This is a genomic window from Epilithonimonas sp. JDS (assembly GCF_021261315.1).
In the GTDB taxonomy this organism is placed as follows: Bacteria; Bacteroidota; Bacteroidia; order Flavobacteriales; family Weeksellaceae; genus Epilithonimonas.
This window is the reverse complement of the sequence record NZ_JAJSAX010000002.1, coordinates 519,042-576,712: the sequence shown is the minus strand read 5'-3', so window position 1 is coordinate 576,712 and position 57,671 is coordinate 519,042. Positions and strand designations below refer to the sequence as shown.

The 57,671-nt window shown below is 36.0% G+C and carries 59 protein-coding genes and 1 tRNA gene (2 of these 60 cut by a window edge); 37 read left to right on the top strand and 23 right to left on the bottom strand.

Features of this window, described 5'->3' with window-relative positions; all coding sequences use genetic code 11:
* The 15 genes from LUD75_RS09305 to LUD75_RS09235 form a co-directional block, all read right to left on the bottom strand.
* Positions 1-897: the 5' portion of a YARHG domain-containing protein gene (locus LUD75_RS09305; RefSeq protein WP_232705399.1), read on the bottom strand. It extends 189 nt beyond the left edge of the window; the window shows 897 of its 1,086 coding nt (coding positions 1-897); it begins with the start codon at positions 895-897; its stop codon lies off the left edge, out of view.
* Complete coding sequence (locus LUD75_RS09300; protein WP_232705398.1) at positions 894-1,205, bottom strand: hypothetical protein; 312 nt, start codon at positions 1,203-1,205, stop codon at positions 894-896. The genes LUD75_RS09305 and LUD75_RS09300 overlap by 4 nt, the downstream gene beginning before the upstream one ends.
* On the bottom strand, positions 1,202-1,606 hold the full coding sequence (locus LUD75_RS09295) for a hypothetical protein (RefSeq protein WP_232705397.1): 405 nt from the start codon (positions 1,604-1,606) through the stop codon (positions 1,202-1,204). Before LUD75_RS09295 ends, LUD75_RS09300 begins: the two co-directional genes overlap by 4 nt.
* Before the next feature lie 102 nt (positions 1,607-1,708).
* Positions 1,709-2,254: a hypothetical protein gene (locus LUD75_RS09290; protein ID WP_232705396.1), complete on the bottom strand. Its 546-nt coding sequence runs from the start codon at positions 2,252-2,254 to the stop codon at positions 1,709-1,711.
* 208 nt (positions 2,255-2,462) lie between these two features.
* Positions 2,463-3,236, bottom strand: coding sequence for a hypothetical protein (locus LUD75_RS09285; protein WP_232705395.1), 774 nt, complete (start codon positions 3,234-3,236; stop codon positions 2,463-2,465).
* 3 nt (positions 3,237-3,239) lie between these two features.
* Positions 3,240-4,217: a hypothetical protein gene (locus LUD75_RS09280; RefSeq protein ID WP_232705394.1), complete on the bottom strand. Its 978-nt coding sequence runs from the start codon at positions 4,215-4,217 to the stop codon at positions 3,240-3,242.
* A gap of 68 nt (positions 4,218-4,285) precedes the next feature.
* On the bottom strand, positions 4,286-5,128 hold the full coding sequence (locus LUD75_RS09275; RefSeq protein WP_232705393.1) for a hypothetical protein: 843 nt from the start codon (positions 5,126-5,128) through the stop codon (positions 4,286-4,288).
* Between the two features lie 28 nt (positions 5,129-5,156).
* Positions 5,157-5,795, bottom strand: a complete 639-nt coding sequence (locus tag LUD75_RS09270; protein WP_232705392.1) for an RDD family protein — start codon at positions 5,793-5,795, stop codon at positions 5,157-5,159.
* Positions 5,796-5,843: 48 nt separating this feature from the next.
* Positions 5,844-6,350 (bottom strand): DUF2004 domain-containing protein, encoded by a 507-nt coding sequence (locus LUD75_RS09265; protein WP_232705391.1) that lies wholly within the window; start codon positions 6,348-6,350, stop codon positions 5,844-5,846.
* Between the two features lie 5 nt (positions 6,351-6,355).
* Positions 6,356-6,820: a hypothetical protein gene (locus tag LUD75_RS09260; RefSeq protein WP_232705390.1), complete on the bottom strand. Its 465-nt coding sequence runs from the start codon at positions 6,818-6,820 to the stop codon at positions 6,356-6,358.
* Positions 6,821-6,923: 103 nt separating this feature from the next.
* Positions 6,924-7,649 (bottom strand): SH3 domain-containing protein, encoded by a 726-nt coding sequence (locus LUD75_RS09255; RefSeq protein WP_232705389.1) that lies wholly within the window; start codon positions 7,647-7,649, stop codon positions 6,924-6,926.
* 43 nt (positions 7,650-7,692) lie between these two features.
* Positions 7,693-8,418 carry a hypothetical protein gene (locus LUD75_RS09250; protein ID WP_232705388.1) on the bottom strand — a complete coding sequence of 242 codons (726 nt, stop codon included), beginning with the start codon at positions 8,416-8,418 and terminating at the stop codon, positions 7,693-7,695.
* A gap of 121 nt (positions 8,419-8,539) precedes the next feature.
* Positions 8,540-9,256, bottom strand: coding sequence for a C40 family peptidase (locus LUD75_RS09245; RefSeq protein ID WP_232705387.1), 717 nt, complete (start codon positions 9,254-9,256; stop codon positions 8,540-8,542).
* An 86-nt stretch (positions 9,257-9,342) separates the two neighbouring features.
* Complete coding sequence (locus LUD75_RS09240; RefSeq protein ID WP_232705386.1) at positions 9,343-9,990, bottom strand: O-methyltransferase; 648 nt, start codon at positions 9,988-9,990, stop codon at positions 9,343-9,345.
* Between the two features lie 232 nt (positions 9,991-10,222).
* Entirely contained in the window at positions 10,223-11,059 is an 837-nt protein-coding gene (locus LUD75_RS09235; protein ID WP_232705385.1) for an OmpA family protein, read from the bottom strand.
* Positions 11,060-11,173: 114 nt separating this feature from the next.
* Between LUD75_RS09235 and tilS the strand changes: the two genes are divergently transcribed.
* From tilS to LUD75_RS09195, 8 genes are all read left to right on the top strand, one after another.
* Positions 11,174-12,475 carry a tRNA lysidine(34) synthetase TilS gene (gene tilS / locus LUD75_RS09230; protein ID WP_232705384.1) on the top strand — a complete coding sequence of 434 codons (1,302 nt, stop codon included), beginning with the start codon at positions 11,174-11,176 and terminating at the stop codon, positions 12,473-12,475.
* A gap of 69 nt (positions 12,476-12,544) precedes the next feature.
* Positions 12,545-12,952, top strand: coding sequence for a GxxExxY protein (locus tag LUD75_RS09225; protein ID WP_232705383.1), 408 nt, complete (start codon positions 12,545-12,547; stop codon positions 12,950-12,952).
* A gap of 112 nt (positions 12,953-13,064) precedes the next feature.
* Positions 13,065-15,134: a thioredoxin family protein gene (locus LUD75_RS09220; RefSeq protein WP_232705382.1), complete on the top strand. Its 2,070-nt coding sequence runs from the start codon at positions 13,065-13,067 to the stop codon at positions 15,132-15,134.
* A gap of 10 nt (positions 15,135-15,144) precedes the next feature.
* On the top strand, positions 15,145-15,528 hold the full coding sequence (locus tag LUD75_RS09215; protein WP_232705381.1) for a hypothetical protein: 384 nt from the start codon (positions 15,145-15,147) through the stop codon (positions 15,526-15,528).
* Between the two features lie 135 nt (positions 15,529-15,663).
* The gene (locus LUD75_RS09210) at positions 15,664-16,185 is read left to right on the top strand and encodes a biopolymer transporter ExbD (protein ID WP_232705380.1); all 522 of its coding nucleotides are present in this window, start codon (positions 15,664-15,666) and stop codon (positions 16,183-16,185) included.
* 99 nt (positions 16,186-16,284) lie between these two features.
* Complete coding sequence (locus LUD75_RS09205; protein ID WP_232705379.1) at positions 16,285-16,782, top strand: hypothetical protein; 498 nt, start codon at positions 16,285-16,287, stop codon at positions 16,780-16,782.
* Between the two features lie 131 nt (positions 16,783-16,913).
* Positions 16,914-17,696: an alpha/beta fold hydrolase gene (locus LUD75_RS09200; RefSeq protein ID WP_232705378.1), complete on the top strand. Its 783-nt coding sequence runs from the start codon at positions 16,914-16,916 to the stop codon at positions 17,694-17,696.
* Between the two features lies 1 nt (position 17,697).
* Entirely contained in the window at positions 17,698-18,063 is a 366-nt protein-coding gene (locus LUD75_RS09195; RefSeq protein WP_232705377.1) for a DUF1304 domain-containing protein, read from the top strand.
* A 275-nt stretch (positions 18,064-18,338) separates the two neighbouring features.
* Here the strand turns inward: LUD75_RS09195 and LUD75_RS09190 are convergent, their stop codons facing one another.
* From LUD75_RS09190 to LUD75_RS09180, 3 genes are all read right to left on the bottom strand, one after another.
* Positions 18,339-18,731: a hypothetical protein gene (locus tag LUD75_RS09190; protein WP_232705376.1), complete on the bottom strand. Its 393-nt coding sequence runs from the start codon at positions 18,729-18,731 to the stop codon at positions 18,339-18,341.
* Positions 18,732-18,760: 29 nt separating this feature from the next.
* On the bottom strand, positions 18,761-19,765 hold the full coding sequence (locus LUD75_RS09185) for a bifunctional oligoribonuclease/PAP phosphatase NrnA (protein WP_232705375.1): 1,005 nt from the start codon (positions 19,763-19,765) through the stop codon (positions 18,761-18,763).
* Between the two features lie 99 nt (positions 19,766-19,864).
* The gene (locus LUD75_RS09180; protein ID WP_232705374.1) at positions 19,865-20,545 is read right to left on the bottom strand and encodes a T9SS type A sorting domain-containing protein; all 681 of its coding nucleotides are present in this window, start codon (positions 20,543-20,545) and stop codon (positions 19,865-19,867) included.
* A 187-nt stretch (positions 20,546-20,732) separates the two neighbouring features.
* Here LUD75_RS09180 and era point away from each other — a divergent pair, with 187 nt between their 5' ends.
* Positions 20,733-21,608 carry a GTPase Era gene (gene era / locus LUD75_RS09175; protein ID WP_232705373.1) on the top strand — a complete coding sequence of 292 codons (876 nt, stop codon included), beginning with the start codon at positions 20,733-20,735 and terminating at the stop codon, positions 21,606-21,608.
* 65 nt (positions 21,609-21,673) lie between these two features.
* Entirely contained in the window at positions 21,674-22,099 is a 426-nt protein-coding gene (locus LUD75_RS09170) for a DoxX family protein (protein ID WP_232705372.1), read from the top strand.
* Here LUD75_RS09170 and LUD75_RS09165 read toward each other — a convergent pair whose 3' ends face one another.
* Positions 22,100-22,282: a hypothetical protein gene (locus LUD75_RS09165; RefSeq protein ID WP_232705371.1), complete on the bottom strand. Its 183-nt coding sequence runs from the start codon at positions 22,280-22,282 to the stop codon at positions 22,100-22,102.
* 202 nt (positions 22,283-22,484) lie between these two features.
* Between LUD75_RS09165 and LUD75_RS09160 the strand changes: the two genes are divergently transcribed.
* The 14 genes from LUD75_RS09160 to LUD75_RS09095 all read left to right on the top strand — a co-directional run bounded on the left by LUD75_RS09160 (position 22,485) and on the right by LUD75_RS09095 (position 36,688).
* Positions 22,485-24,026 carry an aldehyde dehydrogenase family protein gene (locus LUD75_RS09160; RefSeq protein ID WP_232705370.1) on the top strand — a complete coding sequence of 514 codons (1,542 nt, stop codon included), beginning with the start codon at positions 22,485-22,487 and terminating at the stop codon, positions 24,024-24,026.
* Between the two features lie 87 nt (positions 24,027-24,113).
* Complete coding sequence (gene lat, locus LUD75_RS09155) at positions 24,114-25,436, top strand: L-lysine 6-transaminase (protein ID WP_232705369.1); 1,323 nt, start codon at positions 24,114-24,116, stop codon at positions 25,434-25,436.
* Positions 25,437-25,501: 65 nt separating this feature from the next.
* Positions 25,502-25,729, top strand: a complete 228-nt coding sequence (locus LUD75_RS09150; RefSeq protein ID WP_232705368.1) for a DUF2007 domain-containing protein — start codon at positions 25,502-25,504, stop codon at positions 25,727-25,729.
* Between the two features lie 127 nt (positions 25,730-25,856).
* Positions 25,857-25,930, top strand: a tRNA-Ala gene (locus tag LUD75_RS09145).
* Positions 25,931-26,028: 98 nt separating this feature from the next.
* On the top strand, positions 26,029-26,706 hold the full coding sequence (locus LUD75_RS09140) for a response regulator transcription factor (RefSeq protein WP_232705367.1): 678 nt from the start codon (positions 26,029-26,031) through the stop codon (positions 26,704-26,706).
* A 10-nt stretch (positions 26,707-26,716) separates the two neighbouring features.
* On the top strand, positions 26,717-28,003 hold the full coding sequence (locus tag LUD75_RS09135; protein WP_232705366.1) for a HAMP domain-containing sensor histidine kinase: 1,287 nt from the start codon (positions 26,717-26,719) through the stop codon (positions 28,001-28,003).
* A gap of 56 nt (positions 28,004-28,059) precedes the next feature.
* The gene (locus tag LUD75_RS09130; RefSeq protein ID WP_232705365.1) at positions 28,060-30,060 is read left to right on the top strand and encodes an LTA synthase family protein; all 2,001 of its coding nucleotides are present in this window, start codon (positions 28,060-28,062) and stop codon (positions 30,058-30,060) included.
* 86 nt (positions 30,061-30,146) lie between these two features.
* Entirely contained in the window at positions 30,147-30,893 is a 747-nt protein-coding gene (locus tag LUD75_RS09125) for a phosphatase PAP2 family protein (RefSeq protein ID WP_232705364.1), read from the top strand.
* 120 nt (positions 30,894-31,013) lie between these two features.
* Positions 31,014-31,550, top strand: a complete 537-nt coding sequence (locus tag LUD75_RS09120; protein WP_232705363.1) for a C40 family peptidase — start codon at positions 31,014-31,016, stop codon at positions 31,548-31,550.
* A 99-nt stretch (positions 31,551-31,649) separates the two neighbouring features.
* A complete protein-coding gene (locus LUD75_RS09115) occupies positions 31,650-32,462 on the top strand; it encodes a 2,3,4,5-tetrahydropyridine-2,6-dicarboxylate N-succinyltransferase (RefSeq protein ID WP_232705362.1) in 813 nt (270 codons plus the stop codon).
* A gap of 154 nt (positions 32,463-32,616) precedes the next feature.
* Entirely contained in the window at positions 32,617-33,786 is a 1,170-nt protein-coding gene (locus LUD75_RS09110) for a glycosyltransferase family 87 protein (protein ID WP_232705361.1), read from the top strand.
* Positions 33,786-34,709 carry a glycosyltransferase family 2 protein gene (locus tag LUD75_RS09105; RefSeq protein WP_232705360.1) on the top strand — a complete coding sequence of 308 codons (924 nt, stop codon included), beginning with the start codon at positions 33,786-33,788 and terminating at the stop codon, positions 34,707-34,709. Before LUD75_RS09110 ends, LUD75_RS09105 begins: the two co-directional genes overlap by 1 nt.
* Before the next feature lie 99 nt (positions 34,710-34,808).
* Positions 34,809-35,594: a polysaccharide deacetylase family protein gene (locus tag LUD75_RS09100; protein ID WP_232705359.1), complete on the top strand. Its 786-nt coding sequence runs from the start codon at positions 34,809-34,811 to the stop codon at positions 35,592-35,594.
* Positions 35,594-36,688 carry a glycosyltransferase family 1 protein gene (locus LUD75_RS09095; RefSeq protein ID WP_232705358.1) on the top strand — a complete coding sequence of 365 codons (1,095 nt, stop codon included), beginning with the start codon at positions 35,594-35,596 and terminating at the stop codon, positions 36,686-36,688. The genes LUD75_RS09100 and LUD75_RS09095 overlap by 1 nt, the downstream gene beginning before the upstream one ends.
* A gap of 51 nt (positions 36,689-36,739) precedes the next feature.
* Here LUD75_RS09095 and LUD75_RS09090 read toward each other — a convergent pair whose 3' ends face one another.
* Complete coding sequence (locus LUD75_RS09090; RefSeq protein ID WP_232705357.1) at positions 36,740-37,393, bottom strand: YggS family pyridoxal phosphate-dependent enzyme; 654 nt, start codon at positions 37,391-37,393, stop codon at positions 36,740-36,742.
* Positions 37,394-37,549: 156 nt separating this feature from the next.
* On the opposite strand from LUD75_RS09090, the gene LUD75_RS09085 reads away from it, so the two are divergent.
* The 7 genes from LUD75_RS09085 to LUD75_RS09055 all read left to right on the top strand — a co-directional run bounded on the left by LUD75_RS09085 (position 37,550) and on the right by LUD75_RS09055 (position 43,425).
* Entirely contained in the window at positions 37,550-38,038 is a 489-nt protein-coding gene (locus LUD75_RS09085; protein WP_232705356.1) for a heparan-alpha-glucosaminide N-acetyltransferase domain-containing protein, read from the top strand.
* Positions 38,039-38,176: 138 nt separating this feature from the next.
* The gene (locus tag LUD75_RS09080) at positions 38,177-38,704 is read left to right on the top strand and encodes a hypothetical protein (RefSeq protein ID WP_232705355.1); all 528 of its coding nucleotides are present in this window, start codon (positions 38,177-38,179) and stop codon (positions 38,702-38,704) included.
* A gap of 87 nt (positions 38,705-38,791) precedes the next feature.
* The gene (gene lpdA / locus LUD75_RS09075; protein WP_232705354.1) at positions 38,792-40,195 is read left to right on the top strand and encodes a dihydrolipoyl dehydrogenase; all 1,404 of its coding nucleotides are present in this window, start codon (positions 38,792-38,794) and stop codon (positions 40,193-40,195) included.
* Positions 40,196-40,267: 72 nt separating this feature from the next.
* A complete protein-coding gene (locus LUD75_RS09070; RefSeq protein ID WP_232705353.1) occupies positions 40,268-40,750 on the top strand; it encodes a hypothetical protein in 483 nt (160 codons plus the stop codon).
* Positions 40,751-40,861: 111 nt separating this feature from the next.
* A complete protein-coding gene (aroB, locus tag LUD75_RS09065) occupies positions 40,862-41,908 on the top strand; it encodes a 3-dehydroquinate synthase (RefSeq protein WP_232705352.1) in 1,047 nt (348 codons plus the stop codon).
* Between the two features lie 145 nt (positions 41,909-42,053).
* Positions 42,054-42,734 (top strand): porin family protein, encoded by a 681-nt coding sequence (locus LUD75_RS09060; protein WP_232705351.1) that lies wholly within the window; start codon positions 42,054-42,056, stop codon positions 42,732-42,734.
* Between the two features lie 94 nt (positions 42,735-42,828).
* Entirely contained in the window at positions 42,829-43,425 is a 597-nt protein-coding gene (locus LUD75_RS09055) for a porin family protein (protein ID WP_232705350.1), read from the top strand.
* A 67-nt stretch (positions 43,426-43,492) separates the two neighbouring features.
* On the opposite strand, the gene LUD75_RS09050 is transcribed toward LUD75_RS09055, so the two are convergent.
* Together LUD75_RS09050 and LUD75_RS09045 are read right to left on the bottom strand one after the other, a co-directional pair.
* Complete coding sequence (locus LUD75_RS09050) at positions 43,493-45,742, bottom strand: zinc-dependent metalloprotease (protein ID WP_232705349.1); 2,250 nt, start codon at positions 45,740-45,742, stop codon at positions 43,493-43,495.
* A 167-nt stretch (positions 45,743-45,909) separates the two neighbouring features.
* Entirely contained in the window at positions 45,910-51,846 is a 5,937-nt protein-coding gene (locus LUD75_RS09045) for an MG2 domain-containing protein (protein ID WP_232705348.1), read from the bottom strand.
* Positions 51,847-51,998: 152 nt separating this feature from the next.
* Between LUD75_RS09045 and LUD75_RS09040 the strand changes: the two genes are divergently transcribed.
* From LUD75_RS09040 to recF, 5 genes are all read left to right on the top strand, one after another.
* The gene (locus LUD75_RS09040; RefSeq protein WP_232705347.1) at positions 51,999-52,760 is read left to right on the top strand and encodes a UbiA family prenyltransferase; all 762 of its coding nucleotides are present in this window, start codon (positions 51,999-52,001) and stop codon (positions 52,758-52,760) included.
* A 43-nt stretch (positions 52,761-52,803) separates the two neighbouring features.
* Positions 52,804-54,609 carry a hypothetical protein gene (locus LUD75_RS09035; protein ID WP_232705346.1) on the top strand — a complete coding sequence of 602 codons (1,806 nt, stop codon included), beginning with the start codon at positions 52,804-52,806 and terminating at the stop codon, positions 54,607-54,609.
* Between the two features lie 193 nt (positions 54,610-54,802).
* Positions 54,803-55,114 carry a hypothetical protein gene (locus tag LUD75_RS09030; protein ID WP_232705345.1) on the top strand — a complete coding sequence of 104 codons (312 nt, stop codon included), beginning with the start codon at positions 54,803-54,805 and terminating at the stop codon, positions 55,112-55,114.
* Complete coding sequence (locus LUD75_RS09025; protein WP_232705344.1) at positions 55,102-55,410, top strand: type II toxin-antitoxin system RelE/ParE family toxin; 309 nt, start codon at positions 55,102-55,104, stop codon at positions 55,408-55,410. The genes LUD75_RS09030 and LUD75_RS09025 overlap by 13 nt, the downstream gene beginning before the upstream one ends.
* Positions 55,407-56,537: a DNA replication and repair protein RecF gene (gene recF, locus LUD75_RS09020; RefSeq protein ID WP_232705343.1), complete on the top strand. Its 1,131-nt coding sequence runs from the start codon at positions 55,407-55,409 to the stop codon at positions 56,535-56,537. The genes LUD75_RS09025 and recF overlap by 4 nt, the downstream gene beginning before the upstream one ends.
* A gap of 199 nt (positions 56,538-56,736) precedes the next feature.
* Here recF and cdd read toward each other — a convergent pair whose 3' ends face one another.
* Positions 56,737-57,216 (bottom strand): cytidine deaminase, encoded by a 480-nt coding sequence (gene cdd, locus LUD75_RS09015; RefSeq protein WP_232705342.1) that lies wholly within the window; start codon positions 57,214-57,216, stop codon positions 56,737-56,739.
* Positions 57,217-57,295: 79 nt separating this feature from the next.
* Between cdd and LUD75_RS09010 the strand changes: the two genes are divergently transcribed.
* A protein-coding gene (locus LUD75_RS09010; RefSeq protein ID WP_232705341.1) for a hypothetical protein crosses the window boundary here: on the top strand, positions 57,296-57,671 show its 5' portion. The gene runs 152 nt beyond the window's last position; 376 of the gene's 528 nt are visible here — the first part of the coding sequence; its start codon is at positions 57,296-57,298; its stop codon lies off the right edge, out of view.

The window sequence follows — 57,671 nt, the reverse complement described above, 5'->3', positions numbered from 1 at the left end:
TTTCGCAATATTTTCTGCCTGATAATAGGAGTATGGCAAGTAACCAAGCTCTTCAAGATCCAAATGTTTTTGTGCATATACAAATAAGTCGCCCTCAGGTTTGAAATTTGTTTTCTTAAAAATGATCTTCCCTTTTTGGATATGGAATTTCAGCGCATCTTTGTCGACCAATGTGTTGGGTGATCCTTCTACATCTTCAGTTTTTCCAATGCCTTCGATTTTCCAGTCATTGGCAGTGTTGAAAAAAGTTTTGTTGACGGAAAATGTTTCGAAGTTGCCATTGTCTATGATCAAAGTGAAATCATCGATCTGCCTGTTTCCCCATCGTTTCGCAGGAGAAAGTGCATATTCGAAATCGTAGTTGTAATCAACGGATCCGGAAACGTCATATTTGTACGTGTGTTTGACGATGTTCAAACCTTTTTTGAAATGGGCTTCAAAATGATAAACGTAGAAAAAATCGACGTAGTTTCCGCTTTTGTTTCCCTCAAATTTTTTGAGGTCGATTGCTTTGATCTTTCCTGCACTGTTGTACAAACTATCCGAAACGTAAGCGATATTATATTTCAGTTTCTGATTGTTCAATTCTACTGTGAAGTCTCTCATATAAGGATGTTGGCCATTTTTTGGAGCGCCATCTACATCACCTTCGGGAGAAAAAGCTTCAAAACCGACAGTCAGATTTTTGGCTTCTTTTGGATTGAAAAACTCGTAGCAGACCGTCACTTCTATGTATTTGTTTTGTACTTTTTTCAGGGTCAATATTTCTTTTTTAACAGAAATATTGGTTTCGGAGATTGGGATTAACTGGTTTCCCTTTGCGAAAAATGCGCCATCATTTGCAAAAATGAAATTGCCGGAAAATATTAAATAAATTAAGATTAAAAACTTTTTCATAACCTGATTTGTGTTGAAAGATAGAGACTTGCGCCGATGACCAGATAATATAAAATTAGATTTACTAGCAGATATTTTATTTCCTGATGTGCGTCTTTTTTTCTATTAATGGTTTTGATGCTACAGACTGTCAGGAAAATTAAAGAACAAAAAACTGTCATTACAAAAAGGAAAAATACATAAGTAACAATACTTTCATAGAAAATCCATTCAAAATTATACCGGTTCAGATAATAATTTTGAATGCCGAAAAGAATGATGAAAAAGTAAAGTAACAGTTGGTATTTGTAAAGTTTTTCCAGAGTCATCTCATCTTGGTTTTGTAAATTAATGAGTCGTAATTTTTGGTAATTTTAATAGAATCAAAATATTTTTTGTGCTCAAACTCTTTATTGAATTCTTTCACATAGCTTTTCACACTATCTAAATTTACATTCTTCTCGTTTTCATCCAGCATATTCAATTCGAAATTTTCAAGCTTTGTTATTTTATGATGTTCAAGATCTCTGAAATACCAAAGTGTATCGATTACTTCTCCCACGCTCATATCCATTTTATATTTATTATTAAGTTCAGAAAGTAGAGCCGATGTTTTAGAACTTGGTCTGTAATGCGGTTGCCTCCTCATTCCCCAAATAAAGGGATTCATATAAATAAGCATTGGGAAAAAAATCAGGATGATGACAATAATGGTTATGAGTTTTTTCATTTTTTGGGTTTGTCAAGATTCTATTTTTCCAACTGCTTCTTCACAATTTCCAGCAGTTCATCTTTGGTCAGAAATGTGTTGAGAAAGTCCTCCAAAGTACCTTCATTCGTCACTTCTCGGAAAAAAACTTCGTGATCGGTCCCAAACAAAAGTTGGGTTGTCCGGATTTGGATCTGACAGACAGATGAAAAAATTATCTGGGAAGCCATAGCTGTAAAACACCTGGAGAAAGTCTGGCGTGTTGTCGTCTGTCACTTTTATGATTTCGCTCAGATCCGTGTCCTCATCTGTAAAATCGGAATTCCACTCGTCAAAATCTGCTGTTCCTTCTTTGAAAGGTGTGAAGAGTCTGGGTTGCCAGAACGCTTGCCCGTAAGCCTCCTCTGTCAGTCGAAAATATTTGTCGATGATTTTGTTGTAAAGAGCTTGCTTATCAGTTTTAAAAAGTTCTGTATTTTCATCAATGAAATCCCCAATTCCATAGATTGGTTCCTCTTCTTCGGCACTTGCCCACGGCGTATCAACGGGTCTTTGGTAGAGCACAGTGTCAAAAGTGATGGCTAGTAGGTCGTCTGTCAAAGAGCTTCCTTTCACATTGTCGATATTTCCGCCAAGTTGTTTTATTCTTTCTAAGATTTCTTGTTTCATAATGGTTTGTGTTTTTATAATTTTTCCCAGATCATCACAAATTTGTTTTTCGCCAGGATTTTATATTTCTCGGTCTTTGGATTTTCGGAACGGAACATTTGTCTGATTTCTAGCGGAATTCCCTCTTTTTTGTGATGGATCGTAATGGTGTTTTTAATAAAATCTATGCTTAGGAGTTTATTATATTTTTAATTATGGTTTTATTTTTTTATTTCCACCAATTCATTTCTTCCTTTTTCCGTGCCAGTTCCACATCGTTTTTTGGCTCTCCATACATTGTGAGTGTGTAATATTTCCAGCCTTTGTCAAGATATTTTGGGTTTGGCATAAACTCTCCGGCGCCAATATCCAAGTCGCCACTATTTGGTATTCTGTAATCGCCCCAATTGCATTTTTTAGATATTTTTGTTTTGTAACTCGTCCAAGTGCCTTTGAACTCGTTGTTGCTGAAAATGTCTGCGTAAAACATCAAAGCATCATATCGGAAATTATTTTTTGGATCTATAATGTAGCCAACCGTTATGACGCCTTTGAAAAATCCTGTAGACGTCAGATTTTTATCTTCATTCAAAATCAATTCACATGTTGCAAAACCCTGTTGATAATTAGGGAAATCACTGTTTTTTTCAATATTTGCTTTTTTGATGAGCAATTTTCCTTCAAAAGATCTGACTGTATTTTTAACTTTGGTTTTTCCTTTTACAAGATATTCGTACGGATTTTTTGGATTTTTGTTAATAGAATTATAATGAATATAAAGTCGCTGATAATCATCTCCTATAAAACCAATCGGTTCAGCTTTCTGCATTTTTTCTTTGGTATTTTCTCTGTCTTCAGTCAAAATGCTTTTTGGATCGATGATCTTCGAAAGATCATAATTCTTAATTTCTTTGTAGAAATTTCCTTTTCCTGCCATTTGAGAAAAAGTTTGTCCAGAGCATAGAATGAAGAAAACGAATATGAATTTGAAGTTTTGATTCATTTTTTAATAATTTTTTTTATAAAAATCCGAAGTGAAAACACCTTCGTGAACCTCTTTGCTGTATTTATCAACCCAATCTTTGTAATAATAATCCACGTTCAGAACTTTATTTTTAAGACTGAATCTCGCAAAAGCTTTTCCGATTTCAGGAACATTTTTCAGGCCAAATTTTCTGTCAGTTCCGTTATCGAATTTACAATCCATTTCCCGTGCCCAAATCATTTCGAAGTCCGTGTCGCTTAGCTGCTTGATAGGGTAGGTGTACATACATTGGCCGTGGTACTCAAAGTTGAGCGATGTTTTGCTAACGCTGATTGTGACCATCCCGTTTTCCCAATAACCTGTAAAATCATTATTTTTCTGAAAGGTTCTAATGAAACTATCATAGTCAAAACCGTCCATATTTAGAATTTTCCAACTCTTATTTTCCCGGATAGCCTCGATGTGATAGACCAGTCCATCGCCCCAGCTCCAATTGTAAGATGCAATGTTCTCTTTGATCGCAAGGTTCATTATCCAAATCTTATCCAAAAAACCATCCGGAACATCCTGACAATTGCACCAGGGATTTGATCCATTCCCATAAGGTGGCAACTCTCCAATGTTATAAACCATCGTTCCTTTTTGTAATTCTTTATCTATGGAACTTGCAATTCTGTTATAGTTGCTGATGAATTTCTCAGAGAATAAATTACTATTTCTGAGATCCTGCAGCCTTGATTGATGCTTTTTAAAATCAATTTCTGAATAGACAGTATCTTTCTTATCCTTTTGTATAGTCGGGAAATCTTCGGTTTTGCTTTTGTTTTCTTCCCAGTCGTACAGATTTTTTGTCAGTTGCAGAAGCGCAACGCTGTCGCTATTTTTATCAAATACTGCGGCATCTGTTCGTGGCTTTTCATTGTCCGAAATTTTAGTTTTTTCAGATTTCTCACAAGCAATAATTGTGATTGAAAATATGAGAATTGTTATGGTTTTCATTTGTGTTGGTTTTTAATTTTTTAGATTTGGAAGTTATATTATTCCGAATCTTGGTCTTCAGTACTGATTCATTCCACTTTTTCAAGTTCTAAAACCGTTTTTGTGCCATCAATATTTTTATATTCGAGTTTTACAAAACCAAAATTGAAGTTGTAGTAGGAAGTGAGTTCAGTTTCGCCGATCCTGCTTTTCGCTTTTGCATCGATCACGTAACATTCTAGATTACCCAATTTTGTTGTAATATTTTTCTTGTCGATGATTTCGTATGCGTAATTATTTTCGATTTCTCCTTTCCATTCCAGCCATCTTTTCTCCGCCCAATGGTCGCCGATTTTGAGTTTCCAGTTCCATTGGTTTCCAATTTTATAAGGTGCTTTGATGTAAGGAAAAGGATTCAATTCCAGAATTTTGAAAAAATTGCTTCTTGGCGGATGGATCCAGACATTCATTTCATTTTCGATGGCACCAGTCATTTCCATTGTAAATGATTGGCCATTATTCATTTTGTGATCATAACCAATTGCAGTTTGATTGTACTCCGGAATTTCTTTTTGAAACGGATTTCCTGAAAAGGTTTGTAAAATTATATGATTAATAGTTTCATTATCCTGCCGTTCGAAGGGAACAAATTCCCAATCAGGAATGGTGTGCCCTTGTGGCTGCATAATGTTTTGTCCTTTTTTAATCAGGAATTTTTCACCTCCCGCATTTTGATAATAGTAGGAATAAGTGAATTTCTTCCCGAGTGAGTAGATGCTGTTGTTATTGTTGAAAACTTCATCATATTTTTTGGTGCTGTCAGCTTTTTCAACGGTAATTCCATCATCATCTATGACAAATTTCTCTGAATTGATTTGTGAAAAAAAAGATGCTGGAAATAACAATAAGGCACAGAGTTTTGTAGCTTTCATTTTTGTGTTTAAGTATTTCTTAAAGTTATTACTTTTCCACCACAATCGTATTGGCAACAAAATCGTGACAACCTTTATGCTTGTCATTAAACAGGAAAATGATGTTGATGACGGGAACTGTTTTCACAATACTTCTCAGTAAATATCGAAGAGCGGTAATTGGTTTTTCCATATCCTCGGAAATGGTATCGATGGAGCAGATCTTCTTTCCAATGGTGCCTTTGAAAAATAATTCCATCACAAAAAAGTAAATGATCCAAAGTGGAAAAATTGCCAAAAAGAACTGATCATTAAAAATTTTGGGCAAATATTTCACGGCAAATGCAAGCGGAAAATTGAGCAAAGTCAAGAAAATGGCATCAATGATGTAGCTTCCAATTCGTTTGCCTGCAGAAGCAATTGGTCTTTCCAAACCATCGATTGTTGCAGTAGAAGAAGTGTATTCGTCAGGTGCTAAAATGGTGCTCGGGATGTATTCTGTCTTACAAAATGTGCATTGCAAAGTGTCGCCCACATTGTTCAGCGGAATTACGGGAATAAAAAATAGTGAAAAGAATTTTTTATTTTGTTTAAGCAAATAATCTCGCTCGCAATTACATCTGGGACATTGGAATGTTCCGGTTTTGATAGTTTTCCCAACTCTTTTGGTTCCAAAAATGAATAGCATAGTTTTTATTTAAAGATAATGAATGTAATTTTATACTTTTCAATATTATCAGCTTTCCCAACTCAAAAGATCCAAATTACCTTCTGCATCGGTATTTACGACAATTAATTGGTCTGTAATATCTCTGCCAAACGTATAATCAAAAACTGCAAAATGCGGCGTGCCATATTTTTCGTCGGGATAAAATCCGATTCTTGAGAGAAATAACTTCTCTAAAAATGATTGTTCTTTGTCAGTGTTTTCACTAGAAATTCCTATTGTTTCCAAAAACTCGCTGCCCAGATCTTCTACGTGGAATGTGACATATTCTTTCACAACTTCGCTGTTTTCGCTTCTGAAATCATCATCAATGTAGCTTCTGTTTTGAACATCAAATTTGCTGATATTTTCAATAAAGGATTTAATAATGTCCATTTTGCTTTGGTCAATATTGGTCTTCTCAAAATTGATGTCAATGGTAATTATTTTTCCATTAAACTCTTGTTCCCAACAATAATAATCCTTCAAACTATCCAAATCTATTTCGCCAATCGGTGGTAAAATATATTTTGCCATTTTAATTATATTTGATAGCGTTTGAATTTCTGAGAAAATAGATTTTTGGTAAAGTCGTTTTGCAAATAATGGTCGGCAAATTCCCAAACCAAATCCAAGATTTCAGCATCTTCCGTAATGATTCCAGAACCTTCGTCTTCAGCAATTTCTCCTTGTGAATAGATGTATTTCCTCTCAAGAACTTTGTTGTTGTATTTCTCAAAATAGTAAGTGTCCGAAACATCAGAAATCATAAACTGGATGATCTCGCCTTCAAAATCTGTAATGTCATAGAGCTGTCCAAGTTCTGTGATGATCAATGTTCCGCTGTCTGTTTGTAGTACGTCAATCGTATTTTGGTCGCGTGAACCACTTGTCGCTTCTTCAAAATCTACTGTAGAAGAATAAGTAATTTTTGTTTCTAAAAAATCTTCGATTTGCTGCTCGGTCATTTGGCTTTTCATAAGTAAGCCAGCAATGTTGAATCCCATAATTTTGTGTTTTTTATTAATGAACGTTAATGTTAAATTACCACATCAAAATAACCGCCAAATTTGGTTTTTTAATACAAAATGTACAATTATATCTAAATTATCAACAACCTCTGGTATAGCTGAAAATGTTAGGTTCGCCATTATCATCAATGATTTTCAGCCAGCCTTCTGATTGGTATTCTATGTTTTCTCTTTCGCTCAAGTCGGTCTCGCAAGGGTGTTCTTTGTGTTTTGTAATTTTCACTTTGCACCATTGTCCCGAGGTTTGATTTGTCAGTTTGATCTCGAATAATTCGCCACGAACTGAACCAATTATTTCACTTTTCGCATTTGGTTCTTTCCGCAAGTTCAGTCCGGAATCTTTGGCATAATATCCCAACACATCAGCGCTTTGGTTGATTAGATGGTTCATCCAATTCACGGTTTTGAAATCTTTTTTGTTGATTTCGGAAACACTGAGCCAATAGCTTTTAGACGGATCCAATATTTTCAAAAAGCCATTTGAAACGTCAGTGTAATTGATAGCAAAAATCTCGTAGCCAATTTCCCTGTAATTATCAACCTGAGTCTTCTTATTTCCGCTGATTAGGTAGATTTTGTAAGGAACTTGGTCGTCTTTTTTCGCATCGCCAAATCTTTTCAGGCTTCCAATGATTTTGCCTTTCGGTTGGTCATAAACGGAAAAACCTTCTAATGGAGAAAGAATGCAACAGTATTTATCGCTATTTTTCAAGCTGTCAATTTTTGGAAGAATTAATCCACGATTGTCGATCTGCCCAAAAGTGGCGAACGGAATTAATAAAATTAAAGCTGATATTTTTATCATCGATGTGTTTTTTTAATTATTTTAAATCAGAAATAATCAGATTCTAAGGAATTGTAGAAGTAATAGTTCTCGAAATCAATTGGTTGCTTTTGATACAAAAAATAATTTGATAAAAATCTGCGCCATCTCCAGCATTGAACACGATATACAACTCTTCATTATTTCCCTTATAAACCGTTGTATTTCTTGCATTGGTCATCATCAGATTTTTAAAAGCAATTTTCGGAATCTCGAAAATTTGATTTTTGGATTTGATTTTAATGCTTTTGATTTCTGGACTTTCTCCGCCATAATAAGGGTAAGCTCTCTTACCATCGATGATGTAGTGGCCTTTTTCAGATCGGGTTATTTGGTGGTCAGATTTCCTGAAAACTTGTGTCTCGATCTCGATTTCAAAGTCTTTATAATAATGAGTGACTTGATTTGGATTCACTTCATTTATCTCAAATTTTGGTAAGGTTTCCAATTCTACCAATCGGCTTTTGTGAATGTAGCCAGTCTTTTCTTCGCCTTCAAATCTTATAAAAGTCAAATTTTTATCAACATTGGTTGGAAGTTGTACAGCCGTCCAATTCTTCGATTTGTTTTCTTCATCTTCCACAAAGCTGTCGATTGCAAAAGCTTGACCTTCCATTATTTTGCCAATAATTTTGGAATTTTGATCTGCTTTTTGACGCACATTGGTAAAACCATCTTTATCATTAATGATGAAAAGTTGCGCTTGATAAACTTCAGCGAAAAGGAGAGAAATAAATAATAATATTTTCATATTATCAGATGATTTTATTTGAAAGTATTTCAAATTTACAACAAGATATGTTCCACTCAGAAATGATTTTCAGAATGTTATGAGAAAATAAAAATTACAATAATTTGCCTTAGAAAAATATCTAAAAATATGATCTGATAAACCTCAATTTGTGCGTGTGCTTATTTTGATCTTTGTTGAAGATCCCTGATGAATCCAGACTGTCAATCCGCACTTTTCCGTGCGCGTGAATGATTTTCTGATCGGCCAAAATAAATCCAACGTGAATAATTCTTCCTTCCGAGTTTTCAAAAAAGGCGAGATCGCCAGGTTTCGCTTCCTCGATGAAAGTCAGTGCTTCGCCGATTTCTGCTTGCTGATAAGTATCTCTCGGGATTTTGATGCCGTGAATTTTATAAATTATCTGCGTAAATCCACTGCAATCGATCCCGAAAAAACTTTTTCCGCCCCATAAGTAAGGAACATTCAAAAATTCTTTGGCACAATTCACAATGCTTTCGCTGAGGTCGTGTCCGCGCGTTGGCGAACTGGTTTCAAAAGTTACTTCTGATCCCATTGATAAAAGCACTTTTCCGCTTTCCGTCATCGTCGATTGGAAAGCTTCTTTGATAAGATTGGTTTTTCTTGAGGCTAAATATTCTTCAGAAACAGGCGTGATTTGTTTCGTGTCCATCCACGCTTCGTAGTTGTCGTAATGAGTGCGGATTCTTGTCCAATTGTTGGAAACATCTATGATGTCGGCAGATTCGCCGTACAGAAGTTGTGTTACGATTTCACTTTTGTCGGAGCAGTCTGCTCTCAGCGGAGCGATGGAAACGTTGCAAATTCCTTTGTTCATAATAGATTGAGGGATTTAAAGATTAAGAAAATTAAGAAATTAAAATGAATTCTAATAATTTCTAAATAACTAAATCTCTGAATTTTTTATTTTTTTCTTATCAAATGTAGTCCGTCTCGCAAAGGTAGGATTAGATTTTCAAAATCGGGATCTTCGGCCACGATTTTATTTACCAGTTTGATCTGTTCTGTCTGTTTGTCTTTTGGATTATTCTCCAAGACTTTACCGTACCAAAGCACGTTATCAATAAGAATGATGCTTCCGGAACGAAGATTTGGTTTAATCAGTTTCAGATACTCCAGATAGCTTTCCTTGTCCGCATCAATGAAAATCAAATCCCAAATTTTGTCCAGTTTTTTGATCTCTTCTTTCGCATCACCGATGATGAATTCAATTTGATCTTTGTAATCACTTTCGGCAAAATACTTGTTCGGAATATAAGATAAATCTTCGTTCTTATCGATCGTGTAGATTTTCCCGTCTTTGGGCAAACCTTCTGCAATACTTAGGGCAGCATAACCTGTAAAAGTTCCGATTTCCAACACATTTTTTGGTTGAATGATATGCGACAAAATACTCAACAATCTGCCTTGCAGATAGCCGGAAATCATATGAGGTTGTGTTGTTTTTTGGTAAGTTTCCTTTCTTAATTTTTTGAGGATCGCTGGTTCCTGGGAAGCGTTGTCTTCCAGGTAGCGATCCATCTCTTTGTCTAATTCTTCGAAATAACTCATTCGGAATTCAAGATTTAAAATTCAATATTCAAAGTTAATGTAATTTGGATTTAAAAACCAATGTTGATTGGATAACAAATCCGCAACCCGACTTGAGTTGATCCCGAAGTTTCGGGAGGGAGTGGAAGGCGGATAAGTTGCCCAAAATACAAGCACAAAAAAACCTCGCCATTTCTGACAAGGTTTCAGTTCTGAACTCTGAATGAATCAATGATCATTCATCGTTTATCATTTATTTCTTAACTGGAGCAATGTCCATCAATTTCATAAATTCATCCAATTTTGGCATAATGATGATCTCCGTTCTACGGTTTTCGCCACGTCCGGAAACTGATGCGTTGGTCGTTTTCGGATTGTACTCAGATCTACCACCGGCTGTGATTCTGTTAGGATTCACACCAAATTGGGTTTGTAGAACTTTTGCAACGGCAGTCGCTCTAAGAGCGGAGAGATCCCAGTTGTCTCTTGGCGCATTGGCACTTGTAAGTGGCGTGTTATCTGTGTTACCCTCGATCAATACGCTGTAAGTATCGTAATCGTTGATCACTTTCGCAACTTTGGCTAACACATCTGCTGCAGCCGGCTGGATGTCATATTTCCCAACCTGATATAGCATTTTGTCTGATAATGAGATTAGTACCACACCTTTCAGAACTTTTACATCTACATCCTGATCGGCAACGTTGTCAAGAGAACGTTTCAATTTGTTTGATAGAGCAAGGTTCAAACTGTCGTTTTTACTTTTTCCGGAGATCAATTGTTTGATGTAAGCGTTGGAAGCATTGATCTCGCCAACTAATTTGTCAATGTTTGCAGAACCTTTTCCTGCGTTGGACAGACAAGCGTCCAGACTGGATTTCAAGGCGTTGTTTTGTCCTACTAAAAGATCGTTTTGACCTTTAAGAGAAGCATTTTCACCTTTCAAGTCCTGGATTTGACGCATTCTGTCGCCTGCATCTTCAATACATTGCTTGTAGTTTAGATTGAGCGCATCGAATTGTTTTTTGCTGACACAAGAGGTGAGGGAAAGTCCCACAACACCAATGGCCAGAAGTTTAAATAACCTCATATTGTAAATATTTATTTGTTTAAATAATAGTTCTGCTCGTGATTTTAACATTTCAAAAGTAAGAATTAATAAACGTATATTTGTGTTTATAACTTAATATTTCGTTATAAAATTGTGTTAAGTCTCTTAAAATTTCAAAATGTTCTTGAGCATTTACAACCACAGTCGCAGCAAAAAACATACCTTTTGGCGGTAAGTGGAGGCGTGGACTCTATGGTTTTGGCTCATCTGTTCCAGGTTTCGGGTTTGAAATTACAAGTTGCGCACATCAATTATCATCTTCGTAATGAGGATTCTAATCTCGATCAGAAGCTGGTTTCCGACTTTTGTGACAAGTATAATATTCCTTTCCATTTGTACGAAGTTTCAGCGAAGGATCAAAAGCCGGAAAATTCTATCCAAAATTGGGCTCGGGAATTACGTTACCAGTTTTTCCGGAAAATCCAAAAGGAAGAAAATCTCGAATATCTTGTCACAGCCCATCATTTGAATGATCAGTTGGAAACCTTCATTATTAATCTTTCGAAAGCTGCTGGAATAAAGGGTTTAAGTGGAATTCCTGTGAATGAAAATAATATCATTCGTCCGCTTCTTAATTTTTCTAAAGATATGATTTATGAGTTTGCGAAAGAAAAACAGATTGAATTTCGGGAAGATGTATCAAACCAAAAAACAGATTATCTGAGGAATAAAGTTCGACACAATGTAGTTCCGGAATTGGAAAAAATCAATGAGAATTTCCTTCAGAATTTTTCAAAAAGTATAGAGATTCTGAATGAGACCAAAGATGTTTTGAATGATTTGGTTAATGAAAAAATCAATGGTTTTGAAACATATATAAAAACTGGGCAGACTATTATTGATAAAGAGAAATTCTCGAAAGAGTCCAATTTGATTCGTTTTGAGATCTTGAAACGGTTTGGTTTTAATGATGAAAAAGAAATGGAAAAGATCTTCACAGCACAAACCGGAAGTTCATTTTTAAATTCAGAATATCAATTGATTATTAATAGAAATGAGTTGATCCTAAATCAAAATTTGCACGTTGGAAGTATGAAGATGGAAGATGAAGAAATTGTACTCGACATCGTCGGAAATGAAATTCTGATTCCAGAAAATATTAAAAACGAAATCCAAGAATTCGGAAAGTGCAATTGGAAAATCGATGAAAACAAAATCAAGTTGCCTTTAAAATTAAGAAAAAAGAAAGAAGGCGATGTGTTTTTTCCTATCGGAATGATTGGCAAAAAGAAGCTCTCGAAGTTTTTTAAGGACGAAAAAATCTCTATTTTAGCCAAGCAAAAAATCTGGCTTCTTTGTGATGCTAATAATCAGATTATCGGTGTTTTACCTTTCCGGCAAGATGGGAGGTTTGCATCCGAGGTAATTGAAAGAACATTATCATTGCAGATTTAAAAATAATTAACCACATAGACACATAGAAAAAGTTAAGTTTTTAAACGTGGAAAATTAAAGTTGAAATAGATGATGACGCAAAAACAAATTACCGAATTGACCTACAAAATTTTGGGAGCTTGTATTGAAGTTCATAAAATTTTAGGTCCAGGTCTTTTGGAAAGTGTTTATCATAAAGCTTTGCAAGAAGAATTTAAAATTCAGGAAATAAATTTTAAATCTGAATTTAGTATACCAGTAAATTATAAAGGAATCAATTTAGATTGTGGATTTCAATGTGATTTTATAGTAGAAGATTCTATCGTTTTAGAAATAAAATCTGTTTCCGATTTTCACGATATTCATAAAGCACAAGTTTTAAATTATATCAATTTGTTAAAACTACCGAAAGGAATATTAGTAAACTTTAATGTTTCAAATATTTTCAAAGAAGGACAAAAAACATTTGTAAATAAATATTACGAACGATTAAACTAAAAAACCATTTACGCATCTTGGATTTTATGAGAATGGTATCTATTTTACCTTTTTAATTTCCTTTATTGAAAATTAAATCTATGTGTCTATGTGGTTCAAATAAATTTTAAAAATGAAAGACTTAAAACTAGTGTTATCCACACTTTTTATATTCATCATCACCATTTTCAACGCTCAGATAAAAAATCCTGTCAAGTTCAAATTTGATGTCATTTCTGTTGGCAATGATCAATACGAAGCGGTTCTGACGGGAACAATCGAAGACAAATGGCACATCTATTCCAAAGATCTTCCGCCAGATTCTGGAATCCCGACCGAGTTCAAAATCACATCAAAAGAAGGAATCCAATTGATAGGGAAAGTCACCGAAGTTGGTAAAAAGCACGATGAATTCTCGGAAGCTTTCGGAGCGCAGATCGTTTATTATTCGGATAAAGTGGTTTTCAAGCAGAAATTTAAGCCGAAAGATGCTTCGAAGCCTGCAACGATCACCGCTGAGATTATGTATCAGACTTGTAACGACAGAGTTTGTCTTGCACCAAATACATTAGAATTCGAAAGGCAGATTGCTGGGACTAGGACTGCCGTTGCTACCGACGAAAATGTTGAAAAACCAAAAGACACCGTTTACGAAGTTGCGCCTGCAGGGAAAGTAGGAACGATTTTAAAGCCGACAAATATTGAACAGACTTCAGCAGTAAAACAAGATGGATTGAAAATTAATTCCTTAGATTTCAAAAATCCCTTGACAGATTGTGGAACTGTGGCGCAAAAACCGAATGACGACAATTGGCTTGTTTTAGGGCTTGGATTCCTGGGTGGATTGATCGCATTGCTGACGCCGTGCGTTTTCCCAATGATCCCATTGACGGTTTCGTTCTTTACCAAAGGCAACAAAGACAAAGCAAAAGGCAAGCGAGATGCTTTTATCTACGGATTTTTTATCTTGTTGATCTTTGTTTTGTTGAGTATTCCTTTTCATATTATTGATGGGATCTCAGGTAATATTTTCAATCAGATCTCGACTAATATTTGGCTGAATTTATTCTTCTTTGCGATATTTTTATTTTTTGCACTAAGCTTTTTCGGTTATTACGAAATCACCTTGCCGAGCTGGATTGCGAATAAATCTTCCAAAGCTGAGGAAGCGGGCGGAATGATCGGGATTTTCTTTATGGCGCTGACGTTGGTGATCGTATCTTTTTCTTGTACGGGTCCAATTTTAGGAAGTTTGCTTGGTGGAGTAGTTGCCGGAGCGACGAATGTTCCGACACTTTTAACTTTTGCTTTGGGCGGTTTCGGACTGGCTTGGGCATTGGTTTTTGGATTGTTAGCATTGTTTCCTCAGGCTCTTCAAAGTTTGCCAAAATCTGGTGGCTGGATGAACACTGTGAAAGTGGTTCTTGGTTTCATCGAGTTGGCTTTGGCTCTTAAATTCCTATCGAAAGCAGATCTTGTTTCCAAAACTTTCTTGCTAAAAAGAGAATTGTTTATCGCGCTTTGGATCATCATTGCAATCGGTTTGGTGGTTTATTTATTCGGGAAGATCAGATTTCCACACGATGACAAGAAGCCGAAGATCAGTTTGGGAAGAAGGATTCTTGGTGTTTTTGGGATTGTGTTTGTGGTTTATTTGATTCAGGGATTGATTCCTTCAGAAAAACCAAAATTGCAAATGCTAAGTGGAATTTTGCCGCCGTTGAACGTGAGTTATTTCCACGACGAAAAAGACGGAATTCTTGGTTTGAAACCTTACCACAATTACTTCGAAGCGATTGAGGTAGCGAAGAAAGAAAACAAACCTGTCTTAATAGATTTCACGGGCTATGGTTGTGAAAACTGTAGAAAAATGGAAGAGTTCGTTTGGAGTCAAGATGATATTTTGCCGATTCTTCAGAACGATTTGATCATCGCTTCTGTCTATGTTGATGATAAGGAAGAATTGCCAGAAAATGAGCAGATCAAAATCGATATGGGCGAAGGTCAGATGAAAAAAATCAAGACAATTGGTGACAAATGGAGTTTATTCCAGCAAGTGAACTTCAACAACAATTCCCAGCCGCACTACGTTTTGGTAACGCCGGATCAAAAGGTGATCAACATTCCGATTTCTGGATATATGCCAAAAGAAGACTTTAAAAAGTTCTTGAAATGTGGTATTGATTTTTATAAAAATAAATAATAAAACGCTTATGGATAGAGCTATTTTCACAAATAAAATTTTTCTTTATGGATTAGTTTCTTTCATAATTGTTGCTCTTCTCTATAATTTGTACGCAGTACTTTTTGAATTTGATATTTTTCTCGTTATTCCAATTATCATTCAAGTAACTTTATTATTTCTGATTTTCGTGAGACATCAATATATTAAATTATTACTCCAAATTTGGAGTGCAGTATTTTTAATTTTTGCATTTGGATTATTTATATTCGGTGGATTGTTAAAGGATTTAGCAGAAAGTTTTGAGGATTTTAATTTTCTTAATTATTTTCCTAAAGTAATTTTGCTTTTGGTAGGAATAATAATTTATCAAGGTTCAAGTAAAACGATTCAAATAAAAAATTTAGATCAGTAATTTTTGCAATGTGTGAAATAGTATTTTTGTAGTTAATTTCAAGATTAGGTATAAAATTTGTATCCAAAAATCCATAATGATGACAAATCGTTATGGATTTCTTATTTTAAATACTAACTATTAAATTTTAAAGCTATGGCCGAAATTCTAATCAAAGAGCAATCTAACAGAAAGAAAACTCAAAACAAAAAGCCAATCCGCGTAGATATGACGCCAATGGTAGATCTGGGATTTTTACTGATTACATTTTTTATGTTCACCACAAACTTCTCAAAACCGAATGCCATCAATTTTTCAAATCCTCCTGAAAATGATGATAAAGTTATTGTAGAGATAGATTACAGAAATCAAATTACTTTTATTCTTGGTAAAGAAGGGAAAGTTTTTTACTATCAAGCAGATAAAATGGATTTAAATGAAAATAGTTTAAAACTAGTTTCGTTCGATAAAGCCCAAATATCCAAAACAATTGAAGCTGCTAAAGCAAAAGCGCCTAAAAAAGATATTTTTACCGTGATCATCAAACCAACAGAGGATGCCGAATACAAAACAGTTGTAGATATGCTGGATGAAATGACCATCACAAAATCTCAACGTTATGGTATTTCTGAATTGAACGACAAAGAAAAAGAATTGTACGGAAAAAAAGTTCAATAACTATTTCAACTTTGAAGAAGTTCTAAATTTTGACAAAGTTTTTCTAAGGAGCGTCTGATGGACGCTCTTTTTTATTTATTTTAGAGGAAAATTTAGCCGATGAAAAACTTTTTACCTATCCTTATTTTAATTTCTGTGATTTCTTGTAAAAAATCTGCGGAAGCTGACGTGTCCAAAGTTGACAGCGCAAAGATCATTGATTCCATTAATCTTGCAAGGACAAAAATTAATGACAGCATCCTCGCAAGCCGTAGCTTTAAAAATCTTGAAGGCACACACAGTTTGACACACGATATGCTGAAAGGAACAGGAAAAATTACCTTAAAGAAAATTGGTCAGGACGAATATCAGATCTCAGGAAAACAATCCGACGGCAAACAATATTTGACCATCGATGGAACCGCAAGAATGACTTCGTCTAAAAACCTTAAATTTGAAGGCGACATCAAACAAAGCATTTCGGATAACGACAATGGAAAAATGGATGTGAGAAGTGGCAAGAGAAATTTTTCCACAACAGACGGCGGCAAAACTTTCAAACTGCACGAATCCCTCAACAGTTCTGGATTTGCTGACAAAATCATTATTAAATTTTAGAAATGAGAACAAAATAACATAGGCACAATAGATTTTGTGAAAACAATGGAAGACTAAATAGCTATTTTATCTTAAGACGAAAAGTAGTTTTATATAATTTCTATGTGTCTATGTGGTTTAAAATTAAAGATATGCTCAACTACGAAATAGAAGGAAACGGGACGGAAAACCTGGTTTTGCTCCACGGATTTATGGAAAATCTCTCGATCTGGGAAGATTTGAAACCGCATCTGTCCGAGAAATTCAAATTGATTAAAATTGATCTGCCAGGTTTTGGAAAATCAAAAGTCATTGCCGAAGTTCAAACAATGGAATTGATGGCTGACGAATTGAAAAAACTTACAGACCATCTGAAATTAAATGAATTCCACTTACTCGGACATTCGATGGGTGGTTACATTGCCTTGGCTTTTGCGGAAAAATATCCTGAAGATTTGAAATCAGTCACGCTGTTTTTCTCAACCTATTTCGCAGACGACGAGGAAAAGAAGCAGACCCGAACCAAAGGCTTGAGGATCATCAAAGAAAACTTGAGAGCTTTCGTAAATGCCGGCGTTCCCAATCTCTTCAATCCAAACGAACACGATATTCTGGAATCCAAAATAAAACTTGCCAAAGAAGTTGCCTACACATCTTCCGTAGATGGCGTTCTTGCCTCTCAAAAAGGTATGATAGAACGTCCTGACCGCTCCAAGGTTTTAGAAAACTTCGAAGGCAAAATCCTCATTTTATCTGGCAAACACGATTCAGCAGTCAACTCAGAAAAAACAATCAAAAATCTGCCGGACAACACGAACATCAAATCCTACCTTCTGGATTGCGGACACAATGGACATTGGGAAAAACCGGAAGTTTGCGCCGAAATTATAAACATAGAATTGCTCCATCATCTACCCAAAAAATTCGTTCTCTAAAATGGAAATCCTATCAAAAATCCTCATCGCAATTGTCGCGCTAGAGCATCTTTACATCCTGTACATGGAAATGTTCGCATGGGAAACCTTGGGCAAGAAAACCTTCAAAGGTTCACTTCCGGAAGAGCTCTTCAAACCTACGAAAGGACTTGCCGCCAACCAAGGTTTGTACAACGGATTTCTCTCCGCCGGACTCATCTGGAGTTTGTTTATTTGCGACGCCGTTTGGTCAAAAAATGTAGCGATTTTCTTTCTTGGATGCGTGATTGTAGCCGGGATTTTCGGTGCACTTTCAGCCTCGAGAAAAATATTTTTCGTTCAGGCTTTGCCGGCAATCATCGCTCTGATTTTCGTCTTGTTACGATAGATTTTTTAGGAGCTATTTGACTTCGTTGAACAGTATTTTACAACATTTTTGGAGCTATTTCCCGCTGTCCACTATATCTTTTTTGTCTCATAAGTTTAGTTTTCAAAACAGCGTTTCAGATAAGACAAAAAAGGATGCCGTTCCCATCGGGGCTAGGGGTTTTGTCTGTCAATCAAGTTTTTACATTAGTTAATTTTTCAAAAATACGGGATAAGAATAAGCAATATATTGAAAGTTAAATAAGTATATTGCGTAAAAACTACTGTTGTAAGTCGTTATGTTTGAAATTCTATTCTTTCTGTTGGCGAAATTTCTATTGAGTATTTTCCACTTTCTAAATCCTTTACTTTCCACACTAACCAAGAAGAATTATTAGAATCAATTTCTGTTAATGTCGAATTTATAAAATCAATATAAATTAATGTTGATTTTGGCCACGAATCTTTGGTTGCAAACATTCTTAAGAAAATTCCGCTTTCTGTTGAATGATTAAATTCTCCAAAAAATTTTCCATTTAACTTTAGACATATACTTTCCAAACTGCATTTTAAACTATAAACTTTCACGATTCCGTCAAATGCTGTTTCATTTTCCAGCTTTCTTTCAAAAGTGATAAAATTTAATTTCTTCCAAGTTTTATATTGTTCTGAAAAATAGGATAGTTTCATGTGACTTATAAAAAATTTCCATTCGTTATTTAAAAATCCTCCGCCTCAATCTTCTCTTTAAAATCCTCAATCGTTTCCTCCATAGATTTGAAGTATTTCCCACCAGAAGCATTGATGTGTCCGCCACCGTTGAAATGTTTTCTAGCAAACTGATTCGTGTCCACAGCATCTTTGGAACGGAAAGAGATCTTGATAAAATCTTCGTAAAGATCTTCCATAAAGAAAACCGCCATTTTGGTTCCGAGAACGCTTAAACCATAATTCACGAAACCTTCTGTGTCGCCTTTGTCGAAGCCGTATTCTTTCAGTTCAGCACGTTTCAGCCAAAGGATAGCTACTTTTCCATCTTTTGTCAATTCGATTCTGCTGAGAACGAGGGAAAGGAGATGAAGCCTGGAAATCGTATTTGTGTCCCAAGTATTGGAAGTGATGATGGCTGGATCTGCACCTTTTTCGATTAGATCGGCCACAATTCTGTGTGTGCTTGCGCTTGTAGAACGGAAACGGAAACCGCCTGTGTCAGTCATTATTCCGGTATATAGACATTGTGCAATATCCAGATTCACAGATTTTTCATCATTGTTGGCTTGGATAAAGTGATAGATCATTTGGCAAGTCGCCGGGATCGTCGTGTCAGAATATACATAATCGAATTGCTCTGGCATCTGATGATGGTCTATCAGGATTTTTTTTGCTTTTGCTTTCGTTACCCAATCGCCAAGAAGTCCAATTCTGGATGGTGAGTTAAAATCCAGACAGAAAATCACATCTGCATTGTAAATTGCTTCGCCAGCCACTTTTCTTTTGTATTCGCCTATCACAATTTTCTTTGCTTCAGGCATCCATTTTAGAAATTTTGGAAAGTCGTTTGGAACGATTACAGTTGCATCTATGCCTTTTGTTTTCAGGTAATGTTTCAGACCAAGAGAAGAACCGATTGCGTCGCCGTCCGGATTATGATGTGATACGATGACGATATTGTTTTCCGGAACGAGAAGGGCATTGATCTCTGAGATTTCTTTGGCTGTGAACATAAATGATGATTGAAAAAGTGAAGTTCCAAAGGTAAAACTTTAAATAAAAAAATCGGCTCAATTTTGAACCGATTTTTTACTGATTTTACAATAATAATTTTATTGTTTAATGACCTTATAAGTTTCCTTGCCATTCAACTGTATAAAATAGATACCAGTTTTAAAGCTTTTCACGTCGATATTTACAGTTTTCGACTTTTCTGCCAGCTTGTCATATATTACTTTTCCTGATGAATCATAAATTTTCACTGATGTTATAATGGTTGAATTTGATACATTTAAAATGTTTTTTACCGGATTAGGACCAAGAACAACTTTAGATAATTCATCCTCTTTTGTACCTAACGTAATAGATTTAAAATGAACTTCTTGGAATATTGCATTACCAATTTTTAAAGTTTTTTCACTGCCATTATTTTCGATAGTGTAATAATAATTAGAGTCTTTTATAAAGAAATTACACAAAGATCCAAAAAACTGGTTAACCTGACCATTATCGCCCGAGTAATCGGCCAAAGTACAGGCTTTACTATTTACCGTAAAAGCGTTTTGTCCATTATAAGTTACATCTGCTGACACAGTGTTAAAAAAGGACAGACTGATTCTTGATGGATTTGTACTAAAATCGGTAATCTGCTGATAAGGCATTGGCGGAGGAAGTTGATCATTAGGAAACAATTCGCCAACTACTTTGGTCACCTGCCAGTTTGTGTTTATTAATTCTGAATTTTGCGCAAAAAATAAATTGGCTGCAAAAATAAAAAATAGAGTTTTTTTCATAAGATATAAGTTTATTTGACCATAAAGTTAAAAATAAATTTTTAGAAATACTATAACTTGCTGGTAGATTAAATATTGCGATTTTAAAAATCTTACCTCAAAAATTCCGTAACTTTGCAAATCATTTCTAACAGTTGAATGATTAATGAATTTTAGTCATTTGATTTTTAATTTTTAATTCAAGTTAATGCACAAAGCAGGATTCGTAAACATCGTTGGGAAACCAAACGCCGGAAAATCAACCCTTCTCAATCAATTGATGGGAGAGAAGTTGGCAATTGTAACCCAAAAAGCACAAACCACAAGACACAGGATTTTCGGGATCTATAATGAAGATGATCTTCAAATCGTTTTTTCTGATACACCAGGCGTTATGGACCCGAAATATGGTTTGCAGGAAAAAATGATGGACGTTGTGAAAGATTCTTTGCAGGATGCAGATGTTTTTCTTTTCATTGTCGATGTGACGGACAAAGCGGAACAATCAGAATTTTTGATTGATAAATTGAACAAAATTCCAGTTCCTGTTTTATTGTTATTAAATAAAATCGATCAGACCAATCAGGAAACGCTGGAGAAAATAGCGACCGACTGGCACGAGAAAATACCAAAAGCCGAGATTCTTCCAATTTCTGCTTTAAACTCTTTCAACACAGACATCATTCTACCGAAACTGAAAGATATGCTGCCGGAAAATCCACCTTACTACGACAAGGAAATGTACACGGACAGACCAGAACGTTTCTTCGTTAACGAAGCAATTCGTGAGAAGATTTTGTTGAATTATGAGAAAGAGATTCCTTACGCTGTAGAAGTGGTGACGGAGCAGTTTAAGGAGAAAGAGGGCGCAATTGTTATTGATTCCATAATTTATGTAGAACGTGATACACAAAAAGGAATCATCATTGGTCACAAAGGCGAAATGATCAAAAAAGTGGGTACAGAAGCGCGTATCGATCTGGAAAAATTCTTTGGTAAAAAAATACATCTCAGCCTTTTCGTAAAAGTCAAAAAAGACTGGCGAAAAAATGACAGAGATCTCAAAAACTTTGGCTACCGTTAAAAACCTCTAAAATCCTTTTCTATAAAGGATTTTTTTGTTAGCTTTGGTAGAAATTGATTCTGGAAATGAGAAATTTTAATTCATCTAAAGTTAATGATACGGTTTTAAACGGATTGATATTAGTGATACGATTATTTGTAGGAATATCAATGTTGACGCACGGTTTGCCAAAATTGGATAAGTTGATTGCGAATGACAAGATAGAATTTATGAATTTCCTTGGACTGGGATCAGCGATTTCTCTGGTGCTTGTTGTTTTTGCGGAATTCTTATGTTCCGTTTTCATCATGCTTGGATTTCTCACAAGATTTGCCACCATTCCTTTGATGGTCACAATGTTGATCGCCTTTTTTGTAGTTCACGGCTCAGATCCGTACGCAACCAAAGAATTGAGTTTGGTGTATTTTTTCTTTTACCTGACGATCTTTGTTTTAGGTTCAGGCAAGTTTTCCTTGGATTGGCTATTTTCTAAGAAAGAAGCGCTTTACTAATTAAAACAGATTGGCAAAATAATCGCGGATGATGACCCAGAAATTTTTACCAAGAAAATAGATGAGGGTAGAAGTGATGATTCCTTTTACAGTGAAGAAAATGATGCCGCCGATTCCAAACTTTTTCAGTAAGATTTTCCATTTGGGCAATTTTTTCTCCTCCGTCTGAATATGCTCTTCCATTTTTTATTTTTTTCAAAATTAAGAAAAAATATCCAATTTAGATTCGTTCAAAATAACTTTAACAATCTAAAAATATTATAATTTTTTATTTACAAAGTCTTCTCAGGCAAACATTTTTTTAAATTTACTAACGATTGTTAGTTTTAAATTTTGTTGGTCAAAATATCTTTTTATCTTTAGAGACTTCAAAATAAAAAACTTTATGTCCTCTATTTCAATATCAGAAAACCTAAAAAAACTAGGAATCTCCACCGAAAACAACGGAACCTCCACAGGATTGGAATTTTTCTCATCCGGAAAAAATATAGAGAGCAATTCTCCGGTTGATGGAAAATTAATCGCTTCAATCAGAACTTCAGACGCCAATGACTACGAAAAAGTGTTGTCAATAGCACAAGAAGCTTACAAAGAATTCAGACAAATTCCTTCTCCAAAACGTGGTGATCTGGTTCGTCAATTCGGAAATAAATTGAGAGAATATAAAGACGACTTGGGAAAACTTGTTTCATACGAAATGGGAAAATCCCTGCAGGAAGGTCTTGGTGAAGTTCAGGAAATGATCGATATCTGTGACTTTGCAGTCGGATTGTCGCGTCAACTTCACGGCTACACGATGCATTCCGAAAGACCAGGTCACAGAATGTACGAGCAATATCATCCGCTTGGAATTGTCGGCGTGATCTCAGCTTTCAACTTTCCGGTGGCTGTTTGGGCTTGGAACGCGTCATTAGCTTGGATCTGCGGAAACGTTGTCGTTTGGAAACCATCAGAAAAAACACCACTTTGTGCAATCGCTTGTCAAAATATCTTTGCTGAAGTAGCCAAAGAAAATGGACTTCCGGAAGGAATTTCAAGTTTGGTGATCGCGGATCACGAGATTGGCGATACTTTGGTTAATGACAAAAGAATTTCGTTGGTTTCTTTCACAGGTTCTACCAAAGTTGGAAGAATCGTTGGGCAAAATGTGGCCAAACGTTTCGGAAAATCAATTCTGGAATTGGGTGGAAATAATGCCATCATTATCACAGAAAATGCCGACATCAATATGAGTATCATCGGCGCGGTTTTCGGCGCAGTCGGAACGGCTGGACAAAGATGTACTTCCACAAGACGTCTCATCATCCACGAATCTGTTTATGACGAAGTGAGAGACCGTTTGGTAAAAGCATACGGACAATTGAAAATCGGAAATCCGTTGGACGAATCCAACCACGTTGGTCCTTTGATTGACAAATCGGCGGTAAAACAATATCAAGATTCCATCGAAAAATGTGAAGCGGAAGGCGGGAAATTCGTGGTTGAAGGTGGTATTTTGGAAGGTGAAGATTATACTTCCGGCTGTTACGTAAAACCTTGCATTGCTGAGGTTGAGAACAGCTACGAGATCGTTCAGCACGAGACTTTCGCACCAATTCTTTATTTGATCAAATATAAAACTTTGGACGAGGCGATTGCAATTCAAAATGATGTTCCACAAGGTTTGAGTTCTGCAATTATGACGCAAAACCTGAGAGAGGCAGAATTGTTCCTTTCAAACGGCGGTTCGGATTGTGGCATCGCAAACGTGAATATCGGAACTTCCGGAGCAGAGATCGGTGGCGCTTTCGGAGGCGAAAAGGAAACTGGAGGCGGAAGAGAATCCGGTTCCGATGTTTGGAAATATTATATGAGAAGACAAACCAATACAATCAATTATACGACCAGTTTGCCATTGGCTCAGGGAATCAAATTCGATTTAGATTAATAAAGTCGGAAGCTGAAAGTCAGATGAAGGAAGTTTTTTAAAATTCTGCATTTATCATTTATCAATCACCATTTATCACTTATAAAAATGAACACACTTGTACACGAAAATAAAGTAAAAGAAACCCTAGGCAAACACATCCTTGCAGACGGTTTCGATTTTGTAATGGATTTCGAAAAGTCCCACGGTTCCTACATTGTGGATCGATTGACAGGCAAAGAATATCTTGATATGTTCTCGATGTTTGCGTCGGCTTCCGTTGGTTACAATCATCCTTACATTTTGGAAAAAGCCAATTGGTTGGGAAAAATGGCAATTTACAAACCAACTTTGAGTGACGTTTATCTTCAGGAATATGCAGATTTTATGGACGTTTTCTCGAGAGTGGCGATTCCTAAAGAGTTACCGTATTGCTTTTTCGTGGAAGGTGGCGCTTTGGCTGTTGAAAACGCTTTGAAAACCGCTTTTGACTGGAAAACCAGAAAGAACTGGCAAAAAGATATTGACAAGGAAGCAATTTTGGTCATTCATTTCAAACAGTCTTTCCACGGCAGAAGTGGTTACACATTGTCATTGACAAATACTTCGGACCCAAGGAAACATCAATATTTCCCAAAATTCGAGTGGCCTAGAATCACCAATCCAAAACTGAATTTCCCGATCACGGAAGAAAATCTAGAGGAAACCATCAAGCACGAACAAATGGCCTTGCTCAATATCCAGGAAGCGATTTTGGCAAATCCGGATGAGGTGGCTTGTATCATTATTGAGCCGATCCAGGCGGAAGGCGGTGATAATCATTTCCGAAATGAGTTCTTCGCTGAACTTAGAAGAATTTGTGACGAAAACGAAATCCTTCTGATCCTCGACGAAGTTCAAACCGGAATAGGAATGACGGGAAAAATGTGGGCTTACGAAGATCTGGGAATCATTCCCGATGTGATCTCTTTTGGTAAGAAAACACAGGTTTGCGGAATCTTGGCGAACAAAGAAAAACTGGACGAAGTTGAGCATCACGTCTTCGTGGAAAGTTCCAGGATCAATTCTACGTTTGGAGGAAACTTTATCGATATGCTTCGTTTTCAATTGGTTTTGGAAATTATAGAGAATGAAAATCTGGTAGAGAATTCCAAAGTTGTAGGAGAATTTCTATTAGAAGGCTTATTAAAATTAGAACAAAAATTCCCAGAACAGATCTTTGCATCAAGAGGAAAAGGTTTGATGTGTGCTTTTGATCTGAAATACCACGACACCAGAAATTGGCTTAGAGAGAAGCTTTATGACGAAGGAATCATCGTGTTGACCTGCGGTGATCAGTCCATCAGATTTCGTCCACATCTTAATGTAACGAAAGAGGAAATTCAGATTGTTTTAGATAAAATTAATTCAATATTTGAGAATTTAATATAAAGAATTTTTGATTTTGATATTTTTTTTATAAATTGCTTATCCTTAATAAAATCAAAATCTGAATTATGGATGCAACAACCAGAGTTTCTGTTTACGAAAGCAGCAGCCCACAGGAGATCCAGCTGATGAAGTCTAAGCTGGAAGATGCAGGAATTAAATGTGATGTTGAAAACTCTTATCTTAGTTTTCTTTCGACTCCCACTGCAACCAACACCTTTATTAAAGTTGATCTTAGAGACGAAAAAAAGGCGTTCGAGATCATCGATGAGTATTTAAAATCAAATCAAAATTGATTTCATATTTTTAAATTTTACGTTTTACAGAAATCGGGTTCAAATTTATTTGAGCCCGATTTTTTATGATTAATTTGAATTTAATTTTGTGTGTAATCTGCAAAATCATTATCATTGCACAACAAAAGGGGAATTAGCTCATCTGGCTAGAGCGTTAGACTGGCAGTCTAAAGGTGACGGGTTCGATCCCCGTATTCTCCACTTTATCCTTACAATTATTTTGTAAGGATTTTTTATTTTATCTTCATTCAAAATTTCTTCTAAATTCAAACTGTACATTGGCTGAATAATTTAAACTGATGAAAATTCTAATCATTGAGGACGAAACAGAACTGGCGAAAAGCATTGCGGAATATCTTTCAGAAGAAAACTACTTGTGTGAGTTTGCCTCTACTTTTGCCGAAGCCATTCATAAGATTGAGATGTTTCAGTACGACTGCATTCTTCTCGATATTATGCTTCCGGATGGCAACGGACTCAAAATTTTAGAGGAACTGAAATCTCAAAACAAACAGGACGGCGTCATCATAATTTCTGCAAAAAATGCACTGGATGATAAGATAAAAGGTTTGCAATTGGGCGCGGATGATTATCTCACAAAGCCTTTTCATTTGTCAGAATTGATGGCAAGAATCTACTCAATTATCCGGCGAAAGCAGTTCAATAACTCAAATGTTGTAAAGCAGAATGAATTGCAGATTGATCTTCTTTCAAAATCTGTTTCCATAAATAATGAGATTATTTCTCTGACAAAAAAGGAATTTGATCTTCTGATTTATTTTATTGGCAACAAAAACAAAGTGATTTCGAAAAGTACTTTAGCAGAACATCTTTCCGGTGATTTTGCTGATATGCTGGATAACCACGATTTTGTGTATGCACATGTAAAAAACCTTAAAAAGAAACTTTACGATGCCGGTTGTGATCATTATTTGAAAACAGTTTACGGCACTGGCTACAAGTGGGAAATTTCATAAATTTATTCCGTTGAAACCATTACTTAGCAAAACCACCAAACCTTTTATCATTTATGTCCTCATTATCCTGGTCATCAGCGTTCCTGTGTATTATTTTGTGGTGGATGCGATCTGGAAACACGAGCTGGATGAACATAACGAAATTGTAGCAGAGAAAACGTCTTCTCAGCTTAACAGTTTAAAATTATCAGACCAAAATCTGTTGGAAACGATCGAGTTTTGGAATGAACTGCAGCCAAGTACGAATATCCAAAGTGTGAAAGGAAATGACAACCTCAAAGACAGCATTTTCATCGTAGAAAAACCGCACGACTTTCTCCATTTTGAAGAGATAGACCGGTTTCGGGGACTTTCCAAAATTATTTATCTTAACAAACAACCATTTCGTTTTAGTATCGAAACCAATATCGAGGAATCTCAGGAAACCATCTTTTTCATCTCAGCGACTACAGTTTTTCTTTTCATTTTGATTGTTGGAGGCTTGTTGTTTCTGAACAGAAGATTGTCAAAATCCGTCTGGAAACCATTCCGAAAAACATTAGATCAACTCAAAACATTCAATCTGAATCAGCAGACTGAGATTGAATTTGATGAAACTGATATTACGGAATTTTATGAACTCAATCAATCTTTAAGTAAATTGATAGACCAGAATATTTCCGTTTATAAGACTCAGAAAGAATTCACGGAAAATGCTTCCCACGAACTGCAAACGCCTTTGGCAATTCTGAAAAATAAACTGGATATTCTTTTGCAAAATCAAGATCTGACCGAAAAACAATATCAGATTGCGGAAGAAATGAACAAGGCTTTGACCAGAAGTTCCAGGATCAACAGGAATCTTTTGCTTTTGGCGAAAATTGATAACAGCCAGTTTGATAATTCTGAATTGATTCGGTTTGATGAATTATTGAATCAATCCATTGGAGTTTTACGGGAACATTTTCAGCAGAAAAATATTACGGTAAAGTCAGAAATTTTATCTAATGTTGAAGTCAAAGGAAATAGCAGTCTGATGGAAGTTCTGATTAATAATTTAATTCTGAACGCCATTCGTCACACTTCTTCCAATGGTTTGATTAATATCAGACTGACCAATTTAGTATTTGAAGTTTCCAATTCCGGAACAGAAAAACTGAATGAAGATCTGCTATTTAAAAGATTTTCAAAGCTGTCAGCAGACAATCGTGGAAGCGGATTGGGATTAGCGATTATCAAACAAATTTGCATTCTTCAGAATTGGAAGATTAATTACCGGTTTGAAAATAATCTTCACCTGTTTTCCATAGATCTTTAAATTCAAAATTTCTTCTAAATTGGGTTTTTACTTTGCACGTTCAACAACGTGTCATTATGAATCCAAAAGCAGTCTTTGCAAAATTATTCAGAAGCAGATTTTCTGTATTATTCTCAATATTAAGTCTTTATGTAATTCTTTTATTTTTGGTAAGGATTGCCTTTCTGATTTGGTCGTCAAAGGATTTGGATCTTAATTTTCTCCAGATTTCACGGGCTTTTTTTACGGGATTCTTTTTTGATTTGACCGTTGGATCATTATTTCTTCTGTTGTATGCTGTTTATTTACTGATATTTCCAAAAAAGTGGATCGGTTCAAAATTCGATAAAGTTTTCACTTATTTTTATCTGGTTTTAATTCTGATCATCATTTATTTCAGTCTGTTGGCGGAGATTCCATTTTGGGATGAGTTTGGCGTGAGATTCAATTTTATTGCCGTTGATTATTTGATTTACACTTATGAAGTCGTCGAAAATATCAACCAGTCTTATCCACTTCCTTTGATTTTTGTGGTTTTGATTTCATTGATTTTAATAACACTTTTTGCATTAAAAAAGATCAGTGCTTTCAAAAATACATTTTCTGATAAAAGATCAATTTCCAGTCGTTCAGGATTTGCAATTCCACTTATCATTGTGGCGGTTGCTTTGGGATTATTAATGAAAAACAAACAGGCAGAATCTACCGACAATCTGGTTGTGAATGAATTAGGGAAGAATGGCGTTTTTTCTTTCTTTAATGCTTTCAAAGCCAATGAATTGGATTATGCTACTTTCTACCCGAAAATCTCTGATAAAGAAGCTTACAAAATTTTGAAAAATGATCTTCTCCAGGAAAATCAAACTTATGATTCCAATTCGACGGACGATATTTCCAGAACGACAAAAGGAAATACCGAACAAAAACCAAATATCATTTTAATAACCATAGAAAGTTTCAGCGGAGAATTCATAAAAGCATTTGGTAACAAAGACAACATCACACCAAACTATGACAAGCTTGCGAACGAAAGTATTTTCTTCACAAACCTTTATGCAACAGGAACGAGAACGGTTCGCGGAATGGAAGCTTTGACTTTATCGGTTCCGCCAACACCGGGAAACAGCATTGTGCGAAGACCAAATAACCAGAATTTATTTTCGATTTCGACCATTTTGAAAAAGAAAAATTATCAGCCATATTTCATTTATGGCGGCGACGGTTATTTTGATAATATGAACAATTTTTTCGGTGGACAAGGTTTTGATATTGTCGATAGAAACAGAGGAAATGCGCTTTCAGATGACATCAAAACAAAACGTTTCCAGATTGCGGATAACGAAGTCAGTTTCGAAAATGCGTGGGGAATTTGTGATGAGGATCTTTACAAACAATCAATGAAATATGCTGACAGAAACGCCAAAGCAAACAAGCCGTTTTTCCAGTTTGTTATGACAACTTCCAACCACAAACCTTATACTTTTCCAAACGGAAAGATTGATCTTCCCACATGCAATAGAAATGCGGCTGTGAAATATACCGATTATGCTTTGGGGAAATTCCTTGCTGAAGCCAAAACGAGATCTTGGTTCAAAAATACGGTTTTCGTAATCGTTGCTGATCATTGTGCAAACAGCGCTGGGAAATGGGAAATCAATATTAAAAATCATCACATTCCTGCCATTATTTACAATCTGCCACATCAGCCGGAAAAAATTGACCGTCTGACTTCTCAGATTGATTTGATGCCAACATTGTTCGGTTATCTCGGATGGAATTACGATACTAGTTTGTACGGAAAAGACATCAATCAAACAAAACCTGGTGATGAGCGGGCTTTCCTCGGAAATTACAGAACTTTGGGAATGCTGAAAAGAAATGTTTTCACACAGATTGATGATAGAAAAAGAGTGAAACAATTCGGTGTTTCCGGGAATGATCAGTCTCTGTCCGAAATGAAAACCAAAAATATGGATCTAGTATCAGAAACCATTTCTTACTACCAAACTGCCAGTGAAAGATTTAAAAATGGAAAGATGAAAATGACAAAGAAAGAAACCTTGCTGACCAAGAAATAATTCAAAATATCTTCTAAATTGATTTGCATTTTTGATCTATGAAATTAACTTTGAAAAGGCTGTCGTTAAATTTCTTATTAGTTTTAATGACAAGCCAGGCGTTACGGGCACAAGATAGTTTGATTGTCAATGAAGTTCAGGATTCAATGGTGTCAGCATCAAAAACTGAAGACAGCTCCCATCAATTTGCGTACAGAAAACTGATTATTCCTGCCGCTTTAATTTCTTACGGCGTCGCAAGCCTGTCGATCCCAAGTCTTAAAAATCTGAACTCATCTACTCAATTCGAAATCTCGGAACACAAGCCGGATCACATCAGGCTGGATAATTATACACAATTCGCACCAGGCATTTTGGTCTATGGTCTTAATGCTTTTGGAGTTCAGGGCAAGCATAATATCAGAGACCGCAGCATTATTTACGGCACATCTTTGCTGCTGGTTTCTGCAATCACGCTGCCGCTGAAACATATTACGAAAGAGGAGAGACCGGATGGTTCCAATAATCTCTCGTTTCCGTCCGGACATACTGCTTTTGCTTTTGCATCGGCGCAGTTCATGTATCGGGAATATAAAGATTGCAATTTTTTGCTCGGGATTTCAGGATATTCTTTCGCTGTTTTTACAGGTGTTTATAGAATGTTGAATAACAAACATTGGTTTAGCGATGTTGTTGCAGGCGCGGGTTTTGGAATCTTATCAACCGAAATATCTTATTGGCTTTATCCAAAAATCAATCAACTTATTGGTGGGAAAAATGCGCATTCTCAAACGATGGTAATGCCATTTTATCAGAACAAAAATTTTGGAATTGGTCTGGTGAAGAATTTTTAAATGTTTAAATTACGATTAAGTTTTAATTCAAACTCTTGTTTAATTTGGATAAGTGTCCTATTTTTGTGAGACAATCAAACTAAATCTATCGAAAAAAAATTACTGTTTAAAATCTACTCCATGAAAAGATCCTTACTGGTAATTCTGTTTTCAATAATTCTGGTGTCTTGTGGCGCTTCAAAATCCACAAAAAAATATTCTTACAAAAAACCGGCGACGAGCAAATCTGTCAGCCTCAAAAAACTAAGTTCCACTTATTCAGGAAACGTTTCCGGGACGAGAGCTTCCATTATCAATGATGCGGAAAACTATCTCGGAACGCCTTACAAATATGCCGGAAATACCAAATCCGGCTTTGACTGTTCAGGTTTGGTCTGCAAGGTTTTTGATGAGAACAAAATTCAGATGCCAAGACGTTCTCAGGATCAGGGAAAATCAGGAGCTTCCATTAATATTTCTCAGGCAAAACCGGGCGATCTGCTTTTCTTCGCAACTGCCGGCGGATCATCTGTAACTCACGTTGGGATCGTTCACGACATTCTGAATAGCGGCGAAGTTACTTTCATCCACGCCTCAACTTCTAAAGGCGTTATTATCTCATCACTCAACGAAGCTTACTGGAACAAAGCATTCCTTTTTGCGAGAAGTGTGCTTTAGTTTTATTATTTTTGCGACGGACAACTGTTTTAAAGCTAAAAGCAAAAAGCCAGTTGCCAAAAGCAGTTTATCATTAATCAATTATCATTTATAAAAAATATGTCTTTACAGGAAAAAATCGAAAAAGCTTGGGATAACCGCGAACTTTTGAAAGAAGAAGAATACCAGAATGCTATAAGAGAAGTGGTTGCAAAACTGGATGCAGGAGAATTGCGTACCGCAGAACCTACGGAAAACGGCTGGCAAATCAACGAGTGGGTAAAAAAAGGAGTCGTAATGTACTTCCCAATCCAGACGATGGAAACCATAGAAGTTGGCCCGTTCGAATTCCACGATAAAATTCCTTTAAAGAAAAATTACGCAGAAAAAGGCGTTAGAGTAGTGCCTCACGCCATCGCAAGACACGGAAGTTTCGTTGCAAGCGGTGTGATCTTGATGCCATCTTATGTCAACATCGGTGCTTATGTAGATTCCGGAACTATGGTTGATACTTGGGCGACGGTTGGAAGTTGTGCACAGATCGGAAAAAATGTACACTTAAGCGGCGGTGTAGGAATCGGCGGTGTTTTGGAACCTTTGCAGGCGGCTCCGGTTATTATCGAAGACGATGCTTTCATCGGTTCAAGATGTATCGTTGTAGAAGGTGTTCGTGTTGGTAAAGAAGCGGTTTTAGGTGCAAATGTTTGTTTGACAATGTCTACCAAAATTATCGATGTTACAGGACCAGAACCAGTCGAGACGAAAGGTTATGTTCCGGAACGTTCCGTAGTAATTCCTGGAAGTTATACCAAGAAGTTTCCTGCTGGGGAATTTCAGGTTCCTTGTGCATTAATTATCGGAAAAAGAAAAGAATCTACAGACAAAAAAACCTCTCTTAATGATGCTTTGAGAGAAAATAATGTAGCGGTTTAAAATAATATTAAAACGAAAAATTCTTAATTTTTAAAGCCAAAAGCAATTAGCTATAAGCGAATTATCGATTTTAAACTTATATTTGTCATTCTAATGAGAATCTAAATTCTTGCTAGAATGACATTTTTTTTTAAACTAAACCTACGGAAACATTGTGAAACAGAAGTTCCTGAAACTGATCTCGGATTATCGGATTATTTTTGTTATTTATATAATTGTAGCGGCTGTAACAGCGTACAGCAAATACAAAAGAGGGACTGGCGGTTACAATAACTATTTGATTTTCAAAGGAGTATTTTACAACACTTTGCAGGAGCGAAATATTTTCCTTCAATATCCGGATCTGTTTTTTGACAGCAATCATTACGGTGTCTTTTTCAGTTTGTTGATTGCGCCTTTTGCAATGATGCCGGACGGTTTTGGATCTGTTTTATGGAATGTTGCCGGAACACTGGTTTTTCTTTATTCGGTTTACAAACTTCCTTTTTCCAATGCCAAAAAATCTTTTTTTGCCTGGCTTTGTTTACAGGAATTCATTACGGCAGCGACTTATTTTCAGTTTAATATTATCTTGACGGGATTATTAATATTATCCGCAATACATATTTATGAAAGAAAAGAAGCGCAATCGGCCTTCGCAATTCTCGTCGGAACATTTGTAAAAGTTTATGGAATTGTTGGATTATCGGCATTTTTCTTTATTAAAAATAAGGCGAGATTTATTATTTCATTTGCAGTCATTTCGATTCTGTTTTTTGTTTTGCCAATGTTGATTTCCAGCAAAGAATTTGGGATTCAGTCTTACATAGATTGGTACGTTTCTCTTTCCGAAAAGAATTTATCCAATCAAACCTTGATGAGCCGTCAGGATTATTCTTTGATGGGCGTCGTGAGGCGGGTTTTAGGTAATGCAGATATTTCCAACTTAGTTTTTTTGGTTCCAGGATTTACACTGTTTATGCTTCCTTATATAAGAATCAAGCAGTATAAATTTCTGCCATTTCAATTAATGATTCTGGCTTCGACTTTATTGTTTATCGTCTTATTCAGTTCCAGTTCAGAAAGTCCGACTTACATTATCGCAGTTTCGGGTGTTATGATTTGGTTTCTTATGCAGAAAAAATTAACAAAAATTGATATTGGATTATTGGTTTTCGTGATGATTTTCACTTGTTTTGCATTTTCGGACTTGTTCCCAAAATTTATCAAAGAAGGCGTTTTTATTAAATATTCAACCAAAGCAATTCCTTGTATATTAATCTGGTTCAGAGTAATGTATGAACTGCTGACAAAGGATTTCGAGAAAGATTATAAATTAGATTAATGAAAAAAATTTCCATAGTAATTCCGGCTTACAATGAGGAGGAAAATATTCCGCAAATCAGACAGGCTGTAGATGAGGTTTTCAAAACTTTGTCCGGATACAACTATGAAATTATTTTTATCAATGATGGAAGCAGAGACAATACACAGGCGGTTCTGGAAGATTTGTCTCAAAAATTTACTGAGGTTAAGTTTATAGAATTTTCCAGAAATTTCGGTCATCAGAATGCTGTTAAAGCAGGTTTGGATTTTGCAGACGGAAACTGTGTAATCTCGATGGATGGCGATATGCAGCATCCGCCAGAGATGATTCCGCAACTCGTTCAGAAATGGGAAGAAGGTTATGATATCGTTTACACCATCAGAAAATATTCCAAAAGTATCAGTTATTTCAAAAGGAAAACCTCGGACTTTTTCTATCATTTGCTTTCCAGTTTATCAGATGTAGAATTGGAAAAGGGAAGTTCAGATTTCCGTTTGATGGATGCGTCTGTTGTGGATGTTGTCAGAAGTTCAGGAGAATCTGATATTTTCCTGCGCGGACTGGTAAAATGGATTGGATTCAAACAGTTTGCAATACCTTTCATAGCAGCAGATCGCTTTGCAGGAAGCAGCAAATATAGTTTGGGAAGAATGATCAAATTTGCTTTTACGGGAATTACAGCTTTCAGTGTGAAACCACTTTATCTGGCTGCTTATCTAGGGTTCTTTTTCTCCTTATTACCATTGTTTTACATTCCTTACGTTATTTATTCATTTGTCAATCATTCCGAAATTTCAGGTTGGGCATCACTCATTATGACGGTCGTTTTCTTTGGTGGTGTACAGTTGATCATTCTTGGAATTTTAGGAATTTATATGGGAAAAATATTTAAACAGATGAAGGATCGCCCGATTTATATTGTCCGTTCAAAAAAGTTATAATTTAAATTTTTATGGCAGCTTTATCCGTCCTCCGTTCCCTCCCGAAACTTCGGGATCCACTCGGGCCGGGCTGCAGATTCAACTCCAAACCAAGTCTCAATGATATTACTCAGTTTTGACATAGAAGAATTCGATATGCCTCTGGAATATCAGGGCGTAATTCCTTTTGAGGAGCAGATTTCTGTTTCCAGAAAAGGCCTGCAGAATATTCTGCGGATTCTGAAAAAACAGGATGTTAAAGGCACTTTTTTTTCTACCGTAATTTTTGCGGAGGAAAACAAAGATTTGATAACTGAATTATTAGCACAGGGTCACGAATTAGCTTCTCACACTTGGTTTCATTCAGATTTCAAGGAAGAACATTTGGCAGAGTCAAAGCAAAAATTAGAAGAACTTTTTAATACAGAAGTCACTGGCTTGAGAATGCCGAGAATGATGCCGGTGTCAGAAAAAGCGGTTGCAGATGCTGGTTATATTTACAATTCTTCCATCAATCCAACTTATCTTCCAGGCAGATACAATAATTTTAAGGTCAGCAGAAAACCATTTTGGCAAGGAAAAGTAATTCAGTTTCCGGCTTCGGTTTCTACGATGTTCCGAGTACCTTTGTTTTGGCTAAGTTTTCATAACTTTCCGCTTTGGTTGTATAAATCGCTGTCCAAAATATCATTAAATTCTACAGGATTTTTAAATATTTATTTTCATCCTTGGGAATTCAATGATATTTCTGATCCGAATTATAAATTGCCAGGTTACACATTCAAAAATACAGGAAAAGAAATGGAAATCCGGTTTGAAAATTTCATTATTTGGGCTAAGAAAAACAATTATGAATTTGGAACAATTAGGAACTTCTTAAATAATCAAAACGTAAAAAAGAATTGATGAAGATTGCTTACGATGCCAAACGCGCTTTTTCCAGCGGATCAGGATTGGGAAATTATTCCAGAGATCTGTTACGGATTCTTTCGAAAGTTTTTCCTGAAAATCAATATGTTTTGATCAGCAAAAAAACTTCAGAGAAAGGAAAAGAAATTTTAGAATTGCCAAACGTTTCGCACTTCAAAACTTCTAAGGGCACTTTGTCCCGACAATTCAAAATGGGAATGGATGCACAGAATTTAGGTGCCGATATTTTCCACGGATTGTCCGGCGAACTGCCTTTGAAATGGAACAAAAAACCAATCAAAAAAGTTGTAACCATCCACGATCTCATCTTCGAAAGGTATCCGGAATATTACACCTGGATTGACCGCAGAATTCATTTTTGGAAATTCAAAAAAGCGGCTGCAGCAGCAGATAAAATTATCGCTATTTCTGAGCAGACAAAACAAGATATTATTCATTATTTAAAGGTTCCTGAAAGTAAAATTGAGGTGGTTTACCAAGGTTGTCACGCCAGTTTCAAAGAAAAACAATCTGCTGAATTTCTTGATCAAATCAAAGAAAAATTCAATCTTCCGCAAAAATTTATTCTGAATGTAGGAACCATTGAACCACGAAAAAACCTTCTCAATATCATCAGAGCTTTGAAAGGAACTGATATTCCGCTGGTAGTGGTTGGTGGTAAGAAAAAGAAATATTTCAAACTGATAGAAAAGGAAATCAAACAAAATAAAGTTGAAGTTCAATTTTTGCAAGGCGTTTCTATGAACGAGCTGGCTGCGATTTACAAACTTGCTGAAATATTTATTTATCCAAGTTTTTTCGAAGGTTTTGGAATTCCGGTGATTGAAGCTTTGTATTCCGAAACGGTTGTAATTACGAGCAATACGAGCTGTCTTCCCGAGGCTGGCGGACCAGATTCTGTCTACATAGACCCTAAAAATGTTAAAGACATCAGGTCAAAAATTAATTTTATTTGGAATAATGAGCCGGAAAGAAAACGCCGCGCTGAAAAAGGTTTGGCGTTTGTCCAGAAATTCAATGATGATGTGATTGCAAAAGATTTGATGAGGGTTTACGAAAGTGTATTTTAATGGAAATTTAATTGTAGATGGGCTTCGTGAGCCTCAGCCTAACAACAACAATTAGTAATTCCGTTCTCCAAAAATAGCTGATCCAACTCTCACAGAATTCGAGCCGCATTCGATTGCCAAAGGAAAATCGCCGCTCATTCCCATTGATAAAGTTTCCAATGGTTTTAATGCTGACAATTCATCAAAAAGTTGTTTTAGACGACCGAATTCTTCACGGATCTGATTTTCATCATCCACAAAACTCGCCATTCCCATCAAGCCTTTGATTTCAATATTTGGATAATTTCCGACTAAGAATTTATTGAAAATATCTTTTGCTTCATCAACCGTTAAACCAAATTTTGTCTCTTCTTTTGCGATTTTTACCTGAAGCAAAACATTGATTTTGCGATTGTTTTTTAAGGCTTCTTTATCAATTTCTTTCAAAAGTTTCTCGCTGTCAACGCTTTCTATCATCGAGATAAAGCCAGCTACAAATTTCAATTTGTTGGTTTGAAGATGACCGATCAAATGCCACTCAATATCATTTGGAAGAACAGATTGCTTTTCCAATAATTCCTGAACTTTATTTTCTCCGAAAGCTCGTTGTCCTAAGTCATAAACTTCTTTGATTTTTTCAGCTGGATTCGTTTTTGAAACTGTAACAAGCTTTACATTTTCGGGAAGTTGGGAAAGGATATTTTGATAATTTGTTTTGATTGACATTTTGGATATGTTTTAAAAAATCTGATACAAAAATAGACATTAATTTATCTTTCAAATATCAATTCAGAAATCGGTAAATTTGGTTTAGATAAATTTCTAAAGGACAGTTAATTAGGGAAATATATTACTGTAAGATTAATATTAAATTATCAAACTATGAAAAGAGTAGAAAGTATCGACATCGTTCGTGGTCTTGTAATGATCATTATGGCTTTGGACCACACCCGGGATTTTCTTCACATCAATTCATTGTCACAAAATCCGACAGATCTCACAACTACAGATCCGGCATTGTTTTTCACACGCTGGATTACGCATCTCTGCGCACCAACATTTGTTTTTCTTTCAGGGGTTTCCGCCTTTTTAACTTGTAAAAGAAATGAGAATATTTCCGAAACCAGAAAATATCTTTTGACCAGAGGATTTCTATTAATATTGATGGATTTTACAATCGTGAATTTTGGAATTTGGTTCGATGTTCATTTCAGTATTTTATTCTGGAATGTACTTTCTGCAATAGGTTTCGGGTTTATTATTCTATCATTATTATTAAGATTAAATTCAAAATTAATTGCAGGTTTAGGTTTGATGATTATATTTCTTCACAACGCAATTCCACTCTTACCATTTGCTGAAGATGTTTAGAAATCATTAGGGTTTTTATTTGCAACAGCTGTTTTTCCTAGCGGCGAAAGGGTTCTGATTTTCGGTTATTCGCCGATTCCTTGGCTTGGCATTTTATTAAGTGGATTTGGTTTTGGACAGTTATTTTTAGAAGATATTTTGTCCAGAAAAAAGAAATTTCTTTACATTGGATTAGCGAGTCTTTTATTATTGGTTGTTTTAAGATTTCTGAATGTTTACGGCGATCCCAGCATTTGGTCAACACAAAAAGATCCACTTTTTACATTTCTATCTTTCATTAATGTTACCAAATATCCGCCGTCACTTTTGTTTTGTTTGATGACATTGGGAATTATGTTTTTGTTGCTATATTTTGTTGAAGGATTTAAAAATAAATTGACAGAAATCATTTCTGTATTCGGAAAAGTACCCTTGTTTTATTTTTTGGTTCATTGGTACATTATTCATCCCGTTTTATTTATTATTCTCCTGTTTCAGGGATTTCAATTTTCAGAATTTTCATTTGGAGACCGTTTCGGAAGGCCGAACGATGTAGAAAGCGGCGTTTCGCTTTTGTGGGTTTATGTTTTTTGGATTCTTCTGGTCATTGTAATGTATCCGCTTTGCAAATGGTATTTCAGATATAAAAATGACCACAAAAAGAAAAAATGGCTAAGGTATATTTAGTGGAGAGTTTGTGGCTTTTAGAATTTGCTAAATGGCATTAATTCCGTAAATTTGAGGAAATTTTATTCGAATAATAATCAAAATAATATGAGTCAATTTGATGTAACCGTTATCGGTTCTGGTCCTGGTGGATATGTTGCGGCAATCCGTGCTGCCCAATTGGGTTTCAAAACAGCAATTATTGAAAAATATTCAACCTTAGGCGGAACTTGTCTTAATGTTGGATGTATTCCTTCAAAAGCTTTGCTTGATAGTTCTGAACATTTCGAAAAGGCAAAACACGACTTTGCAAATCACGGGATCATCATCAATGAGCCGACTGCTGATATCGCAAGAATGATCGCCCGCAAAAACGAAGTGGTGGATCAAACCACAAAGGGAATCAACTTTTTGATGGATAAAAATAAGATCACCGTTTTTGAAGGTCTTGGAAGTTTCGAATCTGCAACCCAGATCAAAGTTTCCAAAAACGACGGTTCTTCCGAAGTGATCGAATCTAAATATACAATCATCGCAACTGGTTCCAAACCATCCAGCTTGCCTTTCATCAATCTTGATAAAGAAAGAATCATCACTTCCACAGAAGCCTTGAATCTTAAAGAAATTCCAAAACATTTGGTAGTAATTGGAGGAGGTGTTATCGGATTAGAACTTGGTTCTGTTTATTTGAGATTAGGTTCTCAAGTGACTGTGGTCGAGTTTATGGATAAGATCATTCCTGGAATGGACGGAAGTTTGTCTAAGGAATTGCAAAAAGTTCTTAGAAAACAAGGGATGAAATTCGAACTTTCTACAGCTGTTTCGGCGGTTGAAAGAAATGGAGATTCTGTTAAAGTAACAGCTAAAAACAAGAAAGGTGAGGAAGTAAGCTTCGAAGGTGATTACGTTCTGGTTTCTGTAGGAAGAAGACCTTACACAGACGGACTTGGATTGGAAAAAGCTGGCGTAGAACTGGACGAAAGAGGAAGAGTGAAAACCAACGACCATTTGCAGACGAATGTTTCTAACATTTACGCAATCGGTGATGTCATCAAAGGTGCGATGTTGGCTCACAAAGCTGAAGAAGAGGGAACTTTGGTTGCTGAGATTTTGGCTGGTCAAAAACCTCACATCAATTATAACCTGATCCCAGGCGTTGTCTACACTTGGCCGGAAGTTGCAGGCGTTGGTAAAACCGAGGAGCAATTGAAAGAAGAAGGCGTGGCTTACAAAGTGGGAAGTTTCCCAATGAGAGCCTTAGGAAGAAGCCGTGCTAGTGGTGATACAGACGGATTTGTAAAAATCATCGCTGATGAGAAAACGGATGAGGTGCTAGGTTTCCATATGATTGGCGCAAGAGCAGCAGATCTGGTTGCAGAAGGCGTGATCGCAATGGAGTTCCGTGCAAGTGCAGAAGACATCGCAAGAAGTTCTCACGCGCATCCAACTTATGCAGAAGCTGTGAAAGAAGCGGCTTTGGATGCTACTGGAAAGAGATCGATTCATATGTAATCTATATAATACGATTCAAATTCATATTAAAGAGGAGCGATTTAGCTTCTCTTTTTTGTTTAATTTAACCTTATGAAAAAGTTTGTTATTTTATTGATTTTCTGTCTGCCGGTTTTTGGTTTCGGTCAAAATGTTAGTGCAATCAGAAAACAAGTTGAGATCATTAACAATTCCAAAAATTATGTGGTAAAGAAAATCTCCAACGATTATTTTGTCGATGTTAAAAATGAAGTGACGGATAATGGCCAGGAATTGGAAGGTTTTTATACCAGGAAGGAATTAAAAAAAATAGTACATTCTGTAGGATTATCAAACCAGGAGATCGTGACTCAATTTTATTTTAATCACAATGACTTAATTTTTGTGCTGAGAAAGAAGTTTCAAACAATTGATAATGAAGGTCAATATATCGAACCAAAATTAATTTCAGAATCAAGATTTTACTTTGTAAATGGGAATGTCATTAATCAGAATGAAAAAATAGATCAAAAGGAAGTTTCGGATATAAAACTACAATCGACAATTTTTCAAAACGATTTGAAAGCCTACAAATAGCAATGATTTGATTTTAGATTAATGTTTCTTGATAATGCACATCATTGAAATTAATCTCAAAATAATCAGTTTGCTATTCATTTTGTTTTTATTTTTGTTAAAATATTAGTTATGATACAGGAACTCGACAAAGATTTCAGCAGTCTTAATCTATATATAGACGAAGTTTCGCCAAGTAAAATTTTTATTCTGGTGGATGAAAATACACACGAACATTGTCTTCCCATTTTACTTCCCAATCTAGCAACCGATGCACCTTTTGAAATCATCGAAATAGAAGCTGGTGAAGAGAATAAGAACATCGCAACAGCCACTCAACTTTGGGAAATTTTTTCAGAAATGGAAGCTGACAGGAAATCTTTACTGATCAATCTTGGCGGTGGAGTAGTAACGGATATGGGCGGTTTCGTGGCTTCGACTTATAAAAGAGGATTCAGATTTATCAATATTCCAACAACGTTGCTGGCAATGTGTGACGCGTCTATCGGCGGAAAAACAGGAATTGACCATCAGTTTCTCAAAAATATCATCGGAACTTTCGCTTTGCCGGAAGGTGTTTTTTTCTATCCCGGATTCCTGAAAACTTTGGATTTTAAAGAACTGAGAAGTGGTTTTGCAGAAATGCTGAAACACGGTTTGATTGCCGACGGAAACCACTGGAACGAATTAAGTTCATTATATAAAATCACGCCGGAAGATCTTGCGCCGTTCATCAACAGAAGTATGGAAATTAAGAATGATGTGGTGACAAATGACTTTAAAGAGGAAAATGTACGCAAGATTCTTAACTTTGGCCACACCATTGGTCACGCGGTGGAAAGTCTTTTTATGAAAAAAGGAACTCTAATTCCACACGGCGAGGCCGTTGCCCTTGGAATGATTTGCGAAACACATTTAGCATTTCTTGCAGGATTAATAGATGTGGACGACTCTTCTACCATCATTACAAAGATCCAGAGATTCTTTCCTTACATCGATATTTCTGAATTTAAGAATGGGGCAATTATGGATTTGATGTTTAATGATAAGAAAAATCAGGATGGAAATATCAATTTTTCACTCATCAATGGTGTCGGAAGTTGCGTTTTTGATCAGAAATTACACGCAGATCAGATCATTTTGACTCTGGATTTCTATAAAAATATGAATGTTAATTAATGATATTATTCAATGAATAAGTTTTTTAATCCATTGATAATTAATTATTTGAGATCATAATTAAAAAAAATATCAATTATTTTTAATTTTTTGGCAAAGTATTTGGAAGTATGCTTTCCGTAAAACAAAATTAAAATTTGATATTATGAAAAAGTTATTTTTAGGATTAGGTTTAGTAGCAGGAACTTTTGCATTCGCTCAAACAAGTCCAACATTCGGTTTAAAAGCAGGTCTTAATGTTTCATCAATCTCCGATGATGGTTATGAAGATTCAAAAGCCAAGGCAGGTTTTTATGGCGGTATTTTTATGAACGCACCAATTAGTGAAATGTTTAGTATTCAGCCAGAGGTTTTGTATAGCCAAATGGGAGCAAAAATTACAGAAAGAGGTTCTGGAACTGTTGCAGGTTCAGATTATTCGTACAGACTTTCTAGCAGTACAAACTTAGACTATATTACAGTTCCAGTAATGTTCCAATTTAATGCAACACCAAATTTTTATTTGGAAGCTGGTCCAGAGTTCGGATTTCTTATTAGTGCAAAAGCTAGAAATTCAAGCTATACTAATGTAGAAGGTAATTTTGATGCAGATAGTTACGATTCAGATAGTAGAGATATTAAAGACAATTTTAGCGGATTTAATATGGGAGCTGCTTTAGGACTTGGATTTAATTTCACTCAAAACTTTGGTATAAATGCAAGATATGTAGCAGGTTTTACTGATATCAGTAAAAAAAATAATGGAGAAGATGGTAATACTACTTTGGAGCAAAGCGGAAAAAATAGAAATAATGCTTTTCAAGTTGGATTGTCTTACAAATTCTAATATTACAAAATCTTAAATATTACAAAAGACCGATTAATTCGGTCTTTTTTTGTTTCTTAATTTATATTTTTGTGACCAATAAACAATTATATTTATGAAGAAGATATTTCAGGTATTGGCGATTGCTGCAACATCCCTTATTTCGGCACAGTCATTTGGGGTAAAAGGCGGCGCAAATATTTCGACAATAAGCAAGGAGAGAAGTTGGGATGATACCAATGCCAAACTTGGCTATTTTGTAGGGGTTTATATGCACGCACCGGTTAACAGTGTTTTCAGCATTCAGCCAGAGGTGCTTTATAATAGTGTCGGCGTAAAATATGATAATACCAAAACGTCTCACACACTTGGTCTGGATTACATTTCTGCGCCTATAATGTTTCAGTTTGAGCCCATTCCTAAATTGTTTGTGGAAGCTGGACCGCAATTTTCCTTTTTAATCGGAAACAGTGACAGAAACAAAACGGATGATGTGGTCACAATTAAGAAGTACAGAAATAATTCCAACTACAACAGTTTTGATTTGAGTGGAGCAGTAGGACTTGGTTTCAGAATTAATAATATTACAATAGGAGCAAGATATCTGGTTGGCTTTACCGATATCAAAAAATCAGGTTCTACCACTTGGAGCAATGATGACAAGCAACTTCGCAACAGCGCTTTGCAGATAGGACTGCAATATGGATTTTAAGATCTGCTGAGAAACAAAAAAGACCAACGATTAAGTTGGTCTTTTTTTTATGGATAATAATGATTAATTATTTAACCATTAGATTTTTGCTCGTTGTATCTCCGTTGTTAGAAATTACGATTCTGTAAGTTCCTGTTTTAAGAGTCGAGATGTTTACTTTAGTTTTTTCATTTTCCAAAGCGCCGTTAGAAATCAATTTTCCGGACAGATCAAGGATTTGATAACTTGCACCTTTAACCTTATTTGTCAATGAGATGTTAACTTCTCCTTTGGCAGGATTTGGATAGATGTCAAAGCCTTTGTTGAACGCAGATTCATTAACTGCAAGATTTTTATTAATATTAAATCTAGCCGAATTCACAGCGAAATAAATATTGTTCACAGCTTTCACCATAATTCTCGCATTTCCGTTATCCAAATTTGGAAGTGTCACAGAAGCAGATCCGTTATTCGGAACTTCTGCCAATAGAGTCGGATAAGTAAGTCCGTTGTCAGACGAGATATAAATCTGCACATTTGCTGTATTGATAGGTTCTGCATTTGTTCCTGCAACATCCCAAGTTACCGCAAGCTGGCTTCCACCAATATAGTTAGCCGCAGCAGTCTGTGAAGTCACTTTGAAAGGACCTGTTGGCATTACGCTTACTCTCATTAGATCTCTTGCAGATTGATTTCCTGTAGCCTTGTTGTCATTTACAAGAAGAGAAAAATTAAGATCTCTTTCTACCGTAGGGATCACTTCCCATTTCGGATTTAAAATATTGTTAGCAATAGAAGCCATTGTAGGGAAATATCTATGAGGAGAGGCAGTCGGTGTGAATGATCTAAAGACTGTCCCTGCCACAGCTGTCGCGGTTGGCGGTTGCGGACTGTTTGCTAAAGATGCTGCATCTGTTTGTTCCCAAAGATATGTCAGTGCATCACCATCTGGATCTGTTCCAGTTCCTGTTAAGACAAATGCTGTACCGTAAGGGATTGTATAATCTGCACCTGCATCAGCACTTGGTACCGAATTATTGTTAGGTGTTTTTACAGAACAATCTGTGGTGCGGGAGATGAAATTATACATTTCATTCACACTTACAGAATGGAAGTATGCATCACTTCGGGTCTGTATGTTATTAAGTGTTCCGCAGATTCCGGCGTATGCCATAATTGTAGATCCACTTCCTGGTTCTACTGCTGTCCCATCATTCGCATTGCCTGTACAAGATCCAGTATTTGCTCTGAAGGTGTGATTTCCGCCAAACTGATGACCGATCTCGTGCGCTACATAATCAATATTAAAGGCATCATTGATAGGAGAGTTAGTGCCTGTAGTACCACGCGCTTTCGTTGCGGCATTACAAGGCGATCTCAACGTAGCTACACCGCCAGATGCAGTACTGAAGACGTGGCCGATGTCATAATTTGCGCTACCAATCACACTGTCACAAACGGTTTGATTTTGTCCCAGCAACGGATATGTCGGAGCAGAGTTGGCGTTGTCAAAATTATCACTGTCAATAAAGATAATCTGATCATTGTTTGGAACCAAAACCATCGTGAGAGAAAGTGTTTTTTCATAAACACCGTTTACTCTGGTCATAGATGCATTCATTGCAGCCAGTACAGCTGCTTTCTTCTGTGCAGTCGTTCCGCCGCTCAGTCCAGCTCTGTTCACGTGGTAAGCTGCATATTCAATCGTACAGGCCAATGCCATACGGTAAGTTCTCATTTGCCCGTCTCTCACGATTGGCGCTTTTAATGTTATTGGAAGACTCTCCGGCTGCTGTATAAAGTTGCTTTCTTCGTAGCCGCAATTGAACTTTTCCGGATTTGCAGGCAGGCTGTTACGTTTGTAAACAATGTACGTGGATAGATCGTTAGTATAAGTATCCAAATAGCTAACTTCCCAGTTGTCAAAATACATCACATTGATACCATCATAAGGAGATGTGCTAAATCTGATCGTGTTTTCAGAATGATCTTTCTGATAGCCGACGTATGATTTGATGTCAGAATACTTATTACCCAATTCTGCAGCCAAAACTGGCGCTTCCTTTACAATGTAATCTACAAGTTTTCCGGATGAGGTTGGAAATTTTAAAATAAAATTGTCATTGCTGGATTCCCTTTTAGGAGCTTTAGCAAGTTCTGACTGTATACCTTGTACGTCAAGTTTGTAGAGCTTGTAATCTACAGGTGTCGTGTTTCTCTCTTTCAGAGCGGTCTTACCTAAAACACTTGTGTTTTGGACCTGATTCCAAAAGTTTTTTTGTGCACTCAGCATTAGAGAAGCCATAATGCCGGTTGCCGTTAATAATTGTTTTACCATAATTAATTTATATTATTTGATAGAATTTTAACTCATTGATTTTGTTTGTATTTAAACTAATAGATGATATATAATTTTAAATACAATCGATTAACAAGGTTCTAAAATTAAAAAAAAACAACCAAATATTACTATTTGGTTGTCATTTTAACATTTTAAAATTAATTTTATTCAGAGATTTCCACCTTCGTTCCCTGCGTATGCGCGTTCATCTGCGGCGCATAGTAGTTTTGCAAAGTTGTAATTCCATTACTAAATTTCCCACTTGCATTCGCCACATAATCGTACTCGAAAACATATTTTCCTTTCGGCATATATTCGATGTAGAAATTCGTGGACGCATCTTTTGTAGATTGATAATAGCCGAGATTATTTTTCCATTCGTAACCAGAAATCACATCCAAAGGTTCAAAACCAGCCGCTCGCATATCTTTCAGGTGAATGAATTCCATATTTCTGTCCGTGTTCAGAATCATTCTTACCGTAACTTTATCACCAACTTTAATTGGTGAATTGCCATTGATTTTAATTAATTGTTCCCCATTTTCAGTTTTCACTTTTTTGTACAATTCTTTAGTAATGGAAATATAACTTTCCGAAGATTTTATCTTATCCAAATCTTCATAATATTGCCAGAACAAACCACCTTGCACAATTCCCGGACTGTCTTTTTTAATGGAAACCGTCGCTAGATTTTTATCCAAATTGTCAGAAATAATCGCTTGTTTCACATAACCTGTCGCTTGCGTTTGAGGCTTCAATGCTTTTCCGCCCCAGGTAATTTCCGCTTTATCAGATTCCACAGAAGTCCAGGATTTCCCAGAATTCAAAATCGTGAAAATCACTTCAGCTGTTCCACGCGAACTTCCCCACGAATTCACTTCTTTTTGGGTCACAAGCCAGATTTTCATTTCTTCAATGAAGGTTTCATCTGTCGGCGTCAATTTGTTAAACGCTTCCAAAGCTCCGGCGTGATTCACCGTTTTGGATGAATACCAACCCCAATCGTTCAGATTCTGTTTCCAATAAACACCTTGAGTTTCCGTGTCCGTCGAAGTTTCTTTAAGATAAGTCATTAATTTTTTCGATACCTCTTTCAATCCATAATTATTGAATAACAAAGCCGAACGATGCAATCCAAAGAAAGTGAAATCCGTGATTTTTGCTGTTTTCGCTTTTGATGTGACCAAAGATTTTAATGTCGCACCTTTATTTTTTAAAGGATATTCTTTTTCCCAATAACTTCGGGTGTCGAGATAATCAATCACGAAATTGTTCCAAACATTGTCCTTATCTGTTTTCCAGTATTTATTCACTTCATTATCAACATAAGAAACCAGTTTTGCAACCATTTCTTTCTGCTCAGAACTTTGATAATCCGCCACATTTCCTTTCAGCCAATCATTGATTCTTCCTAAATTTTTCAAGATATATAATGAATTATAGTATGAACTCGGATAACCTTGATACCAAGAAAAACCTCCATCAGGATTTTGCAATTTTTGCAATTCGCTCCAATCATTTTGAATGGAATTTCTCATCGTGTTCGCATCAAACAATCTCGCCAGTTTTTCCATTTGTTCGGTTTCGTTTTTAGATTCCAAAACCCAAGGCGTTTCTTCAAGCAACAATTGTTTCAGCTCTTGATTTTTCTCCAGATTCGAAGTCAATAAACCTTTCGATTGATATTCATCAAAAACCGTTTTCAGTTTCGGATTCGCTTTGAAGATTTCCGAAGCTAAAACATCGGCAAACCATTTGTTGAAGATGACATCAGCAGAATTATTAGTATCATTTTTCAAGCTTGGAAGCGCAAACATAATTTCCCAAATCGGATTTGTCGTCAGTTCCAAAGTGTTGGAAACATTGGTCAACGTTTTAGAATTTGAGTTTTTTAGATTTTCCAAAGTGAAAGTTTTCGTCTGTCCTTCTTTCACAAAAATCGGAAGTGCATCCGTCACCAACATTCGGTTTGGCAAAACGGCAATGGCTTTTTGTTCGCCATCTGAGAAGTTTCCAGCTTTGGCAACAATTTTAATGATAATTGATGAAACATCATTCGGAACTTTCACTTTCCAATTCACCACAGAATTTCCATTTTCACTTAATGAAAAAGTTTGTTCTTTATTAAATCCAGAAACCGCAGTCAATTGATTAATCCCGAATTTCTCAGAAATATCTTCATTTGTAAACGCATCCAAAATCTGCAATTGCGCCACACCATTTAGTTTTTGATTCACCAAACTCGATAATTTTGATTGAAGATTCAGTTCATCACCTTCACGCAAAAATCTTGGATAATTTGGTGTGACAGAAAACTCTTTCTGCGTCACCACGGATTTTTCCAAAGTCGCAGAACGCGCATCTTTCGTATGCGCCAAAAACAACAGTTTCCATTGCGTCAAAGCTTCCGGAGAAGTGAATTCAAAACTCACATTGCCATCTTTATCGGTCAAAAGATTTGGGTAGAAAAATGCCGTTTCGTTGAGGTTTTGACGAACTGGAACTTTGTCTAAATTTTTCTCTTTTATGCTTGTAGTAACGACTTCTTCAATATCTTGTGTTTTTACCGAATCAGATGCATATCCTAAAGATTTTTTTTCTCGTTTAATTCCCATTGCAGTTACAACTATGCCAGCAACATTTCCTTCTAATTTATTTGCAACTGGAGCCATCGCCATTTCAGAGTAGACCATATTTCGTCTTCCGTATCCCATAGCGATTGTATTATCAAACCAATTGAATTGAGGACTGCTAACATTGTCAATCGTTAAATACTTAAAATACTTACTGTAATTTTCTTGCGAAAGTCCATTTCTCAAATCATAAGAACTTTGGAAAAACTGCGAATAAAATCCCTGCCAATTCCAACTGTTCGAAGCAAATTGGTCAAGCGATTTGTCATACATACTTGCCAAAACTTCCGCATTGATTTTTTCATTCCCAGCGCCAGAAACTTTCACCGTCCATTTTTCTTTTTGTCCCGGCTGAAGTTTGTCGCGGAAAGTCACCGTTTCAATTTTCAAATCATCTTTGCTATCAGCAATTTTCAAATCCACATTCTCAGTTTTTACATCATTAAATGCAACCAGTTGAAATTGCAAATTAACTCTCGAAACAGTTTCATCTTTCGGAATCAAAGTTTCATATTCCAGAATTCCGTTTTTGAAAGAATGCGTTTCCGTCACCGTTTCGCCTTTTCCGTTTTGAACAAAAACATTCACCAAAGCATCAGGAACGGCGGAGTAAACAAACACTTTTGCTTTCTCACCACGTTTGAAATCCTGTTTTGGTTTAATGATTTCCAAGAACGGTTTTTGATTTTGCCCAAGCGATTTCTTATCCCAAACTTTGAAGAATTGCTCCGTTTTTATCGTGTCTTTTCCTTCGATATTATAAAGTTGAAGTTTGTAAGTTCCCGCTTCCAATTTCCCTAAATCTAAATTAGTTGTCGGTTGTTGGTTGTTGGTTGTCGGTTTCTTCGCATTGTCAGGCTGAGGCTCTCGAAGCCCATCAACAATTAATTTTTCCACCTTCCAGTTTTTCACATCATCACTCTTACCAAATCTGTCGTGCGGGAATTTCTGCACAAATTCTTCCTTGGAAAGTTTCGGCAAATCCTGAATCGTATTTTCAAATTGACTTCTGAAAATCTGCTTCGGTTCTTCCAGCTTTTCCAGTTTTGCATTGTAAGATTTTGCAAGAACTTGGTCGTTGTAATTTTTCGTCGACACAGTCAGTTTTACAGCTTCATCAGAGAAAATATTGTTAACATTGTCCGCCGAAATATAATGGGAAACCGAAGCCACTTTTACGTTCGTGTCCGCAGATTGAGTTTCACCGTTGATGTCCGTCACAGAAGCGTTGATGGCATAATTATCAATCTGAATACCTTCTAAAGTTTCATCTTTTTTAAGTTCTACTTTGATGGTAAATTCGCCTTTCTCATTGGTTTTTGCCGTTCCGAGAATCGAGTTTTCATTATCGTTTCCACGCAGATACCACCAGAAATAACGCCAACGAATATTTTGTTTTTTGATTTCATAATTCACAGTCGAATTGCTTAGAGCAACGCCGGAAAACATTATCGCTTTTCCTTTCAATTGGATGGTTTGGCCGTATTTGTACTCGTCTTTTATAGGTTCAAAAGTCACTTCGAATTTTGGACGTTTGTATTCTTCCACCTGAAAATCGGCGTAACCATTGATGTTATAAGCGGAATTGTTATCGTCATCAACTTCGATATTGAAATTCCCGTTCAGCTTATTTTTAGGTAACGTAAAACTGCCATTAACAGAGCCAAATTCATTAGTTGTCAGTTTTAAAGTCTGTAATTCCTCGCCGTTGGTGTCGTTCAAAGTGATGTTCAGCTTCACTTTATCCAGCGTTTTCATTTTCTGAGTTTCGCCGTTGATTCCCGTTGCAATCACTTTGAAATAAACAATTTGTCCAGGTCTGTAGATTTTTCTGTCGAGGAAAATCTGCGCACTTTCCTGATTTTCAGATTTGTTTCGGTTGCCGTAATCGTAACCATAAACATTTATCATCGAAAAATTGTTTCCATTCTTCACAAGGAAGTTTCTGTAATATTCCTGATTCGCAGAATTTGGAAACTGAAAATTCCCGTATTTATCAGTTTTTACCGTGTATTTTGTAACCGCTTTTCCACGAACATATTCAGTAATATCAAGGTTTTCATTAATGAAAGCTTTTCCGTTTTCGTTGTTCACGAGTTTCAGAATATTTCCTTTTGGATTGCTGTCATCTTTTTTGGAGAAGATGATTTTCGAATCCGAAACAATGAAATAATAATTGCCCTGAACCGAATTTTCCACCACATATTCCGCCAGATAAATCCCTGCTGGAAGTGCTTTCAGCTCCAAAGATGTTTTATGTGATTTGAAATCCGAAGACACGGGCAAACTGAATTCATCCTTTCTTACCAACAATTTTTTGACCTTGGAAAATGGAGTTTTGTAAGAATCGAAAACGTGATTCAGAAAACCTTGCGAATCATCTTTTACTTCGTAAATATTTAACGAAAATTGCTTCACATTTTTACCTTCCGCAACGATGTGGATTGGTTTGTTCGGTTGTGTTTCTTTTTCGTAGAATAAATTAAGTTGCGGATTTTTTATCGCATTTTCTTTGTTAAGAATATTATTGATGAACTTCGATTTTGGATAAAGTTCTTTCGCTTTATTAACCCAAACCAAAGCAGTTTTGTTATCTTCTTTTTGTTGAAGAAGTTCAATCATTTCATCAATAATCAGAACTTTGTAATCGCCTTTTATAGATTCATCGCCAACCAATTTTTCAAGTTGAGCAAATTTGTCTTTGCAATGATTCAATTCACAATTATAATTGATTTTTTGATGTTGAAAATACAGTTTTGAATTCCCAGAATTTCCAGAAATCTCCGAATCATAAAGGTCATTGATTTTCTTTGAATTGACTTTCAGTTCGTTTGGCGTGAAAAGATTTTGATTTCTCAAAAACTCGATGTAATTGAAATTTGACCAATCCAAAAGAGTAGGGAAATAATCCAAATTCTCAGTTTCGTCAAACATTTCCTTGTATTTCTGCGTCTGAATTTTCTTCAAAAACGAATTTTCTTTTTCTAAATCTGAATAGTTTTTAGCCAGGAAATTCTTGAAATCCAGTTTGCTCCAAGTCTCAATTTGTGACAGATTTTGATTGTCGATATTCGTTTTCTGATTGATTTTCCAAGAATTGTTATCGTAATAATCATTGATGAATTCCAAAGTCAGAAGATGAAATAGTTGCTTCTCATCGCCTTTCAGTTTGGTTTCCGTGCTTTGAAGTTTCGAAAAGAATTTGGAGTTTTCATCATTCTGCGTATCGTCGTGCGTTTGCTTCAGGATGCTGAATTCCGCTTTCAGAGATTTGATGATTTGGATGGCGTTGTTGTCTTTCATCGCTTGGTTTTGAATGTCCAGAATTATCGGAAGATTACTTTTGTAAGTTCCTTTCTTGTAGTTTTCATCCACTTTTTTCCATTGAGAATCGTAGTAATTCTGCGCCGAAAAGTTGATGAAGAAAAGCATCAGCAAGAAAACTGAGACTGATTTAATGATTTTCATATTTGACTTTTATTTTTTTTGAGTGAATGATTCACTGTATAAAGATGCATTATTTTATCAAAGGTTGGAAAGATTAAAATCTTTTTTAAAAATTAACACTTTGGAAATCTTATTGATTTAGAACAATTTTTCGGACATTTGTTAAAAGTAAAATGTCGATTTTAAATTTAGCAAAAAAATATGTGATTGACAGCCAGATTTTTGTCTCGCTGATGGGAACGTTGATGGCTGGATTTTTTATGCTGGAGCAAAACATATTCCGTTGGCCGAGTTTGCTGTTGATTTTTATCACGTATTTCAGCGGTTATCTTTACACGAAATATCAAAGTCGTAGAAAGGCTTTAATCAAGATTTTGGTTTTTAATTTCATTTGTGGAATTCTAAGCTTTTGCTTGATTGTCTTTAATCATAACGAAATCAGATTGTTGAAATGGACCGTGATTGTCATCATTGGTTTGCTTTACAATTCTTTTTTTCTGGAGAAATTTATTCGAAAAATTCCTTTGTTAAAAGTATTTTATGTTGGCTTGACTTGGGCTTTGATTAATGCGTGGCTCATTCTGCCAGAATTCAATTGGGAAATTTTCTGGATTTCGTGGTTGTTTATTTCGGCTTTGGTTTTGCCTTTCGATATTCGTGATATGAAAAGCGATGATGTGGTAACTTTTCCCATTTTAATTGGTATTCAAAGAACAAAGTACTTGGCTTATCTTTTAGTTTTCGTTGCTTGTTTATTAAGTTTAATATTTCTTGATAAAGAATTTGCCTTAAGTTTTTTAATGACAACGGTTTTCACATTTATTATGATTTATTTTTCTGAAAATGATAATAAGGGAACGTACTTTTCATTTTGGGTAGAATCTTGTAGCGGATTGCCTTTGTTGATGATTTTGCTTTATTGGCTTGTAAATTGATAGAAGGATTTTACTAATTAATTTTTGAAGTATTTGTAATCTGATGCATAAAAATATTTTTGCGTTAATTCTGTTTTTATGTAGCGTTTCTTTTGTGTCTGCGCAGGAGAAAGAGAAAAAGGATTCTATCTATTATAAGATTGAAAAGTACTCCGACAAAAGAAAATTCACCAAATTCATCCACCGTTTCATCTTTCGTCGGGAAGCAGATTCTGTTTCTGTGAAAACCCGTACTGAGAAGGAAACACAAGCCTCATACGACGGAAAACACATCCGAAATATCAAAATCGAAACGATTGACCCGTTTGGATACAACACCAAAGAAAAAAAGGAAAAAGCCAAATGGTACGATTGGTTCACAAATCATCTGCATTCCAATACCAGAATTTCGACGGTCAATAATTATTTGCTCTTCAAAAAAGGCGAAGAATACAACGCTCAAAAACTCTATGAATCCGAACGTCTCCTTCGTGAAATGCCGTTCGTAAACCGCGTGAAAATCAGTATTGCGGATAGCACTTCGACCAGAGATTCTATTGATGTCGTAGTGCAAGTTCTCGATTCCTGGAGTTTGAAACCACGCGGAAGTTTCTCCGGAAGCAAAATCGGAATGGGCGTTACAGAGGAGAATTTTTTAGGACTCGGACACGAAGCCAACTTCCTTTACAGAAACGATTCCAAGCAAAATCAGGATTATCTGATGGGAAGTTACACGGCTTACAATCTGTTCGGTTCTTACATCAATGCGCAAGTTTTGGGCGAACGTGATTTTTACAAAAACGAAAGAATTAATTTTAATGCGAGAAGAGATTTCTTCTCTCCCTTGACGAAATGGGCTGGTGGTTTTTCATTCGAATATTTTATGCGAAATGTGGCTTTGCCGATGGTGGACAGAAGTGCTTTGCCAGAAGTTCAAATCAAGGTTTACAGTCAGGATTTGTGGGGCGGTTATCAGATTCCGGTTTCCGCGAATCCGGAGGAAAGAGTCTCCAGTAACATCGCTTTCATCGGGCGTTTCCAGAATTATCAGTACAAAGATAGTCCTGGGATTGACCAATTTGATTACTTCAAAACTTACAGCAGTTTGTTGGGTTCGGTTGGTTTTATCCAAAGGAAATTTGCAGTCGAAAAAAATATTTTCCAATACGAATTGCCCGAAGATATCTCTTACGGAAACTCATTAAGTGTCACCGCCGGCGTACTTTCCAGAAGCAAAGAAATAATGCCTTACGCTGGAATCTCTGCTGGATATGGTGAGTTTACAAAAATCGGTTATTTCAATTTGAAAGCGCAGTTTGGAAGATTTTTCAATGAAGATAGTCAAAACAGAGAGTCTTTCCGGTTGGACGGAACCTATTTTACAAATCTGATGGATTGGAAATTTGCGAAAGTCAGACACTTTTTCGCACCAACTTTAGCGCTTGGAAATCCTCAGCACAATTATTCTTACCGAGACAGAATCAACCTTTCTGCCCGTGACGAATTTCCTGTTTATAACGCCGATTACATTGGAACGAAGAAGTTGGTTTTGAGATATCAGCTCCAACTTTTTGTGAATAAGACGTGGAAGAATTTCCATTTCAGTCCATATCTCACGACTGCAGTTGGCTGGTTAGCAATGCCGAATGACAGCTTGATGAAAACCAATGCAAACACGAAAATCGGAATTGGTGTTTTGATTAATAATCCATATTTGGTGTTCAACAGGATTCAGATTTCGTTTACTTATTATCCTAAAGTTCCATTTGATAACAACTCTGTTTTTGATTTTAACAGCAATCGAAATAACGTTTTACCGCTGAACAGTTTTGGCGCAGATATTCCGCATTTTGTGAATTTTGGAAACTAAATTTTTAACCACAAAAGTCACAAAAGAAGTTTGTATTATAATCTCCTTTTTTTAACTTTTGAATAACTAAATATTTATAGAACTTTTGTGCCTTTTGTGGTTTTCAAAAAAGCTGTTTTAATTTATCAGAATTCTTTTTTGATTTAAAATTAATTCTAAAACCGTTTTTTTATCTTTACATAAATTTTGAGTGATGGAAAATATCAACGACATTAAAATAAAACTGATTCAGAAAATCTGCGAATCCCAGAATTATTATTTGTTGTCTTCACTTCTTAAAAATTTTGAAAGTAAGTCCACAAACATCGTCGCAGAACCAGAATCCATCTATGAATCCGAACGACCAATGACGGAAGAGGAAGTTGATGAGTATTTTAAGGAAGAGAAAGTCGTTCTTCCAGATTATGTCCTGAAGATGATAGAACAAGGAATGGATGACGTGAAAAATGGAAGGGTTTACACAGAGGAAGAAATGGATAAAATGGATGAAGAATGGCTGAAATAATAGTCGAATGGACCCATTTTGCAAAGAAACAAAGAGATGAGATTTTCGAATATTGGAACAATAGAAACAAAAGTAAGTCTTATTCTAAAAAATTAAATCTGGTCATCAAAGAGAAAACCAATCAATTAAAATTACAACCATTTTCAGGAAAGAAAACTATCAATGAAACCACGAGAATGTTAGTTTTTAAAAATTATAGTTTGATTTATAATATAGAACAGGAAACCATTTCAATCATTTCATTTTGGGAAAACCATCAGAATCCTGAAGCGCTCGAAAATATTTTAGGATTATGATTATCAACAAACTAGCACTCATCAATTTTAAAAGTCACTCCGAAGTCTCGTTTGACTTTTCGCCACAAATCAACTGTTTCGTCGGGAACAATGGTGTAGGGAAGACCAATATTTTGGATGCACTTCATTATTTGTCTGTTGGCAAAAGTTTTTTGGGGAATTCTGACCTCAATAACATTCTAAGTCAGAAACTGGAAGATGGAAGTCAGAAGACTATGGATTTCTTCGTCATCGATTCCGAGATTCAGAATGAAGAAAAAGAAGATTTGATTAAAATTCTGATGCCAAAAGAATCCAAAAAAGTCATCAAGAAAAACGATAAATCTTATGATAGATTGGCGGACCATATTGGTTATCTGCCGAGTGTAATGATTTCGCCGTACGATTCCAATTTGATTTCAGATTCCGGGGAAAGTCGCAGGAAGTTTCTGGATGCGATGATTTCTCAGACAGATTCTATTTATCTTTTTGATTTGATTCAGTACCAGAAAACTATTCAGCAGAGAAATGCATTGTTGAAGAACTTTGCTAAAAATCGATATTTTGATAAGGATTCTTTGGAAATCTACGATGACCCGATTTCTAATTTTGGAACGCGGATTTTCGAGAAAAGAAAAGAGTTTGTTGAGAACCTAAATCCAATTGTCCAACATTATTACGACATCATTTCTGGCGGAAAAGAAAAGGTTTCTGTGGTTTATGAATCTCATCTTTCCGAAGGCTTCGACTCCGCTCAGCCTGACAGTTTTTTTAAACATCTTCTAGCGATTTCAATTGAAAAAGACCGAGTTTTGACCTACACTTCCAAAGGTATTCACAAGGACGATTTGATTTTTGAAATGAACGAAAATTCAATTAAAAAAATCGGCTCGCAAGGTCAGCAGAAATCGTTTTTGGTTTCTTTAAAACTTGCTCAAATCAACCGAATCAAAGAACTGACAGGAAAATCTCCGATTCTTTTGCTTGATGATATTTTTGATAAGCTTGATGACACCAGAGTTTCTCAATTGATTGAATTGGTTAACAAAGAAAATTTCGGACAAATTTTCATTACAGATACGCATAAAGAACGTACAGAAAATGTGGTGAAGAGAATCCACGAGGAAAGTCGAATCTTTGAGATTTGAGAATAGAAGTTAGAGATTAGATTTTAGAAGTTAGAATCGTCAAAAGAAATACAAAACGTCAACATAGCCCTGATGGGAACGGCATCCTTTTTCTTTTCCGTTAACTTCGGCTACGCTCAGGCAACGGAAAAGAAAAAGATATAGTGGACAGCAGGTTGGAATCGTCTGCCGATAGACCAATCGTCGTGCTCCTAATTATTTATAAAAAAGTGCCGTCAAATGAGAATGGCAGCAAATCTCGTACAGATTTTGTCTTGATGATTTCTCCCTTTGGGGATGTGAAATAGATTTCGATGACGTCTTTTTGTTTTGCTTCGTATTCAAGGATTGATTGTCTGCAGCCGCCACAAGGTGGAATTGGTGTGGAACTCAGGTCATCTTTTGGGCCGCCAATCACAAATATTTTTTTTATTTTTTCGTTTGGATAATTGGCAGATGTCCAGAATATGGCGGTTCTTTCTGCGCACAATCCTGATGGATATGCTGCATTTTCCTGATTGGAGCCGGTAATGATTTCGCCATTTTCCAGGAGAAGTGCACAGCCCACAAAGAAGTTGGAGTAGGGCGCATAGGCGTTTTGGCGAATGTTTTTGGCTTTGTCGAAAAGTGTTTTTTCTATGTCGCTGAGTTGCTCGTAACTCGGAATTACTTCAAAATTGATTTTTATTTCTTTTTCCATCTTTAAAAATGCAGGGAGGTAAAAATACAAGTTTTATGGTAACAAATTAACATTTGAAGAAAAAAATCATCTAATCACTATGATAAAACAATTTTTGCTGCTTGGTTTCATCTTTTTCTTGGGATTTGCGAAGGCTCAGGACAAGATTTTCTGGAATGAAAACCGGAAATTGGTTTGGGCAGATTTCCAGTCGCAGACCAAGCCGAATACGTCTCAGGCTGCGGCTACAACTTTCTGCGGCATTTCCTACTTGCTGAATAGTCCGACGAAGAAATTCACTGACAAACAAGTGAAGATTGAATCGTTTTTTATCCCGTCCAAATCCTGGGCGCACTCAGAACATAAAACGGATAATGTGCTGATGCACGAGCAAAGTCATTTTGATATTGCGGAGTTGTTTGCGAGGAGATTCAGGAAGTTGATTAGTGATAAAAGTATGGATGTCAAGTCTTTGC

What these genes read in the sequence shown, in the direction of transcription:
- LUD75_RS09050 (WP_232705349.1), bottom strand. Translation starts at nt 45,742, where the DNA reads ATGGTAAAACAATTATTAACGGCAACCGGCATTATGGCTTCTCTAATG.
- LUD75_RS09035 (WP_232705346.1), top strand. Translation starts at nt 52,804, where the DNA reads ATGCATAAAAATATTTTTGCGTTAATTCTGTTTTTATGTAGCGTTTCT.
- LUD75_RS09210 (WP_232705380.1), top strand. Translation starts at nt 15,664, where the DNA reads ATGGCCGAAATTCTAATCAAAGAGCAATCTAACAGAAAGAAAACTCAA.
- LUD75_RS09280 (WP_232705394.1), bottom strand. Translation starts at nt 4,217, where the DNA reads ATGAAAACCATAACAATTCTCATATTTTCAATCACAATTATTGCTTGT.
- lat (WP_232705369.1), top strand. Translation starts at nt 24,114, where the DNA reads ATGAACACACTTGTACACGAAAATAAAGTAAAAGAAACCCTAGGCAAA.
- LUD75_RS09120 (WP_232705363.1), top strand. Translation starts at nt 31,014, where the DNA reads ATGAAAAGATCCTTACTGGTAATTCTGTTTTCAATAATTCTGGTGTCT.
- LUD75_RS09140 (WP_232705367.1), top strand. Translation starts at nt 26,029, where the DNA reads ATGAAAATTCTAATCATTGAGGACGAAACAGAACTGGCGAAAAGCATT.
- LUD75_RS09090 (WP_232705357.1), bottom strand. Translation starts at nt 37,393, where the DNA reads ATGTCAATCAAAACAAATTATCAAAATATCCTTTCCCAACTTCCCGAA.
- LUD75_RS09285 (WP_232705395.1), bottom strand. Translation starts at nt 3,236, where the DNA reads ATGAATCAAAACTTCAAATTCATATTCGTTTTCTTCATTCTATGCTCT.
- LUD75_RS09190 (WP_232705376.1), bottom strand. Translation starts at nt 18,731, where the DNA reads ATGAAACTATCCTATTTTTCAGAACAATATAAAACTTGGAAGAAATTA.
- LUD75_RS09045 (WP_232705348.1), bottom strand. Translation starts at nt 51,846, where the DNA reads ATGAAAATCATTAAATCAGTCTCAGTTTTCTTGCTGATGCTTTTCTTC.
- LUD75_RS09195 (WP_232705377.1), top strand. Translation starts at nt 17,698, where the DNA reads ATGGAAATCCTATCAAAAATCCTCATCGCAATTGTCGCGCTAGAGCAT.
- LUD75_RS09235 (WP_232705385.1), bottom strand. Translation starts at nt 11,059, where the DNA reads ATGAGGTTATTTAAACTTCTGGCCATTGGTGTTGTGGGACTTTCCCTC.
- LUD75_RS09270 (WP_232705392.1), bottom strand. Translation starts at nt 5,795, where the DNA reads ATGCTATTCATTTTTGGAACCAAAAGAGTTGGGAAAACTATCAAAACC.
- LUD75_RS09030 (WP_232705345.1), top strand. Translation starts at nt 54,803, where the DNA reads ATGGAAAATATCAACGACATTAAAATAAAACTGATTCAGAAAATCTGC.
- LUD75_RS09180 (WP_232705374.1), bottom strand. Translation starts at nt 20,545, where the DNA reads ATGAAAAAAACTCTATTTTTTATTTTTGCAGCCAATTTATTTTTTGCG.
- lpdA (WP_232705354.1), top strand. Translation starts at nt 38,792, where the DNA reads ATGAGTCAATTTGATGTAACCGTTATCGGTTCTGGTCCTGGTGGATAT.
- LUD75_RS09295 (WP_232705397.1), bottom strand. Translation starts at nt 1,606, where the DNA reads ATGAAAAAACTCATAACCATTATTGTCATCATCCTGATTTTTTTCCCA.
- LUD75_RS09070 (WP_232705353.1), top strand. Translation starts at nt 40,268, where the DNA reads ATGAAAAAGTTTGTTATTTTATTGATTTTCTGTCTGCCGGTTTTTGGT.
- era (WP_232705373.1), top strand. Translation starts at nt 20,733, where the DNA reads ATGCACAAAGCAGGATTCGTAAACATCGTTGGGAAACCAAACGCCGGA.
- LUD75_RS09170 (WP_232705372.1), top strand. Translation starts at nt 21,674, where the DNA reads ATGAGAAATTTTAATTCATCTAAAGTTAATGATACGGTTTTAAACGGA.
- LUD75_RS09275 (WP_232705393.1), bottom strand. Translation starts at nt 5,128, where the DNA reads ATGAAAGCTACAAAACTCTGTGCCTTATTGTTATTTCCAGCATCTTTT.
- LUD75_RS09125 (WP_232705364.1), top strand. Translation starts at nt 30,147, where the DNA reads ATGACAAGCCAGGCGTTACGGGCACAAGATAGTTTGATTGTCAATGAA.
- LUD75_RS09160 (WP_232705370.1), top strand. Translation starts at nt 22,485, where the DNA reads ATGTCCTCTATTTCAATATCAGAAAACCTAAAAAAACTAGGAATCTCC.
- LUD75_RS09205 (WP_232705379.1), top strand. Translation starts at nt 16,285, where the DNA reads ATGAAAAACTTTTTACCTATCCTTATTTTAATTTCTGTGATTTCTTGT.
- LUD75_RS09115 (WP_232705362.1), top strand. Translation starts at nt 31,650, where the DNA reads ATGTCTTTACAGGAAAAAATCGAAAAAGCTTGGGATAACCGCGAACTT.
- LUD75_RS09130 (WP_232705365.1), top strand. Translation starts at nt 28,060, where the DNA reads ATGAATCCAAAAGCAGTCTTTGCAAAATTATTCAGAAGCAGATTTTCT.
- LUD75_RS09055 (WP_232705350.1), top strand. Translation starts at nt 42,829, where the DNA reads ATGAAGAAGATATTTCAGGTATTGGCGATTGCTGCAACATCCCTTATT.
- LUD75_RS09300 (WP_232705398.1), bottom strand. Translation starts at nt 1,205, where the DNA reads ATGACTCTGGAAAAACTTTACAAATACCAACTGTTACTTTACTTTTTC.
- cdd (WP_232705342.1), bottom strand. Translation starts at nt 57,216, where the DNA reads ATGGAAAAAGAAATAAAAATCAATTTTGAAGTAATTCCGAGTTACGAG.
- LUD75_RS09165 (WP_232705371.1), bottom strand. Translation starts at nt 22,282, where the DNA reads ATGGAAGAGCATATTCAGACGGAGGAGAAAAAATTGCCCAAATGGAAA.
- LUD75_RS09085 (WP_232705356.1), top strand. Translation starts at nt 37,550, where the DNA reads ATGAAAAGAGTAGAAAGTATCGACATCGTTCGTGGTCTTGTAATGATC.
- LUD75_RS09265 (WP_232705391.1), bottom strand. Translation starts at nt 6,350, where the DNA reads ATGGCAAAATATATTTTACCACCGATTGGCGAAATAGATTTGGATAGT.
- LUD75_RS09060 (WP_232705351.1), top strand. Translation starts at nt 42,054, where the DNA reads ATGAAAAAGTTATTTTTAGGATTAGGTTTAGTAGCAGGAACTTTTGCA.
- LUD75_RS09185 (WP_232705375.1), bottom strand. Translation starts at nt 19,765, where the DNA reads ATGTTCACAGCCAAAGAAATCTCAGAGATCAATGCCCTTCTCGTTCCG.
- LUD75_RS09225 (WP_232705383.1), top strand. Translation starts at nt 12,545, where the DNA reads ATGATGACGCAAAAACAAATTACCGAATTGACCTACAAAATTTTGGGA.
- LUD75_RS09220 (WP_232705382.1), top strand. Translation starts at nt 13,065, where the DNA reads ATGAAAGACTTAAAACTAGTGTTATCCACACTTTTTATATTCATCATC.
- LUD75_RS09105 (WP_232705360.1), top strand. Translation starts at nt 33,786, where the DNA reads ATGAAAAAAATTTCCATAGTAATTCCGGCTTACAATGAGGAGGAAAAT.
- LUD75_RS09200 (WP_232705378.1), top strand. Translation starts at nt 16,914, where the DNA reads ATGCTCAACTACGAAATAGAAGGAAACGGGACGGAAAACCTGGTTTTG.
- LUD75_RS09260 (WP_232705390.1), bottom strand. Translation starts at nt 6,820, where the DNA reads ATGGGATTCAACATTGCTGGCTTACTTATGAAAAGCCAAATGACCGAG.
- LUD75_RS09290 (WP_232705396.1), bottom strand. Translation starts at nt 2,254, where the DNA reads ATGAAACAAGAAATCTTAGAAAGAATAAAACAACTTGGCGGAAATATC.
- LUD75_RS09040 (WP_232705347.1), top strand. Translation starts at nt 51,999, where the DNA reads ATGTCGATTTTAAATTTAGCAAAAAAATATGTGATTGACAGCCAGATT.
- LUD75_RS09240 (WP_232705386.1), bottom strand. Translation starts at nt 9,990, where the DNA reads ATGAGTTATTTCGAAGAATTAGACAAAGAGATGGATCGCTACCTGGAA.
- LUD75_RS09095 (WP_232705358.1), top strand. Translation starts at nt 35,594, where the DNA reads ATGAAGATTGCTTACGATGCCAAACGCGCTTTTTCCAGCGGATCAGGA.
- LUD75_RS09150 (WP_232705368.1), top strand. Translation starts at nt 25,502, where the DNA reads ATGGATGCAACAACCAGAGTTTCTGTTTACGAAAGCAGCAGCCCACAG.
- LUD75_RS09215 (WP_232705381.1), top strand. Translation starts at nt 15,145, where the DNA reads ATGGATAGAGCTATTTTCACAAATAAAATTTTTCTTTATGGATTAGTT.
- LUD75_RS09100 (WP_232705359.1), top strand. Translation starts at nt 34,809, where the DNA reads ATGATATTACTCAGTTTTGACATAGAAGAATTCGATATGCCTCTGGAA.
- LUD75_RS09245 (WP_232705387.1), bottom strand. Translation starts at nt 9,256, where the DNA reads ATGAACAAAGGAATTTGCAACGTTTCCATCGCTCCGCTGAGAGCAGAC.
- aroB (WP_232705352.1), top strand. Translation starts at nt 40,862, where the DNA reads ATGATACAGGAACTCGACAAAGATTTCAGCAGTCTTAATCTATATATA.
- LUD75_RS09250 (WP_232705388.1), bottom strand. Translation starts at nt 8,418, where the DNA reads ATGAAAATATTATTATTTATTTCTCTCCTTTTCGCTGAAGTTTATCAA.
- LUD75_RS09255 (WP_232705389.1), bottom strand. Translation starts at nt 7,649, where the DNA reads ATGATAAAAATATCAGCTTTAATTTTATTAATTCCGTTCGCCACTTTT.
- LUD75_RS09025 (WP_232705344.1), top strand. Translation starts at nt 55,102, where the DNA reads ATGGCTGAAATAATAGTCGAATGGACCCATTTTGCAAAGAAACAAAGA.
- recF (WP_232705343.1), top strand. Translation starts at nt 55,407, where the DNA reads ATGATTATCAACAAACTAGCACTCATCAATTTTAAAAGTCACTCCGAA.